This window comes from Ruegeria sp. SAZD011 (assembly GCF_059612545.1).
Genome location: NZ_JBXWQU010000021.1, coordinates 57,672 through 114,401 on the forward strand (window position 1 = coordinate 57,672; position 56,730 = coordinate 114,401).

Annotated in this window: 54 protein-coding genes (1 of these 54 cut by a window edge); 33 read left to right on the forward strand and 21 right to left on the reverse strand. The window is 63.2% G+C overall.

The genetic code is table 11. The features are described 5' to 3' along the window. Positions 1 to 35 precede the first annotated feature (35 nt). Positions 36 to 1,295, forward strand: coding sequence for a flavin-dependent oxidoreductase (locus tag AC2FLM_RS07570; RefSeq protein WP_496856961.1), 1,260 nt, complete (start codon positions 36 to 38; stop codon positions 1,293 to 1,295). Here the strand turns inward: AC2FLM_RS07570 and glpK are convergent. The 3 genes from glpK to panB form a co-directional block, all read right to left on the reverse strand. Further along, positions 1,292 to 2,770, reverse strand: a complete 1,479-nt coding sequence (glpK, locus tag AC2FLM_RS07575; protein WP_496856963.1) for a glycerol kinase GlpK — start codon at positions 2,768 to 2,770, stop codon at positions 1,292 to 1,294. The two genes, AC2FLM_RS07570 and glpK, sit on opposite strands and share 4 nt — an antisense overlap. Before the next feature lie 70 nt (positions 2,771 to 2,840). After that, positions 2,841 to 3,698, reverse strand: a complete 858-nt coding sequence (panC, locus tag AC2FLM_RS07580) for a pantoate--beta-alanine ligase (RefSeq protein WP_496856965.1) — start codon at positions 3,696 to 3,698, stop codon at positions 2,841 to 2,843. Continuing rightward, a complete protein-coding gene (panB, locus tag AC2FLM_RS07585) occupies positions 3,695 to 4,534 on the reverse strand; it encodes a 3-methyl-2-oxobutanoate hydroxymethyltransferase (RefSeq protein WP_496856967.1) in 840 nt (279 codons plus the stop codon). Before panB ends, panC begins: the two co-directional genes overlap by 4 nt. Positions 4,535 to 4,704: 170 nt before the next feature. Between panB and AC2FLM_RS07590 the strand changes: the two genes are divergently transcribed. From AC2FLM_RS07590 to AC2FLM_RS07615, 6 genes are all read left to right on the forward strand, one after another. Then, positions 4,705 to 6,192: an ABC transporter substrate-binding protein gene (locus tag AC2FLM_RS07590; protein ID WP_496856969.1), complete on the forward strand. Its 1,488-nt coding sequence runs from the start codon at positions 4,705 to 4,707 to the stop codon at positions 6,190 to 6,192. A 108-nt stretch (positions 6,193 to 6,300) separates the two neighbouring features. After that, the gene (locus AC2FLM_RS07595) at positions 6,301 to 7,248 is read left to right on the forward strand and encodes an ABC transporter permease (RefSeq protein WP_234216729.1); all 948 of its coding nucleotides are present in this window, start codon (positions 6,301 to 6,303) and stop codon (positions 7,246 to 7,248) included. Then, on the forward strand, positions 7,245 to 8,060 hold the full coding sequence (locus AC2FLM_RS07600; protein WP_496856971.1) for an ABC transporter permease: 816 nt from the start codon (positions 7,245 to 7,247) through the stop codon (positions 8,058 to 8,060). The genes AC2FLM_RS07595 and AC2FLM_RS07600 overlap by 4 nt, the downstream gene beginning before the upstream one ends. Beyond that, the gene (locus AC2FLM_RS07605; protein ID WP_496856973.1) at positions 8,057 to 9,655 is read left to right on the forward strand and encodes an ABC transporter ATP-binding protein; all 1,599 of its coding nucleotides are present in this window, start codon (positions 8,057 to 8,059) and stop codon (positions 9,653 to 9,655) included. The genes AC2FLM_RS07600 and AC2FLM_RS07605 overlap by 4 nt, the downstream gene beginning before the upstream one ends. A gap of 132 nt (positions 9,656 to 9,787) precedes the next feature. Continuing rightward, positions 9,788 to 11,239 carry an aldehyde dehydrogenase family protein gene (locus AC2FLM_RS07610; RefSeq protein ID WP_496856975.1) on the forward strand — a complete coding sequence of 484 codons (1,452 nt, stop codon included), beginning with the start codon at positions 9,788 to 9,790 and terminating at the stop codon, positions 11,237 to 11,239. 26 nt (positions 11,240 to 11,265) lie between these two features. Beyond that, a complete protein-coding gene (locus AC2FLM_RS07615; RefSeq protein ID WP_496856977.1) occupies positions 11,266 to 12,156 on the forward strand; it encodes a DMT family transporter in 891 nt (296 codons plus the stop codon). Positions 12,157 to 12,212: 56 nt separating this feature from the next. On the opposite strand, the gene pncB is transcribed toward AC2FLM_RS07615, so the two are convergent. The 3 genes from pncB to pncA all read right to left on the reverse strand — a co-directional run bounded on the left by pncB (position 12,213) and on the right by pncA (position 16,487). Continuing rightward, positions 12,213 to 13,502: a nicotinate phosphoribosyltransferase gene (gene pncB / locus AC2FLM_RS07620; RefSeq protein ID WP_496856979.1), complete on the reverse strand. Its 1,290-nt coding sequence runs from the start codon at positions 13,500 to 13,502 to the stop codon at positions 12,213 to 12,215. Between the two features lie 84 nt (positions 13,503 to 13,586). After that, on the reverse strand, positions 13,587 to 15,818 hold the full coding sequence (locus AC2FLM_RS07625) for an ATP-binding protein (RefSeq protein WP_496856981.1): 2,232 nt from the start codon (positions 15,816 to 15,818) through the stop codon (positions 13,587 to 13,589). A gap of 78 nt (positions 15,819 to 15,896) precedes the next feature. Further along, positions 15,897 to 16,487, reverse strand: a complete 591-nt coding sequence (pncA, locus tag AC2FLM_RS07630) for a bifunctional nicotinamidase/pyrazinamidase (protein ID WP_496856983.1) — start codon at positions 16,485 to 16,487, stop codon at positions 15,897 to 15,899. 147 nt (positions 16,488 to 16,634) lie between these two features. Between pncA and AC2FLM_RS07635 the strand changes: the two genes are divergently transcribed. From AC2FLM_RS07635 to AC2FLM_RS07645, 3 genes are all read left to right on the forward strand, one after another. Next, complete coding sequence (locus tag AC2FLM_RS07635) at positions 16,635 to 17,858, forward strand: Hsp70 family protein (protein WP_496856985.1); 1,224 nt, start codon at positions 16,635 to 16,637, stop codon at positions 17,856 to 17,858. Positions 17,859 to 17,934: 76 nt separating this feature from the next. Next, positions 17,935 to 18,840, forward strand: a complete 906-nt coding sequence (gene trhO / locus AC2FLM_RS07640) for an oxygen-dependent tRNA uridine(34) hydroxylase TrhO (protein WP_234139240.1) — start codon at positions 17,935 to 17,937, stop codon at positions 18,838 to 18,840. Between the two features lie 67 nt (positions 18,841 to 18,907). Beyond that, complete coding sequence (locus AC2FLM_RS07645) at positions 18,908 to 19,414, forward strand: potassium channel family protein (RefSeq protein ID WP_234139239.1); 507 nt, start codon at positions 18,908 to 18,910, stop codon at positions 19,412 to 19,414. Between the two features lie 7 nt (positions 19,415 to 19,421). Here the strand turns inward: AC2FLM_RS07645 and AC2FLM_RS07650 are convergent, their stop codons facing one another. The 6 genes from AC2FLM_RS07650 to AC2FLM_RS07675 form a co-directional block, all read right to left on the reverse strand. Beyond that, a complete protein-coding gene (locus tag AC2FLM_RS07650; RefSeq protein WP_496856987.1) occupies positions 19,422 to 20,498 on the reverse strand; it encodes a DUF1513 domain-containing protein in 1,077 nt (358 codons plus the stop codon). A gap of 3 nt (positions 20,499 to 20,501) precedes the next feature. Then, positions 20,502 to 21,497, reverse strand: coding sequence for an imelysin family protein (locus tag AC2FLM_RS07655; RefSeq protein WP_496856989.1), 996 nt, complete (start codon positions 21,495 to 21,497; stop codon positions 20,502 to 20,504). Position 21,498: 1 nt separating this feature from the next. After that, positions 21,499 to 22,911, reverse strand: a complete 1,413-nt coding sequence (locus AC2FLM_RS07660) for a di-heme oxidoreductase family protein (RefSeq protein WP_496857247.1) — start codon at positions 22,909 to 22,911, stop codon at positions 21,499 to 21,501. Between the two features lie 80 nt (positions 22,912 to 22,991). After that, a complete protein-coding gene (locus AC2FLM_RS07665) occupies positions 22,992 to 24,011 on the reverse strand; it encodes a hypothetical protein (RefSeq protein WP_496856991.1) in 1,020 nt (339 codons plus the stop codon). 63 nt (positions 24,012 to 24,074) lie between these two features. Next, on the reverse strand, positions 24,075 to 25,337 hold the full coding sequence (locus AC2FLM_RS07670) for an imelysin family protein (protein ID WP_496856993.1): 1,263 nt from the start codon (positions 25,335 to 25,337) through the stop codon (positions 24,075 to 24,077). 113 nt (positions 25,338 to 25,450) lie between these two features. After that, positions 25,451 to 25,780, reverse strand: a complete 330-nt coding sequence (locus AC2FLM_RS07675; RefSeq protein WP_234139233.1) for a hypothetical protein — start codon at positions 25,778 to 25,780, stop codon at positions 25,451 to 25,453. A gap of 183 nt (positions 25,781 to 25,963) precedes the next feature. Here AC2FLM_RS07675 and betB point away from each other — a divergent pair, with 183 nt between their 5' ends. From betB to ptsN, 8 genes are all read left to right on the forward strand, one after another. Beyond that, on the forward strand, positions 25,964 to 27,418 hold the full coding sequence (gene betB, locus AC2FLM_RS07680) for a betaine-aldehyde dehydrogenase (RefSeq protein ID WP_496856995.1): 1,455 nt from the start codon (positions 25,964 to 25,966) through the stop codon (positions 27,416 to 27,418). Positions 27,419 to 27,683: 265 nt separating this feature from the next. Next, complete coding sequence (locus AC2FLM_RS07685; protein WP_234165017.1) at positions 27,684 to 28,298, forward strand: ribonuclease D; 615 nt, start codon at positions 27,684 to 27,686, stop codon at positions 28,296 to 28,298. Next, entirely contained in the window at positions 28,295 to 29,263 is a 969-nt protein-coding gene (locus AC2FLM_RS07690; protein WP_496856997.1) for a KpsF/GutQ family sugar-phosphate isomerase, read from the forward strand. Before AC2FLM_RS07685 ends, AC2FLM_RS07690 begins: the two co-directional genes overlap by 4 nt. Before the next feature lie 3 nt (positions 29,264 to 29,266). Next, the gene (locus AC2FLM_RS07695) at positions 29,267 to 29,875 is read left to right on the forward strand and encodes a hypothetical protein (protein ID WP_496856999.1); all 609 of its coding nucleotides are present in this window, start codon (positions 29,267 to 29,269) and stop codon (positions 29,873 to 29,875) included. Positions 29,876 to 29,878: 3 nt separating this feature from the next. Further along, positions 29,879 to 30,370 carry an LptA/OstA family protein gene (locus AC2FLM_RS07700; protein WP_234182276.1) on the forward strand — a complete coding sequence of 164 codons (492 nt, stop codon included), beginning with the start codon at positions 29,879 to 29,881 and terminating at the stop codon, positions 30,368 to 30,370. Further along, positions 30,370 to 31,128: an LPS export ABC transporter ATP-binding protein gene (gene lptB / locus AC2FLM_RS07705; protein ID WP_234145285.1), complete on the forward strand. Its 759-nt coding sequence runs from the start codon at positions 30,370 to 30,372 to the stop codon at positions 31,126 to 31,128. Before AC2FLM_RS07700 ends, lptB begins: the two co-directional genes overlap by 1 nt. A 248-nt stretch (positions 31,129 to 31,376) precedes the next feature. Beyond that, positions 31,377 to 31,940, forward strand: a complete 564-nt coding sequence (gene hpf, locus AC2FLM_RS07710) for a ribosome hibernation-promoting factor, HPF/YfiA family (RefSeq protein ID WP_496857002.1) — start codon at positions 31,377 to 31,379, stop codon at positions 31,938 to 31,940. Between the two features lie 63 nt (positions 31,941 to 32,003). Beyond that, complete coding sequence (ptsN, locus tag AC2FLM_RS07715) at positions 32,004 to 32,468, forward strand: PTS IIA-like nitrogen regulatory protein PtsN (protein WP_234145286.1); 465 nt, start codon at positions 32,004 to 32,006, stop codon at positions 32,466 to 32,468. Between the two features lie 68 nt (positions 32,469 to 32,536). Here ptsN and dalA read toward each other — a convergent pair whose 3' ends face one another. Next, a complete protein-coding gene (gene dalA / locus AC2FLM_RS07720) occupies positions 32,537 to 33,049 on the reverse strand; it encodes a divisome-associated lipoprotein DalA (RefSeq protein WP_234220782.1) in 513 nt (170 codons plus the stop codon). Between the two features lie 166 nt (positions 33,050 to 33,215). Here dalA and AC2FLM_RS07725 point away from each other — a divergent pair, with 166 nt between their 5' ends. Next, positions 33,216 to 33,815 carry a L,D-transpeptidase gene (locus AC2FLM_RS07725; RefSeq protein WP_234220783.1) on the forward strand — a complete coding sequence of 200 codons (600 nt, stop codon included), beginning with the start codon at positions 33,216 to 33,218 and terminating at the stop codon, positions 33,813 to 33,815. Positions 33,816 to 33,956: 141 nt separating this feature from the next. Beyond that, entirely contained in the window at positions 33,957 to 34,142 is a 186-nt protein-coding gene (locus AC2FLM_RS07730) for a hypothetical protein (RefSeq protein ID WP_234139223.1), read from the forward strand. Positions 34,143 to 34,239: 97 nt separating this feature from the next. Here AC2FLM_RS07730 and hemH read toward each other — a convergent pair whose 3' ends face one another. Next, positions 34,240 to 35,289 (reverse strand): ferrochelatase, encoded by a 1,050-nt coding sequence (gene hemH, locus AC2FLM_RS07735; protein WP_234145289.1) that lies wholly within the window; start codon positions 35,287 to 35,289, stop codon positions 34,240 to 34,242. 57 nt (positions 35,290 to 35,346) lie between these two features. Continuing rightward, positions 35,347 to 36,180, reverse strand: a complete 834-nt coding sequence (locus AC2FLM_RS07740; RefSeq protein WP_234220785.1) for a class I SAM-dependent methyltransferase — start codon at positions 36,178 to 36,180, stop codon at positions 35,347 to 35,349. A 16-nt stretch (positions 36,181 to 36,196) separates the two neighbouring features. On the opposite strand from AC2FLM_RS07740, the gene AC2FLM_RS07745 reads away from it, so the two are divergent. From AC2FLM_RS07745 to AC2FLM_RS07760, 4 genes are all read left to right on the forward strand, one after another. After that, positions 36,197 to 36,925 (forward strand): double zinc ribbon domain-containing protein, encoded by a 729-nt coding sequence (locus tag AC2FLM_RS07745; RefSeq protein WP_496857006.1) that lies wholly within the window; start codon positions 36,197 to 36,199, stop codon positions 36,923 to 36,925. A 90-nt stretch (positions 36,926 to 37,015) separates the two neighbouring features. Continuing rightward, positions 37,016 to 37,276, forward strand: coding sequence for a glutaredoxin 3 (gene grxC / locus AC2FLM_RS07750; protein ID WP_234139219.1), 261 nt, complete (start codon positions 37,016 to 37,018; stop codon positions 37,274 to 37,276). Beyond that, positions 37,273 to 38,103 carry a carbon-nitrogen hydrolase family protein gene (locus AC2FLM_RS07755; protein WP_234145292.1) on the forward strand — a complete coding sequence of 277 codons (831 nt, stop codon included), beginning with the start codon at positions 37,273 to 37,275 and terminating at the stop codon, positions 38,101 to 38,103. Before grxC ends, AC2FLM_RS07755 begins: the two co-directional genes overlap by 4 nt. 12 nt (positions 38,104 to 38,115) lie before the next feature. Then, a complete protein-coding gene (locus AC2FLM_RS07760; protein WP_234145293.1) occupies positions 38,116 to 38,556 on the forward strand; it encodes a MarR family winged helix-turn-helix transcriptional regulator in 441 nt (146 codons plus the stop codon). A gap of 86 nt (positions 38,557 to 38,642) precedes the next feature. On the opposite strand, the gene ubiG is transcribed toward AC2FLM_RS07760, so the two are convergent. Continuing rightward, entirely contained in the window at positions 38,643 to 39,389 is a 747-nt protein-coding gene (gene ubiG, locus AC2FLM_RS07765; protein ID WP_234139216.1) for a bifunctional 2-polyprenyl-6-hydroxyphenol methylase/3-demethylubiquinol 3-O-methyltransferase UbiG, read from the reverse strand. Between the two features lie 49 nt (positions 39,390 to 39,438). Here ubiG and pip point away from each other — a divergent pair, with 49 nt between their 5' ends. From pip to infB, 6 genes are all read left to right on the forward strand, one after another. After that, the gene (gene pip / locus AC2FLM_RS07770) at positions 39,439 to 40,419 is read left to right on the forward strand and encodes a prolyl aminopeptidase (RefSeq protein WP_496857009.1); all 981 of its coding nucleotides are present in this window, start codon (positions 39,439 to 39,441) and stop codon (positions 40,417 to 40,419) included. Beyond that, positions 40,416 to 41,237 carry an ABC transporter substrate-binding protein gene (locus tag AC2FLM_RS07775; protein WP_496857011.1) on the forward strand — a complete coding sequence of 274 codons (822 nt, stop codon included), beginning with the start codon at positions 40,416 to 40,418 and terminating at the stop codon, positions 41,235 to 41,237. The genes pip and AC2FLM_RS07775 overlap by 4 nt, the downstream gene beginning before the upstream one ends. 157 nt (positions 41,238 to 41,394) lie before the next feature. Beyond that, positions 41,395 to 42,021, forward strand: a complete 627-nt coding sequence (gene rimP / locus AC2FLM_RS07780; protein WP_234145296.1) for a ribosome maturation factor RimP — start codon at positions 41,395 to 41,397, stop codon at positions 42,019 to 42,021. Beyond that, positions 42,021 to 43,646: a transcription termination factor NusA gene (gene nusA, locus AC2FLM_RS07785; RefSeq protein WP_496857013.1), complete on the forward strand. Its 1,626-nt coding sequence runs from the start codon at positions 42,021 to 42,023 to the stop codon at positions 43,644 to 43,646. Before rimP ends, nusA begins: the two co-directional genes overlap by 1 nt. A 23-nt stretch (positions 43,647 to 43,669) precedes the next feature. Continuing rightward, positions 43,670 to 44,293 carry an RNA-binding protein gene (locus AC2FLM_RS07790; RefSeq protein WP_234169307.1) on the forward strand — a complete coding sequence of 208 codons (624 nt, stop codon included), beginning with the start codon at positions 43,670 to 43,672 and terminating at the stop codon, positions 44,291 to 44,293. A gap of 8 nt (positions 44,294 to 44,301) precedes the next feature. After that, positions 44,302 to 46,806 (forward strand): translation initiation factor IF-2, encoded by a 2,505-nt coding sequence (gene infB, locus AC2FLM_RS07795; RefSeq protein ID WP_234220791.1) that lies wholly within the window; start codon positions 44,302 to 44,304, stop codon positions 46,804 to 46,806. 485 nt (positions 46,807 to 47,291) lie between these two features. On the opposite strand, the gene mutT is transcribed toward infB, so the two are convergent. The 3 genes from mutT to AC2FLM_RS07810 are packed head-to-tail and all read right to left on the reverse strand — an operon-like array spanning position 47,292 to position 49,772. After that, positions 47,292 to 47,690 (reverse strand): 8-oxo-dGTP diphosphatase MutT, encoded by a 399-nt coding sequence (gene mutT, locus AC2FLM_RS07800; protein ID WP_496857016.1) that lies wholly within the window; start codon positions 47,688 to 47,690, stop codon positions 47,292 to 47,294. After that, complete coding sequence (gene argJ, locus AC2FLM_RS07805; protein WP_496857018.1) at positions 47,687 to 48,913, reverse strand: bifunctional glutamate N-acetyltransferase/amino-acid acetyltransferase ArgJ; 1,227 nt, start codon at positions 48,911 to 48,913, stop codon at positions 47,687 to 47,689. The genes mutT and argJ overlap by 4 nt, the downstream gene beginning before the upstream one ends. A gap of 7 nt (positions 48,914 to 48,920) precedes the next feature. Continuing rightward, positions 48,921 to 49,772: a peptidylprolyl isomerase gene (locus AC2FLM_RS07810; protein WP_496857020.1), complete on the reverse strand. Its 852-nt coding sequence runs from the start codon at positions 49,770 to 49,772 to the stop codon at positions 48,921 to 48,923. A 173-nt stretch (positions 49,773 to 49,945) separates the two neighbouring features. Here AC2FLM_RS07810 and secA point away from each other — a divergent pair, with 173 nt between their 5' ends. The 3 genes from secA to AC2FLM_RS07825 all read left to right on the forward strand — a co-directional run bounded on the left by secA (position 49,946) and on the right by AC2FLM_RS07825 (position 55,318). Beyond that, positions 49,946 to 52,651, forward strand: a complete 2,706-nt coding sequence (gene secA / locus AC2FLM_RS07815; RefSeq protein ID WP_496857022.1) for a preprotein translocase subunit SecA — start codon at positions 49,946 to 49,948, stop codon at positions 52,649 to 52,651. A 92-nt stretch (positions 52,652 to 52,743) separates the two neighbouring features. Continuing rightward, positions 52,744 to 53,736 carry a hypothetical protein gene (locus tag AC2FLM_RS07820; protein ID WP_496857024.1) on the forward strand — a complete coding sequence of 331 codons (993 nt, stop codon included), beginning with the start codon at positions 52,744 to 52,746 and terminating at the stop codon, positions 53,734 to 53,736. 25 nt (positions 53,737 to 53,761) lie between these two features. Then, positions 53,762 to 55,318, forward strand: a complete 1,557-nt coding sequence (locus tag AC2FLM_RS07825; RefSeq protein WP_496857026.1) for a phosphate ABC transporter substrate-binding/OmpA family protein — start codon at positions 53,762 to 53,764, stop codon at positions 55,316 to 55,318. Between the two features lie 65 nt (positions 55,319 to 55,383). Here AC2FLM_RS07825 and radC read toward each other — a convergent pair whose 3' ends face one another. Both radC and AC2FLM_RS07835 read right to left on the reverse strand, forming a co-directional pair. Beyond that, the gene (gene radC, locus AC2FLM_RS07830; RefSeq protein ID WP_496857028.1) at positions 55,384 to 56,139 is read right to left on the reverse strand and encodes a RadC family protein; all 756 of its coding nucleotides are present in this window, start codon (positions 56,137 to 56,139) and stop codon (positions 55,384 to 55,386) included. A gap of 36 nt (positions 56,140 to 56,175) precedes the next feature. Then, a protein-coding gene (locus tag AC2FLM_RS07835; protein ID WP_496857030.1) for an ABC transporter permease crosses the window boundary here: on the reverse strand, positions 56,176 to 56,730 show its 3' portion. The gene runs 180 nt beyond the window's last position; only the last 555 of its 735 coding nucleotides appear in the window; its start codon lies beyond the right edge, outside the window; the stop codon is at positions 56,176 to 56,178.

The window sequence follows — 56,730 nt, forward strand, 5'->3', positions numbered from 1 at the left end:
CGGGCAGTCTGTCGCCACGAGAGAGGGAGAAGGCCATGACCGTATTGATCGCCGGTGCCGGTATCGCGGGGCTCAGCCTGGGGCTGACGCTGCACCAGATCGGGGTGCCGTTCCGCATATACGAGGCGACGGCGGTGCTGCGCCCGATGGGGGTGGGGATCAACCTGCAACCCAACGCGGTGCGCGAATTGCTGGATCTGGGGCTGGAGGCGGAGCTGGACCGGATCGGGGTGCGAACGCGCCAACTGGGGTTCTACTCGAAACTGGGCAAGACCATCTGGGAAGAACCGCGTGGCACCTGGGCCGGTTATGCCTGGCCGCAATATTCGGTGCATCGCGGCGCCTTGCAGATGATTCTCTATGAAGCGTTGATCACGCGGGCCGGGGCAGATTGCGTGGTGACGGGCGCTCGCGCCACCGGGTTCGAAACCGGGCCAGAGGGCGCCATTCTGATCCTGAGCGATGGGCGCCGGGTCGAGGGGCGGTTGCTGATCGCCGCCGACGGTATCCATTCGGCGCTTCGGGCGCAGATGTACCCGGACGAGGGCGAGCCGATCTGGAACGGACGCGTCTTGTGGCGTGCCACCACCCGGGCGCCCGCCTATTTCGGTGGCGGCACGATGGCGATGATCGGGCATGACGATCTGCGGCTGGTGTCTTATCCGATCTCTGACCCGGATAGCGACGGCATGGTCGAAATGAACTGGATCGCCGAGAAACGCTTCCCCTTGGATGCCGCGTGGAAGAAAGAGGATTGGAACCGTGCCGCCGATATCGGTGACTTCCTGCCCGATTTCGAAGAATGGCGGTTCGACTGGATTGACGTTCCCGCGCTGATCCGGGGGGCCGAGGTGGTCTATGAATACCCGATGGTCGACCGCGACCCGCTGCCCCGCTGGACGGATGGTTCGATGACCCTGATGGGCGATGCGGCGCATCCCACTTATCCGGTGGGATCGAACGGGGCCAGCCAGGCGATCCTGGATGCCCGCATCATCGGCGCCCGTCTGCTGGAGGATGGGATTACGCCCAAGGCGCTGGCGGCATACGAGGCCGAAGTCCGCCCTGTGACCACCGCCGTTGGCAAGGCCAATCGCGCGGGCGGGGGGCCGGACGGGGTGCTGCAACGGGTCGAGGATCTGTGCGGCGGGGATTTCGACGATATCGACACCGTGATCCCCCACGCGGATCTGGCCGCACATGCGGCCAGGTACAAATCCATCGCCGGGTTCTCGATAGAAGAGCTGAATGCGCGCCCCCGGACCATCGCCGAAGGCGCACGCGTTTCAGCCTAGACCGTTATCGCCGCCGCAACCGCCGCTTTCCAGCGGCGATAAGCGGCCTCGCGGTTGCCCTCGGGCATCTTGGGGGTGAACCGGGCATCCAGCGCCCAGGTCGCGGCAAAGCCCGCCTGATCGGGATAAAGCCCCGCTCGCATCCCGGCCAGCCAGGCCGCGCCCAGCGCCGTGGTCTCTTGCATCACCGGGCGGTCCACCGGCGCGCCCAGACGGTCGGCCAGTCCCTGCATTGCCCAGTCAGACGCGCTCATGCCGCCATCGACGCGCAGGATCACATCCGCATCCGCGCCCCAATCGCCCTGCATCGCCTCCCACAGGTCGCGGGTCTGATAGGCGACGCTTTCCAGCGCCGCCTTGCAGAACTCGGCAGGGCCGGAATTGCGCGTCAGCCCGAACATGGCGCCCCGGCAATCAGGTTTCCAATAGGGGGCACCAAGACCGGTGAAGGCGGGCACAAGAATGACGTTCTGGGCCGGATCGGCGCGGGCGGCCAGTTCACCGCTTTGCGCCGCGGTCTCGATGATACCCAGCCCGTCGCGCAGCCACTGCACCGCCGCCCCGGCGATGAATATCGACCCTTCCAACGCATAGGTCCGCTGGCCGTCCAACTGATAGGCGATGGTCGTAAGCAACCGGTTCTGCGAGGCGACCGGCTGTGTCCCGGTATTGAGCAGCGCGAAACAACCGGTGCCATAGGTGGATTTCATCATGCCGGGCTGGAAACAGGCCTGCCCTATCGTGGCCGCCTGCTGGTCGCCGGCAACGCCCAGGATCGGCACCTGCCCGCCAAACAGATCCGTGGTACCGAAATCGGCAGCACAGTCGCGCACCTCGGGCAGCATCGCCATCGGCACGTCCAGCAATTCGCAGATCTCCTTGCTCCATTCCCCCTGATGGATGTCGAACATCAGCGTCCGCGCGGCGTTGGTGGCATCGGTCGCGTGAACCCGCCCGCCGGTCAGCCGCCAGATAAGGAACGAGTCGATGGTGCCAAACAGCAGCTCTCCCGCCGCGGCCCGATCGCGCGCGCCCGGCACGGTGTCGAGGATCCATTTCACCTTGGTGCCCGAGAAATACGGATCGAGCAGCAGGCCAGTCTGGGCGGTAAAGTCATCCTCGCAGCCCGCATTGCGCAGCCGCTCGCAGATGGCCGCGGTGCGCCGGTCCTGCCAGACGATGGCGCGATGCACGGGCGCACCGCTGGCCTTGTCCCAGACAACGGTGGTTTCGCGCTGGTTGGTAATGCCGATACCGGCGATCTGTTCAGGTCCGATCCCCTGAGCAGAGATCACTTCGCGGCAGACCTCCAGCGTGGTTTGCCAGATCTCTTCGGCGTCGTGTTCCACCCAGCCCGCTTCGGGAAAATGCTGGGTGAATTCACGCTGAGCGGTCGCCACCCGCCGCATCTCGCCATCGAACAGGATCGCCCGGCTCGAAGTGGTGCCCTGGTCGATCGCCAGAATAAAGGTCATTCTCTGCCCCCTGTCATCGTCTCTTGACCCGGGACTGTAGCCGCATTTCCGGCGTGTCAGGAAGCCCCTACTAATCGTTTAGTTGAGGAACCGCGATATTGTCGATCAGCCGCACCCCGTCGAGCCAGGCCGCCACCAGCAGGCGCGCGGGTTCGGTGGGCCGGTCAAGCGCGCGCAGACTGTCCGCTGTGCGCAGGTCGAAATACTCGATATCGACAAAACCGGCGGCGCCCAGAGCCTCGCGCGCCGCGGGCGCCAGATCACCAAATGAGGCGCCAGCCGCCAGCCGCTCAGCCACCTGCCGCATCACCGGATAAAGCCGACCCGCTCGCTCCAGCCCGTCAGCCGAGAGCCTCATGTTGCGCGACGACATCGCCAGTCCCGAAGGCTCGCGCACCGTGGGACAGCCAATCACCGTGATGGGGATATCCAGATCCTGCGCCATGCGGGTCACCAGCATCATCTGCTGGTAATCCTTTTCGCCGAAATAGGCCCGGTCGGCCGCGGTTTGCAGGAACAGTTTCGCCACCACGGTCGCCACGCCGTCGAAATGGCCGGGGCGGCACGCCCCCTCCATTACATCGGTCAGACCCGAGACCGAAACGGTAGTGGCAAACCCCTCTGGATAGATTTGATCGGGATCGGGCACATAGATCGCATCGACCCCATAGGGCGCCAGCTTGGCGGCGTCGGCCTCTTCGGTACGGGGGTATTTGGCCAGATCCTCGGGGCTGTTGAATTGTTTCGGGTTGACGAAAATGGTCACCACCACCCGGTCGCAAGCCGCCTTGGCCGCCGCGACCAGCGACAGGTGGCCATCGTGCAACGCGCCCATCGTGGGCACCACACCGATGCTTTCGCCCGCACGCTTCCAACCGGCGGTGGCGGCGCGCAGATCGGTTAGCTTGCGCAGGATCGGCGCGCTCATGCCTTGGGACCTTTGACAGGGGCCTGATCACCAAACACATGTTCCGCCGCCGGAAAGCTGCGCGCGCGGACCTCGGCCGCATATTCGGCAATCGCCGCCTCGGCCAGCTTGCCCAGATCGGCATAGCGTTTGACGAATTTCGGTTTGAACGCGGTGAAAAAGCCCAGCATGTCATCGACCACCAATATCTGTCCGTCACACCCGGCCGAGGCCCCGATGCCGATGGTGGGAATCGCCACCTCGTCGGTGATCCGGTCGGCCAGCGTCGCGGGCACCTTCTCCAGCACCACCGAGAACGCGCCCGCATCGGCTACCGCATGCGCATCGGCCAGCACCGCCTGGGCCTGATCGTCGCGGCCCTGCACCTTGTAGCCGCCCAGCGTATTGATCGACTGCGGCGTCAGCCCGATATGGGCCATCACCGGAATGCCACGCTTCACCAGAAACCGGATGGTTTCGGCCATCTCGACCCCGCCTTCCAGCTTGACCGCGCCGGCACCGGTCTCGGCCATCAGCCGGGCGGCATTGCGGAACGCCTGCGCCGGGCCCTCCTCGTAACTGCCGAATGGCATGTCGATGACCAGCATCGACCGCTCAAGCCCGCGCGCCACCGCCTGGCCGTGCAGGATCATCATTTCCATTGTGACACCCAGAGTGGAACTGAGCCCATGCAGCACCATGCCGACGCTGTCGCCCACCAGCACGAAATCGCAATGCCCGTCCATCAGCCGCGCCATCGGAGTCGTATAGGCGGTCAGGCTGACCAGCGGCACGCCCCCCTTTCGCGCCCGGATATCCTGGGCATTGGGGGCGGTCTTGCGGGCAGTCGCACTCATTTTCAGTCCTCCGCAGAAAATGTTGCATTGCAGCATAGGTATTTCGCAATCGCAGCGAAAGCCCGATTGCGCCAACAATTCCTTGATTGCCCCGGGATTTGCGGAAACAGTGAGGCAAGCCGTGGCGGGTTCACGATCCCGTCAGACGAAACCAAACGGGGAGAGTTGGAATGAAACGGTTTGTAAAACAGGGCTTTGTCTCTGGCCTTGCGCTAAGCGCCGCGTTGATCGCAGGGGCCGCATGGGCCAAGGATGACATCACCATCGCGATGCAGTTGGAGCCGCCGCATCTGGACCCGACCAGTGCCGCGGCGCAGGCCATCGACTCGGTGGTCTATGTGAATATTTTCGAGGGATTGACCCGCTTTATGGGCGATGGATCGATCGTCCCCGCCCTGGCCGAAAGCTGGGAGATCTCGGAGGATGGCACCGTCTACACCTTCAAGCTGCACGAGGGCGTAACCTTCCATGACGGCTCGTCGATGGATGCCGAGGACGTCAAGTTCAGCCTGGACCGCGCCCGCGCCGAAGACAGCGCCAACGCGCAAAAGGCACTGTTCGCCGGCATCGACAGTGTCGATGTTGTCGATCCACTGACCGTAAAGGTGACGCTGACCGAACCCAACGGCAATTTCCTGTTCAACATGGCCTGGGGCGATGCGGTGATCGTGGCGCCCGAGAGCATCGAGAACATCAAGACCGCGCCGGTGGGCACCGGCCCCTATACATTTGGCGAATGGGTGCAGGGCGACAAGATCGTGCTGAACCGCAACACCGGTTACTGGGGTGACCAGCCGGCGCTCGCACAAGCGACGTTCAAGTTCATCTCGGACCCCACAGCCGCCTTCGCCGCAATGATGGCCGAGGATGTGGACGTGTTCACCGGCTTCCCCGCGCCCGAGAACCTGCCGCAATTCGAAGCCGATCCTCGGTTCCAGGTGCTGGTCGGGTCGACCGAGGGGGAAACCATCCTGTCGACCAACAACAAGCAGGCGCCCTTTGACAACGTCAAGGTGCGCCAGGCGATGGCCCATGCGATCGACCGCCAGGCGATCATCGACGGCGCGATGTTCGGATATGGCACCCCGATCGGCACGCATTTCGCACCGCACAACCCGGCCTATGTCGATCTGACCGGCAACTCTGCCTATGACCCGGACAAGGCCAAGGCGCTGTTGGCCGAGGCCGGTCTGCCGGATGGGTTCGAAACCACGCTGCACCTGCCGCCCCCCTCATATGCACGGCGCGGCGGCGAGATCATTGCGGCCCAGCTGGCCGAGGTCGGCATCAAGGCCGAGATCATCAATGTCGAATGGGCGCAATGGCTGGAAACCGTGTTCAAGGGCAAGAACTTTGGCCTGACCATCGTCAGCCATACCGAACCGATGGATATCGGCATCTATGCCCGGCCTGAATACTACTTCCAGTACGACAATCCAGCGTTTCAGGAACTGATGACGACGTTGAATTCGACCACCGACCCGGACAAGCGGACCGAGCTGATGCAACAGGCGCAGCGCATCATCTCCGAGGATTACGTGAACGGCTACCTGTTCCAGCTTGCCGCGCTGAGCGTGGCCAAGGCCGGTGTTCAGGGCCTGTGGGCCAATGCGCCCACCGCCGCGACCGATCTGTCGGCGATCAGCTGGTCCGAGTAAGGCGCGGGACCATTTTCTGACCCAGAAAATGGCTCAGAAAATCTGCGATTTTCTGGCTCGCCGCTCCGGCGGCGGGTCTTTTTTCCGAATGGGTGGCATCGACCCGACATGCTCCGCTACAGCCTGAAACGCGCGCTCTCGCTGACGATCAGCCTGGCCATTGCAAGCCTTGTCATCTTTGCGGTGATCGAGATCGCCCCGGGGGATCCCGCCTCGTTCATGCTGGGCGTCAACGCGCAACCCGATACGCTGGCTGCGCTGCGCACAGAGCTGGGTCTGGATCAGTCAAAGGCCGAACGCTATGTCAGCTGGGTGACCGGCATGCTGCGCGGCGATTTCGGTACCTCTTATACCTATCGCACCCCTGTCTCGCAGATGATCGCGGACCGGCTCTGGGTGTCGCTGCCGCTCGCGCTCTACGCGCTGGCGCTGTCCACCGCCATCGCCCTGCCCGCCGGCATCTATGCCGCAGCCCGCCGGGGCAAACCCGGCGATCTGGCGGTGATGGGCGCGACCCAGCTGGGCGTCGCGGTGCCTAATTTCTGGTTCGCCATGATGCTGGTGCTGATTTTTGCGATCAACCTGCGCTGGTTCAACGCGGGCGGCTTTGCCGGCTGGGACAAGGGGCTCGTCGCGGGCCTGCACTCGCTGACCCTGCCCGCCATTGCGCTGGCCCTGCCTCAGGCGGCGATCCTGGCTCGGGTGATGCGCTCGGCCCTGCTCGACATTCTGGGCGAGGATTTCATGCGCACCGCGCGGGCCAAGGGCCTGACCCGCCGCCAGGCGCTGTGGCGGCACGGGCTGCGCAATGCGCTGATCCCGGTGCTGACCATCATCGGCCTGCAATTCTCGTTCCTGCTGGCGGGATCGATCATCATCGAGCAGGTGTTCTATCTGCCCGGCCTCGGACGGCTGGTATTTCAGGCCATCTCGGCGCGCGACCTGATCGTGGTGGAATCGGTTGTCATGCTGTTGGTCTTTGCCGTGATCGTGGTCAATTTCCTGGTCGACCTGGCCTATGCTCTCGTCGACCCGCGCCTGAGGTCCCGGACATGAGCCGCAACCTGATCCTGGGCACGGGCCTTTCCTCGCTGGTGGTACTGGCAGCGCTCATCTCTTTCATCTGGACTCCCTACGACCACACCGCGCTGAACATCCCGACCAAACTGCAAACACCGAATGCGCAACACTGGTTCGGTACCGATCATTTCGGACGTGACATGTTTTCGATGATCATGGTTGGCGCGCGCACCTCGATTGCGGTGGCCCTTTTGGCCGTGGGCATCGGCATGAGCCTGGGCGTACCGCTGGGCCTGACCGCCGCGGCGCGCAAGGGGTCGTGGCTGGACGAGTTGATCATGCGCGGCAACGATCTGGTCTTTGCCTTCCCCTCGCTGGTGATCGCCATCCTGATCACCGCGGTCTTTGGCGCTGGCGCCGTCAACGCCATCATCGCCATCGGCATCTTCAACATCCCCGTCTTTGCCCGCATCACCCGTGGCGCGGCGCTCAGCCTGTGGGAGCGCGAGTTCATCCTGGCTGCGCGCGTCGCGGGTAAGGGTGCGGCGCGCATTTCGGCCGAACATATCCTGCCCAACGTGGCCAACCTGCTGATCGTGCAGGGCACCATCCAGTTCTCGCTGGGCATCCTGGCCGAAGCGGGGCTGAGCTATGTCGGACTTGGCGCGCAACCGCCGACGCCCAGCTGGGGCCGGATGCTGGCCGATGCACAGACCATGGTCAGTTTCGCGCCGCATCTCGCACTGATCCCGGGGCTGGCCATCATCCTGACCGTGCTGGGGCTGAACCTGATGGGTGACGGGCTGCGCGACTGGCTTGACCCCCGGCTCAGGGTGGCGCGCACATGAGCCTGTTGCAGATCACCGACCTGTCGCTCTCGATCCATGCCTATGAGATCCTCAAGCGCGTGAACCTGACCATCGAGCCGGGTGAGATCGTGGCTGTCACCGGCGAGAGCGGCTCGGGCAAGTCGATGACGGCGCTGGCAGTGATGCAGCTGTTGCCCGGAGGCGCGCGCGCCAGTGGCTCGATCCGGCTGGACGGTCAAGAAATTCTGACCCTGCCCGAGGCGCAGATGTGCGCCTTGCGCGGCGCGGCGGTCGGCATGGTGTTTCAGGAACCGATGACGGCGCTGAACCCGGTCAAGACCATCGGCGATCAGGTGATGGAGACGATCCTGATCCACGAGGCGATGACGCCCGACAGGGCCGAAGAGCGCGCGCGCGAGGTTCTGACCCGCGTCGGCCTGCCGCCCGACCGGTTCCCGCTGTCGCGCTATCCGCATGAGCTCAGCGGTGGACAGCGCCAGCGCGTGGTCATCGCCATGGCCATCGCGTTACGCCCGAAACTGCTGATCGCGGACGAGCCGACCACCGCGCTCGACGTCACCACGCAGGCGCAGATCCTCGACCTGCTCAAGGGGCTGGTGCAGGAATACGGCATGGGCATGCTGATGATCACCCATGATCTGGCCGTTGTTGCCGACATGGCCGACCATATCACCGTCATGCGCCATGGCGAGGTGGTCGAGGCCGCCCCGACCCAGCGCCTGCTGACCGGTATGAGCCATCCCTATACCAGGATGCTGTTCGCTGCCTCGGACCACCGCGTGACCCTGCCGGCGCCACCACCACCCGCGCCGCTGCTCAAGGTATCGGATGTGGTGCGCGACTATGCCCTGCCGCGCACCCGGCTGTTTGCGCGCCCGGGCCATCACCGCGCCGTCGATCATGTCAGCTTTACCCTGAACCGGGGCGAGCGGCTGGGCCTGGTCGGGGAATCCGGCTGTGGCAAGTCCACCCTGACCCGCGCCATCCTGGGGCTGGAACCGGTTCAGAGCGGCGAAATCCGTCTGACGGGGCAACCGGTCTTTGACGGCAAACGTGCCAATCCCGAAATCCGCCGCCGCATGCAGGTGGTGTTTCAGGATCCTTACGGCAGCTTCAACCCGCGTCACCGGGTCGACCGGCTGGTGACCGAACCGTTTCACCTGCTCGATGCGCCACCAACCGGGTCGGACCGCAGCGACCGCATTGCCGAGATGCTGACCGCCGTCGGCCTGTCGCCCGACGATGCGGGTAAGTACATCCACGAGTTTTCCGGCGGCCAGCGCCAGCGCATCGCCATCGCCCGCGCGCTGATCATCCGGCCGCAGTTGATCCTGTTCGACGAGGCGGTTTCGGCGCTTGATGTCTCGGTCCGGGCGCAGATCCTCGACCTGCTGGCGCAGCTTTGCTCCGAATATGACCTGACCTATCTGTTCATCAGCCATGACCTGAGCGTGGTGCGCACGATCACAGATCGGGTGCTGGTGATGCAATCGGGCCGCATCGTGGAGCAAGGAGATACAGAACAGGTCTTTTCCGACCCCGCGCACCCCTATACCCGCGCCTTGATCGCAGCCGCGCCACAGCTTCCCGAAACCGGGGCACGACAGGCATGACCCTTATTCTGGCAATTATTCCCCAAGCTAGGGAACATAGCCGCGCAACCGCTCTTCCCGGTCAGCCCGATCTGCACCCGAAGGCCCGCCGATTTCGAAAACCTATGCTTTGCCATCGACAAGGAGACCGCAATGACCCTTCCCCTCTGGTTCGATCCCACGTTCTGCCTCATCGGTGGCCAATGGCAATCGGCTGCCAGCGGCGACACACTGCCGCTGATCAACCCCTCTGACGGCTCCGAGATCTGTCGCATCGCCCGCGGCACCGCGCCTGATATCGACGCTGCCGTAATCGCGGCAGAGACTGCACTGGCTGGTGACTGGGGCCGGATGACCGCGACCGAACGGGGGCGTATCCTGTCTCGGCTGGGTCAACTGGTGCTGGAGCGGGTCGAGGATCTGGCAGTGATCGAGGCAGCGGACGTGGGCAAGCCGCTGACCCAGGCCCGCGCCGATGCGGTGGCGCTGGCGCGGTATTGCGAATTCTACGGCGGTGCCGCCGACAAGGTGATGGGCGAGACCATTCCCTATCTCGATGGCTATACCGTCTATACCCTGCGCGAGCCGCACGGGGTCACCGGCCATATCGTACCCTGGAACTATCCGATGCAGATCATCGGCCGCTCGGTCGGGGCGGCGCTGGCCATGGGCAATGCCTGCGTTCTGAAACCGGCCGAAGAGGCCTGTCTGACCGCGCTGGCCTTTGCCGATCTGGCGATGCAGGCGGGGCTGCCCGCAGGTGCGCTGAATGTGGTGCCGGGTCTGGGGGGCGAGGCGGGCGCGGCGCTGTCGGCGCATCCGGGCGTGCACCATATCTCGTTCACCGGATCGGTCGCCACCGGTGCGCTGGTGCAACAGGCGGCGGGGCGTAACGTGGTGCCGGTGACGCTGGAACTGGGGGGCAAGTCGCCGCAACTGGTGTTCGACGATGCCGATCTGGAAGCCGCGCTGCCGTTTCTGGTGAATGCGGGGTGTCAGAATGCCGGTCAGACCTGCTCTGCCTCTTCCCGCATCCTGGCCCAGCGTGGCGTCTATGAAGAGGTCAAAGCGCGCATGGCTGCGGCCTATGCCGACCTGACCGTCGGCCCGGCGATGGAGGATCTGCGGGTGGGGCCGTTGATTTCGGCCCGGCAAAAGGAGATCGTGACCGGGTTTCTGGGCAAGGGCGCCGACCTGACCATCGCGGCGCAGGGCCGGATCGTGGATCACGCGCCGGCGTCGGGGGCTTATGTCCGCCCGACGCTTTTTGCCGATGTGCCCCCCGATCATGCGCTGGCCCGGGACGAGATCTTTGGCCCGGTGCAGGTCCTGATCCCGTTTGACACCGAAGAACAGGCCGTCGCGATCGCCAATGGCACCGATTACGGGCTGGTCGCGAGCATCTGGACCCGCGACGGCGCGCGCCAGATGCGGCTGGCCAAGCGGTTGCGGGCCGGACAGGTCTTTATCAACAATTACGGTGCTGGCGGCGGGGTCGAGTTGCCCTTTGGCGGGGTTGGGAAATCCGGTCACGGGCGCGAGAAAGGGTTCGAGGCGCTTTACGGCTTTTCGCAGCTCAAGACAGTCGCCGCGCGGCACGGCTGAGGATGAGCGCGCGCAGCGGAGATAACGTGGTTCTTGCCATCCTGCTGTCGCTGCTGGCGCTGGTCCTGTTCGACATGATGGGGCTGATCATCAAGTACCTGTCGCCGCGCTATGGGGCGGCGGAACTTTCGGCCTATCGCAACTTCTTCGGGGTCTTTCCCAGCGTGATTGCGCTGTGGTCATCGCGTGCCTGGCACAGTGCGGGGCGGCCTCTGCGGATCCGGCAGTGGCGGCTGGGGCTGATGCGCGGCGTTTATGTGACCTTTGCCCAATTCCTGTTCTACTATTCGCTGGGCAAGTTGGCCTTTGCGACCGCCTCGACCATCACCTATGCCAATGCGGTGTTCATGACCGCGCTTGCGGTGCCTCTGCTGGGTGAGCGTGTCGGCCTGATGCGCTGGGCCGCGGTGCTGCTGGGCTTTGCCGGGGTGCTGATGGTGATGAAGCCTGGCAGCGACAGTTTCTCGCCGGATGCACTGGCGCCGCTGGGGGCTGCGTTTCTCTATGCCCTGACCGGTGTCTCGGCGCGGCAGATGGACAGCGCGGTACCGAGCGCGCTGATCAACCTCTATTCCGTGGTGGCCGCGCTTTTTGGAGCATTGGCGATGGCCCTGTTGACCGGGGGATTTTCACCCATGGATCAATGGTCCGACCTGGGTTGGATCGCGGCAATGGGCGGTTTCGGGGGCTCGGCGGTTTTATGTCTCGTGGCCTCCTACAGGATGACAGAGCAGAGCAACCTGGCGCCTTTCAGCTATTTCGGTATTCCCATCGCCTTTGTGGCGGGTTGGCTCGTATTTGACGAAGCGCCTTGGGCCGACCTGTTTCCCGGTGCGCTGTTCATTGCTGGTGGAGGGCTTATGATCGTCTGGCGAGAACGGCTCAGATCACGGGCCGGGCGCCGAATTTCGAACTGAAATTCGGGTCGTTTTCCGGGACGGAAAACGACCCGAAATCCGTGCCGGATTTCGGTTTACACCTCAACGGCATAACTGGTTTGCCGCCCCACCCCGAACACCCGCTTGTAACGTGCGATTTCTTCAGCCGGACCCATCGCCTTTTCAGGATTGTCACTCAGCTTCACCGTTGGGCGCCCATCCGCCGAGATAGCCTTGCAAACCAGCGAGAAGGGGGCCAAGCCATCATCGGCAACCAACCCCCTGAAATCATTGGTCAATAGGGTTCCCCAACCAAATGATATCTTGGCCAGTCCTGCAAAACGGGCATGCAACTCGGCGATCTTGTCCACATCCAGCCCGTCCGAGAAAATGATACGCTTCTCTGTCGCGTTCTCGCCGCGCTCCTTCCACCAGGCGATGGCGGTTTCCGCCCCTTCCACCGGGTCGCCGCTGTCGATCCGGATGCCGGTCCAGCCAGCCAGCCAATCCGGCGCGCGCTCGAGAAAACCTTTGGTGCCGTAGGTGTCGGGCAGGATGATGCGCAGGTTGCCTTCGTGTTCCTCGTGCCAGTCACTCAGCACATCATAGGGTGCGCGGGCCAGTTCGGCGTCGTTTTCAGCAAGGGCGCTGTAGACCATCGGCAGTTCATGCGCGTTGGTTCCGATCGCCTCGACCTCGCGCCGCATTGCGATCAGGCAATTTGATGTGCCGGTGAATTTCGCCCCCAACCCTTCGATCATGGCTTGCACACACCAATCCTGCCACAGAAACGAGTGCCGCCGACGGGTGCCGAAATCAGCGATTGTCAGCCCATCGATCCCGCGCAGGCGCTCGATCTTCTCCCAGACCCGGGTCATCGCGCGGGCATAGAGGATCTGCAATTCGAACCGGCGCATATCATGCAGTACCGCGCGCGAGCGCAGTTCCATCAGCACTGCCAGCGCCGGTATCTCCCATAGCATCACCTCGGGCCAATTGCCCTCGAAGGTCAGCTCATATTGATCGTCACGGCGTTCCAGATGGTAGGGCGGCAATTGCAGCCCCTCGAACCATTCCATGAAATCCGGACGGAACATTTGGCGTTTGCCATAGAACGTGTTTCCGCGCAGCCATGTGCTTTCACCCCGGCTCAGGCGCAGAGACCGGATGTGGTCCAGTTGTTCGCGCAACTCTCCCTCGTCGATCAGCCGGGCCAGCGGGATCCGCGTCGTGCGGTTGATCAGGGAAAAGGTGACCTGTGTGTCGGGCTTGTTCCGGAACACCGACTGGCACATCAGCAGCTTGTAGAAATCGGTGTCGATCAGAGAGCGGACAATCGGATCGATCTTCCACTTGTGATTATAGACGCGGGTTGCGATGTCCACGGATGGCCCTCGTTCAGAATGGATCACCCATGGATACGCCAGCCTTACGGTCATGGCAATTCGCCCGGTCGCGGCTGCGCTTGATCAAACTGAAGCCTTCATTCTTGTCGCGTCCCGCGGTGGCAGATGGTTCAGCAGACAGCGAAACAGATCGGCCCTTCCCACAGGTTTGCTGAGGAAGTCGTCCATCCCCGCTGCAAGACAAGCAGCGCGATCACTGTCAAAGGTATTTGCGGTCAACGCGACGATCAGCGGCTGCGCCCCCTTTGTTGCCCGGATCTGGCTGGTCGCCTCGATCCCGCTCATCACCGGCATCGACATATCCATAAAGACGATATCCGGTTCTTGCCGCGTTGCCATCGCAACCGCCTGCTGACCGTCATGGGCGAAATCCAGACGGATCGGAAGATCGGCCAGGAACTTGCCCATCAAAAGGCGATTGACCCGGTTGTCATCGGCAACCAACACCGATAATCCGCGCAACCGATCTAGCTCGTCAGGCGACAGGGTCTGGGCGTCCGCATCTGCACCTGGATCGCCGGGTGGTCCGAGTGGCAGGCGAAGTGTGAAACACGATCCCTGACCCAGCGTGGACTCGACCGTGATCCGGCCTCCCATCAGGACAACCAGCTCGCGTGAAATCGTCAATCCCAGGCCGGTTCCACCATAGAGCCGCGTGGTATCGGTATCAGCCTGCGAGAACCGTTCGAACACTCGCTCGATCTTATCTGCGGCGATGCCGATTCCACTATCCTCGACCTCGATGACAAATAGGTGTCCAGGTTCCTGCGCCTCGGCCCGCACGCGCAGGGTCACACCGCCGCGCTCGGTAAATTTGATCGCATTGCCAAGCAGGTTGATCAGAACCTGACGCAAGCGGCCATCGTCGCCATGCACCAACGGCGGCACGTCCGTCTCTGTTTCAAGAGCCAGCTTCAGCCCTTTTGCCCGAGCCTGCGGTTGCAAAAGCCGCAGCGTCTCTTCAAGGCAGGCCTTGGGATCGAAATTCACGGGATGCAGCTCCATCTTGCGGGCATCCAGGCGCGAAAGCTCAAGCACGTCGTTAATGATCGCCAGCAGCGCCGTCGAGGAACTTCGGATCGTGCTTACATATTGTCGCTGCTCCTCCGACAACTCGGTATCGGACAACAGCTCTGCCATACCAACGACACCATTCATCGGAGTCCTGATCTCGTGACTCATGGTGGCGAGGAATTCCGCTTTGGCACGGGCGCCTTCTTCTGCCGCAATACGCGCCGCAGCCAGTTCCTCGGCCTGTGCTTTTGCCGCTGTCACATCTCGCTCGATGGCAACGGTGACCTCGACCCGACCGTTCTTGTCCAGAACCGGGACCAGGTTGGTTTCCATCCAGATCTCACGCCCATCCTTGGACACGTTCAGGATCTCGGTTCGAAAAGGGCGGCCCGCTTCGACGGCTTCGGCAATTGCATTCGACACTTCAAGGTCGGTCTTCTCGCCGTTGAGCAGATCACCGGGGTAGAAGCCCTTGGCTTCGTCCACGGAATAGCCGGTGATGCGCGTGAACGTCTCGTTCGTCCAGACGATCCGACCATCGGCATCGGCCAGAATGACGCTGTCATTGGCGTTTTTGGCGACAAGCGACAACAGTTGCGCCTCTTTCTGATGCCGGACGAGGTCACGACCCTGTTCGATCAGGTCCAGCGTGGTGCGCCGGTGCTGACGAAAGCCCCAGTTCACGAAGTTCAGGAACAACCCGACCATAAAGGCCAGCATCACCGCGCCGGCCGCGTTCAGGAACAGGGCATCCCCGGCCCTGCCCGGCTTTATCGCTTCGATCAGGAAGAGGTATTGCGTGATCCCGGCGTAGACCGCCAGCCGCGCCACGGCGGCGGGGCGATGAAACGGCAGCACAAGCCCGGCATTGATGGCCGCCCCCGCCAGGAACGAGCCGATGAACAGCGGTGACACCCCGCTGCGCGCACCCGTCCATGCCAGCCAGACGCAATAGCTGATCGTCAGAGCCTGAACGAAGGCGGTGAGGGTGCTGCCGATCAGAAGACGGCGATATCCGTACCCGTTGCGCAATCGTTCCGGCAAACGATTGAGGTACAGACAATCTATCACCTCGCCCAAAAGGGCAACGATCACCGCGAGGCTGGCGGTCCGCGGCCCCTCGGTCATGGCAAGGACGAAACCACCTGCAAAAGTCATGATCTGGCGACTGGCGAAATTCTTGACCCGCCCGCGCGCGTAGCGGATCAGCAGGCCGCGCCTGCTGTATCTTCGTTCATAGTCAGATAGGTGGTCGACATCGGGCGACCCGGCAACATGCATCGGCGACCCCAAGGATAGATCATGACCTTTCGCTCCGAATCTATACCTTTCAGTCCGTTAACAAATCGCAACCGTGCCTCAGGTCAGCGTGACTCCGGCCGCCTTCATCGCGGAAACAGCCGCGGCCAGAGAGCCGTCCAGATCAATCGCGCGGCAGGCCTGCATCCGCACCTCGACGGCAAAGCCCAACCGCGCTGCATCCAATGCGGAATACTGAACGCAAAAATCGGTGGCGAGCCCGACAAGCGTCAGCCGGGTGATGCCCCGGCTGCGCAGATAGCCCTCCAGGCCCGTGGGCGTGCTGCGATCGTTTTCGAAAAATCCCGAATAGCTGTCGATCGCGGTACGGAACCCCTTGCGCAGGATCAGGTCGGCATCGGTCCGCAGCGCCGGGTGAAACGCGGCGCCCGGGCTGCCCTGCACGCAATGGTCGGGCCACAGCACCTGCGGCCCATAGGCCATGTCGATCATCTCGAACGGAGCCTTGCCCGGATGGGACGAAGCGAAAGAGGAATGCCCAGCCGGGTGCCAATCCTGCGTCAGGATCACCGCATCGAAATCCGCCATCATGGCGTTGATCGGCGCCACCACCGCATCACCCTCGGGCACCGCCAGCGCGCCGCCGGGGCAGAAATCGTTCTGAACGTCGATCACGATCAAGCCATGCATTTGCGCCTCCCTTTTGGGGCCGAGCCTAGCGCGTGGCGTGATCGCCGAAAAGCTCCCTTTGCGCCGGGCGGTGTGTGAAAACCACCGTTGCCTTGTCTGCCGCCCTGCGATATCCGGGCGCCTTTCGCAAAAACCGGGAGGGAAGTAATGGCACGTCTTGGCGTGGATTTCGGAACGTCGAACACGGCTGCGGGGTTGGTGCAGGCAGGACATCCCCGGGTTCTGCCGCTGGAACCGGGCGCGCAGACCCTGCCGACCGCCGTGTTCATCGACTTTGCCGCGCGCCGCTATGTCTATGGCAGCGACGCCGCCCGCGCCATGATGGACGGGCAAGAGGGCCGTTTTCTGCGCGGGCTGAAAAGCATTCTGGGCACCCCGTTGGCCCGCGAACCGCGCATGTTCCTGAACGAGCGACTGACCCTGATCGAGGTCATCGCCCGCTTTCTGGCCGAGATCCGAACGCGTGCCGAACGGCTGAGCGGAGAGCACTTTGACCGCGCCCTGTCCGGCCGTCCGGTGCATTTCCACTCTGCCTCTGCCGAGCGCGATGCACAGGCCTGTACAGACCTGCGCGACGCCTATCTGCTGGCCGGGTTTCGCGAGGTAAGCTTTCTGCCCGAACCCGAGGCGGCGGCGCTGGCGGTGGCGGGTCAGGGCCGCATGCTGATCGTCGATATCGGTGGTGGCACCTCGGATTTCACCCTGTGCGACCGTCAGGGAACGGCCACACAAGTGTTGGCCAGCCGGGGTCTGCGCATCGGCGGGACGGATTTCGACCGGGTGCTGAGCCTGGATCACGCCATGCCCCTGCTGGGATACGAGGCGCAGATCGGGGCCGAGTTGGGCGAGGCTAGCCACAGCGCCCCCCGGGCCCTGTTCCACGATCTGGCCAGCTGGGAAAAGATCGCCTTTGTCTATGACCCCGCCACCCTGCGCGAGGTGCGGCGCTGGGTCCGTCTGGCCGAACAGCCCCGCCTGTTCGAACGGCTGGCCGATGTGCTGGAATCGCATCTGGGCCATGACGTGGCCTACGCGGTCGAGGCGGGCAAGATCGCCGCAAATGGGTCCGAGCTTGGCCGCATCGTGCTGGATATCGTCGAACGTGGGCTGGGCGCCGATCTGAGCAATGCGGCGATGCAGGCGGCATTGGCCGGTTACGCCGATGATATCGCCACCTGCGCCATGCAGACGGTACAAGATGCGGGTGTTGCCCAGGACAGCGTCGATCAGGTCGTGTTTGTCGGCGGCTCCAGCCTGATGGGGGTGATCCGCGCCGCGCTGGGGCGCGTCCTGCCGGGCGCCGAACAACAGGATTCCGAAGTATTCACCGCCGTGGTTCACGGCCTCGCACTGGCCAGCGAAGACCAATAAAACAACATCGAAAACGCATGTTTCACCCCTTGCCGCGCCTCTTGAAATCGGGCGCGGCGCGGCGTATGGCGCGGGCATGTACACGATCGCCGCACTCTACCACTTCACCCGGTTCGCCGACCCGGCCACCCTGAAACCCGCCCTGCTTGACCTGTGTCTGGCGCAGGGGGTCAAGGGCACGCTGCTGCTGGCCAAAGAGGGGATCAACGGCACCATCGCCGGACCGCGCGCCGGGATCGACGCGGTGCTGGCCCACATCCGCGCCTTGCCGGGTTGCTCTGATCTTGAGTGGAAAGAGGCGACCAGCGACCACCCGCCCTTTGGCAAGATGAAAGTGCGGCTGAAGCAAGAGATCGTCACCATGGGCCAGCCGGATGTCGACCCGCGCGCGCGCGTCGGCCACTATGTCGAGCCTGAGGATTGGAACGACCTGATCCGCTCGGAAGATGTGGTGCTGATCGACACCCGCAACGATTACGAGGTCGCCATCGGCACCTTCGAAGGCGCCATCGACCCGATGACCGAAAGCTTTCGCGACTTTCCCGCCTGGTGGGAAGCCAACAAGGAGCGGTTCCACAACAAGCGGGTGGCGATGTTCTGCACCGGCGGCATCCGCTGCGAGAAATCGACCAACTACCTGCTGGGTCAGGGGGTCGAGGATGTCTATCACCTCAAGGGCGGCATCCTGCGCTATCTCGAAGAGATACCCGCCGACAACAGCACCTGGCAGGGCGAATGTTTCGTCTTCGACAACCGGGTCTCGGTCGGGCATGGGCTGGTCGAGGGGCCGCACGAGCTGTGCCATGGCTGCCGCCGTCCGATCCTGCCCGAGGATCGCAATCGCCCGGAATACGAGCATGGGGTCAGCTGCCACCTGTGCATTGACGAGACCTCGGAGGCTGACAAGATGCGGTTCCGAGAGCGGCAGAAACAGATCGCCCTGGCCCGTGCGCGGGGCGAGGAGCATCTGGCCTCGCATTAAGCTTCTGAATGCTTGCTTGAACTCGGCCGGCAAGAGATGATCGAAGCCGGAAATCGAGGAACAGCACATGACCAAACCGCACTCCCTGACGCGCGAATGGCGCGGCACCATGATCGCCGCGGCCGGAATGGTCATCGTCAGCAGCTTGGCCTTCCGTATCCTGTCACAGGTAGACGAAGGGGTCGCGGGCGGGACCTTGGGTTCCATTTCCACGATCGTTCTGGCGGCATGGCTGCTGATGCAGCTTTGGACCTATGTCGTGCGGATCGGTCAGCCCAAGCATCAGGTCGTGCTGATGGGCATATCCTTCATCCAGTCCGTGCCTTTTCTCTATGCTGCCGTCTATGCGTCCTTCGGGTATTCGGACAATTGCATTATCGGAGCGCAGCGTCCCTCGGAACTGCTGTACTTCTCGTATGTCACGTTTACCACGGTCGGCTACGGCGATCTGCAACCAGTCGGGACGTGCCGCGGCCTGGCTGTAGCCGAGGCTGTGACCGGTTACATTCTGCTCGGCCTGTTTGTGTCGGCGGCGGTGGCTGTCGCCTCGCACGAAAGGAATTCCAAAGAATAGCGCGGCCTCATCCTCCGTTGACCGCCACCAGGTGATTGTCCCAGGCAATCGCGGAACGGCTGGCGACCTTTCCGCCGACGCGGGTGAAGACACCGCTGCCCGACGAGGCGACCAGCGCGCCGCCGGTCACGCCCAGCCCGCAGACATCGGTGATCGCGACCCCTCCGGTGATCCGGCCCGTCGCCACATCGCTCAGTTGCACCAGCCCGCCCCGGGGGGAGGAGACCGCGACGCGCCTGCCCCCGTCGTAGAAGATGACGCTGCCGCCATAGCCGTTCATGGCGCGCATCTCTGCCTCGGACCCTGTCACCGCAATCGGCGGAGCGCCGCGCCGGTGCAGACCCAGAACCGGGCGCAAATCGCTCGCCTCGCCCTGCCACTGCATTGCAATAGCCACCAGCCCATCGGCGCGCAGATCAAGGTGACGGATCGAGTTCATCCGGTGCTCGGGAGGCATATGGGCCACCTCCAGCACCTCGCCGGACAGCGAAAGATAACTCAGGTTGGGCTGCATCACCGGCAGGTTCAGCTTGACCCGGCCGGTGTCGGGATGGGTTTCCACCCCGCCATTGGCCACCACCAGAGACTTGCCGTCCGGCATCAGGCGGATGTCATGCGGGCCGACCCCGCCTGAACCAAACTCGCCGATCCGCCGATACCCTGCGCTGGCGTCCCACAGCCCGATCCGGCCCTGTCCGGCCTCGTAATCGTTTTCGGTAGTGAACAGAATCCGGCCCTCGGCATCAAAGGCGCCATGCCCATAGAAATGCCGCCCCTCGGGCGCGCTCAGCCGGGCGATTTCTGCCCCGGTCACACAGTTCAGCACCAGCGCGAACCGGCCCGGGCGGCGCGCAAAGGCCACCGCCTCGGCCCGCTCGGGATGGGCGGCGGCGGCATGGCCCCGGTCCGGGATCGGCAGGTGGAACAGCGGCCTGCCGCGCCTCTCCAGACCATAGAGGTTGTAAGCACCATCCTGAGCGCGCCCGGCGCTCAGGAAAGCGGGGGCGCCCGCATCGGCCCAACTGGCGCACGGGGTCAGACCCGCCGCCGCCAACCCGACCAGAAATCCACGTCGTGTGGTCATCGCTCAATCCCCGTCCAATGCGTTGAACCCGGCCGAAACCCCCAGTTCCGGCCCCAGCTCCTGCGCCACCAATTCACGGATCTCGTTGATCCGTTGTTGCAGCGCCTCGACCCGGACACGTCCGTCAGGTGTGGCGACACCAGCCAAGGCGGGATCGTCCAAGGCCGCCGCGCTGGCCAATGCACGGTCAAAGGTTACGCCAAGCCGCTCTTGCAGCCCGGCATCCCCCTCGGCCAGCATCAGGGCAAGCTGCTTCTGAGAGTTCAAAGCGGCGATCACCAGAGACAGGGAAAGACCTGCGCGCCAGGCCTCGGCCCGCTTTGGGCGCGGCTTGTCGAATGTCCCCATTGGCCGCCCCAGACGCAGATCGGCGGTGATCTGCAACCCGGTGCCCAGCGCCTTGAACAGCTCCTGCATCGCCTCGTCTTGGCTGCGATAGGGGCTTTCCGACCCCCCTGCGCGCATCAGCGCCGCATAGCGGTCACGCCAATCCGCCACCATGGCCTGTGCCAGCCCGGCACTGTCGCGCGCGATGGCGCGGATCAGGGCACAACGATAGGCGTCGCTGCCCGCCGGATCCTCGTCATCGAGCAGGAACTCCAGCGCATAGAGCCCGCGCGCAGCGACCGAGACCTGGGTAAACGTCTGTGCATCCTGCACCACCGGATCCTCTGCCGCGATCAGCCCGGCCAGCGCCTTGGGGGTCATACCCCGGCTGTCGGGCCAGAAGGCCAGCGCAAAGGCGCGGTTCTCTGCCTCGGTCGGGCCAAAGCGCAGATGACTGACCCCGGCCCAGGCGCGCAGCGCGCCGTTGAGCGCCGCGCGCAAATCAGGGTCGCGCTCGTCGCACCCGACCTCGGCAGCAGCGGCCAGCGACGCTGTCTCTTTCGCCAGCCGCGCGAACCCCGGTAACACATGAGAGTCAAGCACCCGACCGACCGGGTCGGCGGATGCCGTTGCGGCGACAAGGCATAGGATCAGGGCAACAAGCTGTTTCATCTCAAAGACTCTCCAGAAACCGGATCAGGGCGACGCGGTCCTCGGGCGTCAGGTCAATCACACGATCGCGCTGCGCCGCTGCTTCGCCCCCGTGCCAGAGCACCGCTTCAAGCAATGTGCGCGCCCGCCCGTCATGCAGGAAACGCGCCTCTCCGCTGACCTGTTCGGTCAGGCCGATCCCCCAGAGCGGTGCCGTGCGCCATTCGCGCCCGGTGGCCACGCCGTGCGGCAACCCGTCAGCCAACCCATCGCCCATGTCATGCAGCAACAGATCGGTATAGGGCCAGATCAGCTGAAAGCTTTGCTCGGGCCGATCGCTCAGCCGGGCAGTCACATGTTTGGGCACATGGCAGGCCGGGCAGCCGATGCTGTAGAACACCCGCTTGCCCCGCAACACGTCGGGGTCATCCACATCCCGCCGCGCCGGAACCGCAAGGTTGCGGCTGTAAAACGCAGTCAGCGCCAGCGCCGGGCCGTCGATCTCGGTCCCGCGCGGATCGCCATTGCCATGAGGAGCATTCCGGCATTCCACCTGCAACGCGGTGCAGTCGCCCCACGGCGCGGGCAGCAGTGGCGAGGAGATGCCGATATCCGTGGCAAAGGCCGCTGCCGTCTGGTCAAGGACCGTGACCGCGCCCGCCTTCCACCCGAACCGGCCCAGCGCCTCCTGCCCGGTCTCCAGATCAGCTACCCGGTTGGGTCGCCCCGATATGCCGTCGCCATCCCGGTCGTCCGCATCGGCATATGCCAATATCTCCGTCTCGGGGATCGCCTCGAGCAGGCCCAGCCCGATCATCTGAGGCGCCAGCCGGGCGCTAAGTGCGCTATCAGGGTGCAGCGCCCCCTGCATGGCGTCCAATCGATAATCGGGTCTGTGCAAGACCGCCACTTCGCCGCCATTCAGAGCCACCTCTGTCTCGGTATATGTCATCCTGACGCTTGCCTCGGGCCGCAGACCGGGAATGGCGCTGTTCTGTATCTGCAACCCGAAACGGGGGTCGGGCAGAACCCCGGCGGATGTCTCTCGTCCAACCCGCAGCACCAGCCCCGGTCCGCCCGTGGGCCGGCCGCGCCCGTCGCGGATATGGCAGGCCTGACAGCTGCGCGCGTTGTAAAGCGGCCCCAGCCCGTCCGACGCTTTGGTCGAGGCGGGAGAGGCCACCCAGAGCTTGTCGAACAGGGCCTGACCCAGGTGGAAATCAAGCTCCCGCTCGAAACTCATATTGGCCGAAGGGCGCGAGAACGCCTCGCGCCCGAGATCCCCAGAGACGGTAGCCGCCCCACCGGGCAACTGCTCGAACGGTTCCGCCGCTGTAAACCCGGTTGTCGGGGCGGTGACCGCCTCGATCCGCCTGCGTACGGATTCTGAACGGGTCTGGCCCTCGGCCACCGGAGCGAGCAAGGCAAGCGCCATCGCGAGCGGCAAGACAAGAGGACCCCGGCATCGGGAGGGGATCACCCGGCACATCTTGACGATATGAGGTCCTCTTCCACTCATACACCCAACGCGATCTCGAAGTTCACACCAAAGACATGATCCACTGCTCCTGCCTCTTCGATCCGTGCCAATGCAGCACCGACAAGGTAGCGTTCACCAAACTCGTATTCGGCGCCGACCGAGAAAAGTTCGGTCAGGCCGGTGCTGTCGATATCACGCCGGGCATAGGTGCCCGACAGGGTGACGTCGCCCAGCGTATAGGCAGCGTTGAGCGTGGCATAGGTGGCATCGTCGGCGGTGCCGCCATAGCCGCTGAAACTGGCCACTTCGGCAAACAGGTCGAGCGGCATGTTATGAAACGAATGAAATACACTGGCCACCACGCCGTTTTCGGATTTCACGTCACCAGCGCCCCGGCTGAGATGGCGCACACCCAGTCGCAGCTCGGTCTCGCCAAAGGATTTGATCCAGGTGAGCGCACCGTTATCGAGCCGCCCGGTATTGCCCGCGCCACCCGCTGCACTGGTGTTGCGACCCCGGCGGAACCCGGCAGACCGGCTGAGCGCGGTGTCATCGGCATAGAACAGACCCGCATGCAGCATTCCCGCGGATCCAAGATCAACGGCGACCAGAGCACCCAGCTGCTCGGTCAACTCATAGTCCTCGGCCAGATTGGCGGCAAAGAACCCCGCCGTCTGATCCCAGCCGATGCCGAAAACAGGCGAGACCTTGCCCAGTTGGAAGCTGGCCGCGCCGGTGTCAAACTGCACGCCCAGTTCTTTGATATAGAGACCCCAGTCGGTGAAATACCGGTCACCCGGAACCGGGTCATTCAGACTCTCCCCCGTCAGCGCGGCAAAGACGCTGATGGTGTCGTTGAACCGATAGGCGCCCGACAGGTCCAGCGTGCCGGTGGCGGCACCGAATTCATTGCCCGGCGTGTCCGATTTGAAAATGCGGGCATATTCCAGCTCCAGTGAGCCTTCCCAGGTGAAGCCAGGCGCCTCTTGCGCCTGCGTTGCTCCCGCAAAAAGCATGGCGACGCCGGTCAGCGCCGCAAGATGTTTGTAAGTCATGATGCTACTTTCTTGGATGAGCAGCTTGGCGGGCATGTGTCGCTTGCTGTGCTGAGGATGGGGTTAGTGAAACACAGCGCCGGGGTTATCGAGTGACTCCGAGCCTTCGAAGGCGATATCGTCGAGGCCCAGCACCGGGAACAGGCGCTGGAACGAACGGGCCTGTTCGATCAGCCCGTCGACGCCCGCCATGATCAGCGCCTCGCCCTCGGCATTGCCGCGCGCCAGCATCTGGTCATAGGCGAACCCGCCCTCGGCGGCGTTGCGGATGGCGCCCAGCGCCGCCATCGTGATGTCGAGCCTGTCCTTGACCTCGGCATCCAGCGCCGGGTCGGCATCGGCCACCAGATCGGACAGCGAGGCGCCCGAGATCACCGTGCCGTCAACACGGGTATAGCTGCCGAGATAGACGTTCCGGATACCCAGGCCATCGAAATAGTGACTGTTATGCGTGTTGTCCGAGAAACAGTCGTGCTCTTCTTCGGGATCGTTCAGCAACAGGCCCAGCCGCATGCGTTCACCCGCTTGCTCGCCATAGCTGAGACTGCCCATGCCGGTCAGCATCGCCACCAGGCCAGCAGTCTCGTCCGCCGTGACCGAGGTACGGGCGTCGCCGCCCGGCGCCCATTGCGCGGCCATCCATTCAAGGTCCGAGATCAGCAGATCGGTCGCCGCCTGAAGATAAGCTCCGCGCCGGTCACAATTGCTACCGGTGCAATCGGCACCGGGCGCGTAGTCGGTCCAGGGCCGGTTGCCAGCACCCGGGCCGGTGCCGTTCAGGTCCTGACCCCAGAGCAGGAATTCGATGGCGTGATACCCGGTGGCCACATTGGCCTCGACACCATCCGCCTCGTGCAGGGTGCCCGAGAGCAGTTCGGGCGTGATCTGGTGGGCGTCGATGGAGGTGCCGGACAGGTCGAACGCAGGCGTCGCGATCACGTTCAGCGCAGCATAGCCGTTTTCATCGGTCACGCCGGGGTAGGAGGCGTCGACATAGTCGATCAGACCCTCGTCCAGCGGCCAGGCATTCACCTTGCCCTCCCAATCGTCGACGATGGCATTTCCAAAGCGATAGACCTCGGTCTGCTGATAGGGGTCGCGGGCAGCAAGCCAGGCCTGTTTGGCGGCCTCCAGCGTCTGGGCCGACGCGTCGGCGATCAAAGCATCGACAGCGGCCTGCAGCGCGCGGGCGGTGGTCAGGCTGTCTTGATACTTAGCCTCGGCGATATCGGCATAAGTGGTCAGAACAGCAGAGCGGTCGGCCGCCCAAACAGGCGCGGAACACGAGAGAGCCAGCGCCATAGCGGCGAGCACGCGGGTTTTCATGGCGAATATCCTTGGGATGTTGTCAGGCGCGGCTGGATCCGGCCATACGGCCAATCTGGCTTTGCTTTTATCTGACTAAATCTGTCAGATAAGTCAACACCCCTGTCCGCCGGTCACTTGTTGCGGTCGATCCAGGCCGACATTGCCGCCTTGTCATGAAAGCATTCCGGCGGCACCGCACGGCGTTTGGCCCGCGCGATCCGCTCGGCATAGGCGACCTGCTTGCCCGACGGATACCTGTCAAACCGGGAGGTCTCGGGCGCGCGATGGGCCGAGATCCAGGCCGACAACATGCGCCGGTCGCGCTGCGCCTCAACCGGGATGTCGAGCGAGGTGCGAGCAGCGATTGAGCGCGCAAAGCGCAACTGCTTCTCGGTCACCGGCAGCAGGTGATAGTCGTTGCTGGGCCCCATCTGGGGCATGGCGTCGTAATGCTGAGTCATGGCATCCACCCTCCACGTTCCATGGAACCAACATAGAACATTTAGAGAACATTTTCAACTCTACCCATCTTTTCCACAGCTCCGTTCGTCTGAATCTTTTTTTATTGACTGGCCAATCAAACAACTCGTAGAAGATCCGCGACGACTCCCCAACATCTCCGGCACCGGCACAAAGGACGCATCATGAAGTTCCAGCCTCAAGCGAGCCATTTCATCAATGGCGCCTATGTCGAGGACACGGCGGGCGCCGTGATCGACGTGATCTATCCGGCCACCGGCGAAGTGATTGCCCGGCTGCATTCGGCCACGCCTGCGATCATCGATCAGGCGCTTGAGGCCGCGCGACAGGCGCAGGGGCAATGGGCTGCAATGACCGGAACCGAGCGTGGGCGCATCCTGCGCCGTGCCGCCGATATCATGCGGGACCGCAACCATGATCTGTCGGTGATCGAGACCCATGACACCGGCAAACCCATTCAGGAAACCACCGTGGCCGATGCCACCTCGGGCGCCGATGCGCTGGAGTATTTCGGTGGGCTGGCCGGCTCGCTGACCGGCGAGCATATCCCGCTGGGTGGCGGTGATTTCGCCTATACCATCCGAGAGCCGCTGGGCGTCTGCGTCGGTATCGGAGCCTGGAACTATCCCACCCAGATCGCCTGCTGGAAGGGTGCGCCCGCGCTGGCCTGCGGCAATACGATGGTTTTCAAGCCATCGGAAACCACCCCTCTTTCCGCCCTGAAGGTCGCCGAAATCCTGGTCGAAGCCGGGGCCCCCAAGGGTATTTATAACGTCGTGCAGGGCTATGGTGATGTCGGCGCGTCCCTGGTCACCGATCCGCGCGTGGCCAAGGTGTCGCTGACCGGTTCGGTCCCGACCGGGCGCCGGGTCTATGCCGCCGCCGCCGAAAGCATCAAACACGTGACGATGGAGCTGGGCGGCAAGTCGCCGCTGGTCGTGTTCGATGACGCCGATCTTGAAAACGCGGTCTCGGGCGCGATTCTGGGCAACTTCTATTCCTCGGGCCAGGTCTGCTCGAACGGGACCCGCGTCTTTGTGCAGAAAGGCATCAAGGAGGCGTTCCTGTCCCGCCTGTCCGAGCGTCTGGCAACCGCGGTGATCGGCGACCCGATGGACCCGGCCACCAATTTCGGCCCCATGGTCAGCGAGGCCCAGATGAACATCGTCCTGGGATATGTCGAAAAGGGCAAAGCCGAGGGCGCGCGACTGGTTCATGGCGGCACCCGGCTGGCGCGCGATGGGTTCTACATTGAACCCGCGGTGTTTGCCGATGTGACCGATGACATGACCATCGCGCGCGAAGAGGTCTTTGGCCCGGTCATGTCGGTGCTCGACTTCGACACCGAAGAAGAGGTGCTGGCGCGCGCCAATGCCACCGAATTCGGCCTCGCCGCCGGTGTCTTTACCCGTGACATCACCCGTGCGCACCGGATGGTGGCCGGGTTCGAGGCCGGCACCTGCTATATCAACACCTATAATCTGGCCCCGGTCGAGGCGCCCTTTGGCGGTTCGAAACAGTCGGGCGTGGGGCGCGAAAACTCGAAACTGGCGATCAACCATTTCTCGGAAATGAAGACGGTGTTTGTCTCGATGAACGATCTCCAGGCGCCATATTGAACGCGGCCAGCGCACACCCTTTCCCTGCCCTCAGCGCAAGCCGCGAGGGCAGGAGCCTCCGGCGGGAGTATTTATGACCAGAAAGAAGCCCAAGCGCTGGTGCTTCTTTCTGGTAATAAATACTCATTCCCCACGCGCGGCATGTGGTCCGCCGCAAGAAATGTCCGACCAACAAGACCTTGGAAGCGACCTGACCCGCACCCACAGTTGAGTTCGGCGCCCAAAGCGCCTATTTCGGGGCCGGTACGGTGCAAAGGACATTTCCGTGGTAAATCACCTCTACAAGAACGACCTGCCCGACGGGCTGGATCTGGGCCCCGTGGTGGCCATCGACTGCGAGACCATGGGGCTGAACCCCCATCGCGACCGTCTCTGTGTGATCCAGATGTCGGGCGGCGACGGAAACGCCCATATCGTGCAGGTGGAGAAGGGCCAGACCGCCGCGCCCAACCTGTGCGCGATGCTCGAAAACCCCGATGTGCTGAAGCTCTTTCATTTCGGCCGTTTCGACATTGCCGCGCTCTATCACGCGTTTGGTGCCCTGACCGCGCCTGTCTATTGCACCAAGATCGCCAGCCGCCTTGTGCGTACATATACCGACCGGCATGGCCTCAAGAACCTGTGCCAGGAACTGCTCGGGGTCGATATCTCGAAACAGCAGCAGATGAGCGACTGGGGCGCCGAGACGCTGACCGAGGCGCAGCTGGATTATGCCGCCTCCGATGTCCTCTATCTGCACCGCCTGCGCGAGGCGCTGGATGGCCGGCTGGCACGCGAAGGCCGCGCCGATCTGGCGCAATCCTGCTTTGATTTCCTGCCCACGCGGGCGCGGCTTGATCTTGTGGGCTGGCCCGAAACCGATATCTTTGCCCACTCATGACCGACCGCAGTTCTTTCATCGATACCGCGCGCCAGGTGGTGCTGGACGAGGCCCGGGCGCTTGACGCGCTGTCCGAGAGCCTGGGCGACGGTTTCGCCGAGGCGGTGGAGCTGATCCTGCGCACCAAGGGGCGCGTGATCGTCTCGGGCATCGGCAAGTCGGGCCATATCGGCCACAAGATCGCGGCGACGCTGGCCAGCACCGGCACGCCCGCCTATTTCGTGCACCCGGCCGAGGCCAGCCATGGCGATCTGGGAATGCTCTCCGGGGATGACGTGGTGCTGGCCATCTCGAACTCGGGCGAGGCGCCCGAACTGGCCAACCTGCTGGCCTTTACCCGCCGCTTCGGCATCCCGCTGATCGGGCTGTCGAGCAAGTCTGAGAGCTCGCTGATGCAGCAGGCCGATGTACATCTGCTGATCCCGGCGCTGGGCGAGGCCTGCGGGTTCGGCATGGTGCCGTCGATCTCGACCACACTGACGCTGGCCATGGGCGACGCGCTGGCCATTGCGCTGATGAAATATCGCGATTTCCGGCCCGAGAATTTCCGTGTCTTCCACCCCGGCGGCAAGCTGGGCGCGCGGTTGAGTCGGGTTTCGGACCTGATGCACGGCGGCGAGGCGGTGCCGCTGATCGCCGCCGACACCCCGATGAGCGAGGCGCTGCTGGAGATCAGCCGCAAGGGATTTGGCGTGGTCGGGGTCACCGATGATGCCGGTCATCTGACCGGTATCGTCACCGATGGCGACCTTCGCCGCCACATGTCCGGCCTGCTGGACAAGACCGCCGCACAGGTGATGACCGCTAACCCGACCACCATTGCCCCCGACTCGCTGGCCGAGGAAGCGGTGGCGATCATGAACGCGCGCAAGATCACCTCGCTTTTCGTGGTCGATCCGGCCGAGCCGGGCGTCGCGCGCGGCCTTCTGCATATCCACGACTGTCTGCGCGTCGGACTGGGCTAGGCGATGGCTGTCGACAGCTATTCCCGGGTTGTCCAATACCTAAAGGTGCTGTTGCCGCTTACGGCACTCGGCCTGCTGTCCGCCGTGTTCCTGCTTTCCTCGCGCGGCACAGATAACGTTAGCCCGATCCCCTTTGCCGAGGATGAGATTGCCGACCGAACCCGCGGCCAGCAGGTCACAGGCCCGTTCTTTTCAGCGGTCACCCCGAAGGGCGAACAGATCCAGGTTCAGGCAACGCTGGCCCGACCCGGTGGCGATAACGCGCCCGCCGAAGCCACCGACCTTGTCGCTGAACTGCTCTTGCTGGGGGGAAGGCGGATCCGGCTGACCTCTGATTTGGGCACCGTGCAAATGGACAAGGATCTGGCGATCTTTACCGGAAACGTGGTGATCACCACCTCGGATGGGCTGACGGTGACCACTGAACAGCTCAATGCAGGGTTGAGCGGAATATCCGGTGAAACCCCCGGCAGCGTGCGCGGAACGGGACCTATCGGAGAGTTTACAGCAGGTTCTATGCAAATGGGGGCTGAAAACGAGGGTGGCCCTGTCCATATTCGTTTCAAGAATGGCGTGAAACTGCTATATGACCCGAAAGCTGCGGAAAGATAACGTGTGATCGAAATTCGTGCATTGATCCTGGGCCTCGTCCTGGCCCTGGGTGCCGTTGCGGCGCAGGCCGAGGGCACAAAGGTTGCTTTTGGGGCCGTCAAGGCCGACCCGACGCTGCCGGTCGAAGTGACCGCCGACACCCTTGATGTAAGCCAGGAGGACGGCTCGGCCGAGTTTCAGGGCAATGTGATGGTCTCGCAGGGCGAGATGCGGCTGTCGGCCAAACGGGTGCTGGTGATCTACAATCAGCAGGCCTCGGGGATCGAGCGGCTGGAGGCCACGGGCGACGTTGTGCTGGTCAGCGGCCCCGACGCCGCCCAGGCCCAGCGCGCCGATTACACCATCGGTACCGGTGTCATCGTGATGACGGGTGATGTCCTGCTGACCCAGGGCAAGAATGCGCTGAGTTCAGGAAAGATGACGGTCAACCTCATCTCGGGAACCGCCCAGATGGTCGGCCGCGTGAAAACCATCCTCAACTCGGACGGTGACTGATGAACAAACCACAGTTGACCGTGACAGAGGGTTCCTCGGGTCTCAGAATCGAGAAGCTGCGCAAATCCTATCGCAAGAAGACCGTGATCCGCGACGTCACGATGACCCTTGGCCGATCCGAGGTGGTGGCGCTGCTTGGACCGAACGGGTCGGGCAAGACGACCACGTTCTATTCTGTCGCCGGGCTGGTTTTTCCCGAGGCCGGAAAGGTCATCATTGATGGCCAGAATGTCACCACCCTGCCGATGTATCGCCGCGCGCGGATGGGGATCGGCTATCTGCCGCAGGAAATGTCGATCTTTCGCGGGCTCAGCGTCGAGGACAACATCCTGTCGGTGCTCGACATTACCCAGAAACACGCACACAAGCGGCGGGAACGGCTGGAAGAACTGTTGTCGGACTTCTCGATCGAGCACCTGCGCCGCGCCCCTGCGCTGGCGCTGTCGGGCGGCGAACGTCGCCGGGTCGAGATTGCCCGCTGTCTGGCCGCCGATCCGAAATACCTGCTGCTGGACGAGCCCTTTGCCGGGGTCGATCCGATTAGCGTGGGTGATATCCGGCATCTGGTCTCTGACCTCAAGAATCGAGGCATCGGCGTGTTGATCACTGACCACAATGTCCGCGAAACGCTCGAAATCGTCGACCGCGCCTATATCCTGCATGATGGGCAGGTGCTGATGTCGGGCAGCCCCGAGGAAGTGGTCGAGAACGAAAATGTCCGCCGCGTCTATCTGGGCGAGAATTTCCGCATCTCCTGATCCCGTGCAAAGCCCCGCCGACCGGTGGAAATCATGTCGCGCCCGTGCGGTTGCCATTGACAGCGGGCGCGTCTCTTGCCTCAATTGACCCATGGCAAAGCACCGGATCGAAGCTGTTTCTGGTCACCCCTTCGGAGAAGGGAACAAACAGCCACAACCCGGCGCCGCGTCAATTCCCGTCACCCGAAAATAACAGGCAAGCCGCATTTCGCGGCGTCAATAAGGGTGAAATTTGTGAAGGAGATCACATGCGTTATCAAATCAGCGGAAAACAGATCGACATTGGTGCGGCCTTGCAAAGCCACGTTCAGACCGAACTGGGTGAGGTGGTGTCGAAATATGCGCAGCGTCCCACCGACGCTCATGTCGTGTTTTCCCGTTCGGCGCATGAATATGTATGCGAAGCCACCGTTCATCTGTCGACCGGCCTGACCGCCCAGGCCAAGGCCCACGCAACCGAGATCTATGCAGCGTTCGACAGCTGTTGCGAGAAGATGGACAAGCAGCTGCGCCGCTACAAGCGACGACTGAAGGACCACCACAAGGATCGGGCCGAGCCGGTTGAACTCTTCGGAGCCTCGTCCTATATCCTCGCCTCGGAAGAAGCGGACGCGCAAAGCGAGCCCGACTCGCTGCAGCCGATGATCGTCGCCGAAATGGAGACCAAGATTCCATCGCTGTCAGTTGGCGAGGCCGTGATGCAGATGGAACTGGCTGGTGCCCCGGTGCTGGTGTTTCGGAATGAAAGCAAGGACGGGTTGAACGTCGTGTACCGCCGCGAAGACGGCAACATCGGCTGGATCGATCCGTAATAGGCAAGACACGAACTGCGCGCGCCCGGCACCGCCGGTGGCGCGCGCGAGGAGCAAGACCTTATGGAGCTTTCGAGCATCCTCAAGCCCAACGCGGTCCGCGTCATCGGCGCCGCGTCGAGCAAGAAGAGATTATTTCAGGAAATCACGGACTTGGCCGAAGTGAGCCTAAAGCTGGACGCTCAGGAAATGCTTGAGGCTCTGCTCGAGCGCGAGAGTCTGGGGCCAACCGGTGTAGGTCACGGCGTCGCGCTGCCTCATGCCCGGCTCAAAGGCCTGGAACAGGTGGCGGGCGTCTTCGTCCTGCTGGAGAAACCGCTCGATTTCGGTGCCGTCGACCGCCAGCCGGTCGACCTGGCCTTTGCGCTTTTTGCACCCGAGGACGCCGGTGTCGAGCACCTCAAGGCTTTGGCGTTGGTCTCACGCACCCTGCGCGAGCAGTCGGTCTGCACCAAGCTTCGGGCCAACCCGGATCCGACCAAACTCTATGCCATCCTGACCGAATCACATCCGCTTCAGGCGGCGTGACTGACGTGTTCGGCACGAAAGAAGGGCCCCCTCGGGGGCCCTTTTTGCTTGCGACGTCACGTCAGGGATCAGGAGCCCATTTCCAGGGCCCACCAGATCTTGCCGTTGTTTTCCTGGAACCATGCAAATCCCATCATGGTTGCTTTGGGGTCCAGGATGACGGAGCGCGGGCCGGGTTCTTCCATCCAGGCCGCCAGCGTCTCGACCTCGGTTTCATACGTCTCCGAAATCGCCTCGCCCAAGAAGACGCCGGGATAGCCCGCACGGCGGGCGCGGTCGATCGGTGACGACCCGTCGGACCCGAAATGCCACGGTCGATTCTGCACCGACATGTCGCGCGCATGGGTCGCTGCGGCCGCGTTCAGTTCGGGATTGAGCTGCACCGGCAGCAGACCCGATGCTTGCCGAAGCGCATTGACCGAATCGAGCATCCTGAACTGCAATTTCGAGGCATCGCCGCGAATCCGGTAGACCTTGGGCAGCGGTTTGCCGTCCGAGCCAAGCTGCGTCGGCCCCCCGGTATCGGTACAGGCGGCCAGCGCCAGAAAAAAAGCAAGAAGAATGGAAATCAGTCGCGTCATGGTCACACCGCATCCTATTGTCGGCCTCTCAGATAACCTTTGACCGGTTGCGATGCAAATCCTGCCTCTATCGCGGGCGACTATGGGTACGGTTTGATTTGCGACTGCGTCCCTAAGGCCATATTATGCACACTATCCTGTGAATTTCTGCGTAAAGGTCCTTTTGATGGTCAAGAAACCCACCTCACTTTCGACCCGGCGTAGCTTCATTGTCGGTGCCGCCTCGGTGCTCGGCACGCCCGCGCTGGCACAGTTCACTACCGAAGACCCGCTGCGCCCCGCGCCCGAGCCCGAGCCACCGGTCCGCCGGAATATCTCCAGCTTCCGCGCGCTTGACTGGCAACCCTATTTCTCGAACACCCGTAACGGTGCCATTCTGGTCGATACCGTGTCGCGCGCGCTTCATTACTGGTCCGAGGATCAGAGTGTCTATCGGCTGTTCCCATCGTCGGTTCCGCTGACCGATGAACTGACCCGCCGTGGCCGCACCAGCGTGATTCGCAAGGTTGTCGGTCCAAGCTGGGCCCCGACCCCGTCGATGAAGAAGCGCAACCCGGAATGGCCCGATTACATCCCGCCGGGACCTGACAACCCGCTGGGCACCCATGCGCTCTACCTCAGCTGGAAATACTATCGCATTCATGGAACCCATGACACGCGCAAGATCGGCCGCAGATCATCCAATGGCTGCATCGGTCTTTACAACGAGCATATCGCCCAGCTGTTCGATCTGACCAAAGTTGGCACGCAGGTGTTGCTAATTTGACGACATTTCGGCAGGCAAAGCAGCTTGTTGCTCAACAACCGTTTGCATTCCAACCGCATAGCTGATTAGAAAAAACTCACGAGGTAAGTCTTGGGTGCGTGGTTCAAAAATTGATGAATCGCGCAAATTCTGGAGGTTAACATGAAGAAACTCGTTCTCGCCGCTGCTCTGTCCGCTGCCGCATCGACCGCTTTCGCTGGCAACCTGGCCGAGCCGGTTGTCGAAGCACCGGTCATCGTCGAAGAGACCCAGAGCTCGTCGAGCGGCATCCTGCTGCCCCTGATCCTGCTGGTTCTGGTCGGCGCCGCTGTTGCAGCCAACAACTAATAGATTGGCCTAGCGCCAGTTGTAAGAAAGGCGGTGGTCCCCACCGCCTTTTTTATTGCCTGCTCAACATGTTGCCCCGCAGGGCACGGCTTGGCTGTCAGTCCAGCCACCCGCCCAGATTGCTTTCCACCACCTTGGCCAGCGCCGCGATATGGGCATCCTCGTCGTTGAGACAAGGGATATAGGTAAAGCTCTCGCCGCCCGCGTGCTCAAAGCTCTCGCGAATCTCTTCGTTGATCTCTTCCAGTGTCTCGATGCAATCGGAAGAAAAGGCCGGTGCGACCACGGCGATGTTGCGCTTACCCTGCCGCGCCAGTTCTGCCACGTGGTCGACCGTATAGGGTTTCAACCATTCCTCGGGGCCGAATCGCGACTGAAAGGTCGAGATAACCTCGCTCTTGTCCCAGCCCAGGCGCTCGCGCAGCAGCCGCGTGGTTTTTACACACTGGCAATGATACGGGTCGCCCTGCATCAGATAGCGCTCGGGCATGCCGTGATACGAGCAGACCAGAACGTCGGGCCGACTGTCCATCGCCGCATAGGCGCGCTCGATCGATTGTGCCAGCGCGTCGATATAGATCGGTTCGTCGAAATAGGCCGGCACGGTGCGCGCGGCGGGTTGCCAGGCCTCGTCCATCAGCGCGCGAAAGAACTGGTCGTTGGCCGTCGCGGTCGTGGCCCCGGCATATTGCGGATAGAGCGGAAAGAACAGGATACGGTCGCAGCCCTCGGCCACCATCTGGCGCACCTTGGACTTGGTCGAGGGATTGCCGTAGCGCATGCAGAAATCCACCAGAACCCGGTCGCCATAGCGCTCGGCCAGTGCCGCGCGCAGCTTGGCGGTCTGGTCCTTGGTGATCGTCATCAGCGGGCTTTCGCCCTTGTCGTGATTCCAGATGGATTTATAGGCCGCGCCCGAACTGAACGGCCGCTTGGTCAGGATGATCCCCTGCAGGATCGGCTGCCATTTCCAGGCCGGATAATCGATCACCCGCTTGTCCGACAGAAACTCGTTCAGATAGCGGCGCATCGGCCAATAGGAATAGTCGTCGGGCGTGCCGAGATTGGCCAGCAACACGCCAACGCGGCCCATTTTCACCTTGGGGTGGTCAGCGGGCGCATGGGCGGGGCGGGTGGCGTCGAACATATCTGGCTTCCTGAATTTCTACGGGTTTGCACTGAGATAACGGGAAATCCCCTGCCGTCAATCGGGCAAGGTCGTTTCCGATGTACCCAGAGCTGCCGCCAGCCGGGCGCTGGCCGATCCCGGACGCAGCGGTTTGGGCTGGCTTTCATCCGGCGCCCAACCTGTCAGACAGATCAGCTCGAACGTGGCGGGCAGGCGGTTTTCAGACGTGGCGAAATGGGCGGAATATATGTCCTCTGCCCGCGTGAACACCGCACGCCGGGTCGGGTGACGCAGACGCGCGGACAGGGCATTGGCCTCTCCCATCTCGCGCAGATCGCGCATCAGATGGGGCAGGTCGCGGTATTCGGCGGTGAGCGTCAAGCTGTCGGCTACCGGCAGCGCCAGCCCGGCCCGCTGGAGCAACGCGCCCAGATCGCGAATCTCGGCCATCGGAGCCACCCGCGGACTGATGCCGCCGGTGATCAGGGTTTCAGCCTCGGCAAGCGATGCGCGCAGTTGATGCAGGGTCTGGCCGCCAAAGCAGACCGCCAGCAACAGCCCGTCGGGCCGCAACGCGCGGCGGCACTGGATCAATTGCCCCACCGGATCGTTGGCCCAATGCAACGCCATCGCATGCACCACCAGATCGCAGCTTTGCGGAGCCAGATCGAGCACCTCGCCCTCTGCCACGATCCGGGCCGTCGGAAAGTGCTCGGCCCAAAGCGCCGGCGCCGAGGTGACAACCGCCATATCCGTAAAGGACCTGTTAACCAAAGACAGGCGATCCTGAACCTCGTCCAGCGCGGCGTGGTGCAGGAAAAGCGCCGTGTCCCGCATCCGGGCACGGCGCGCGGCCAATGCGGCGCGATCGACCAGCGCGGGGGGCAGTGAGGAACCGGGTGTCGTCATGAGGCGCAGTTAACCCATGTGGCAAAAGATTCAAACCGCGATCGAAACGGTCTATCCGCCGCGCTGCCTGGGTTGCGGCGATCTGGTAACATCCGATTTCGGCCTGTGCGGCAAATGCTGGCGCGACACGCCCTTTATCGACGGCACCGTCTGCGACAGTTGCGGCGTCCCCCTGCCCGGCGCCCGCGACGGACACCGGATCGAATGTGACGACTGCATGACACACCCCCGCCCCTGGTCGGATGGGCGCGCGGCGCTTCTCTATACCGGGCGGGCCCGGCGTATGGTGCTGGCCCTGAAACATGGCGACCGGCCCGAACTGGCCCGACCCGGCGGCCTGTGGATGGCCCGCTCGGCAGCGCCCCTGCTACGCCCCAACATGCTGATCGCACCGGTCCCACTGCACTGGTCGCGCTTGCTGCGCCGCCGCTATAACCAGTCCGCCCTGCTGGCGCAGAGCGTCGGACGCCAGACCGGCCTGCCGGTCTGTCCCGACCTGCTGGTTCGCGAGCGCGCCACACCGATGCTTGAAGGGATGAGCACCACCCAGAGGGCCGAAACTCTTGCAAACGCTATCTCGGTCCATCCGCGACGGCGCCACCGGCTGACGGCGCGCAAGCTGTTGTTGATCGACGATGTGATGACCTCGGGAGCCACTTTGTCGGCAGCGACACGGGCCTGCCTCAACGCGGGCGCCGATCAAGTTTTCGTTTTGGTACTGGCGCGGGTCACCCGCGAGGCATAGCTGCGCAATCACCAGACCCGCGTCTGTCAAAAACCGGTCTCCACTTTCGCCGGAAATGATCTAGATTGGCGCGAAATGAAGGATACCCGGATGAAACCCGTCGAAATCTATACCTCGCCGCTTTGCGGTTACTGCCACGCGGCCAAAAGGCTGCTGGATCAGAAAGGCATTGCCTTTACCGAAATCAACGTGCTGACCAACCCCAAGCGCAAACCCGAGATGATCCAGCGCGCGGGCGGGCGCCGTACGGTGCCGCAAATCTTTATCGGCGGTCAGCACGTGGGTGGCTGCGACGATCTCTATGCACTGGAACAGGACGGCAAACTCGATCCGCTGCTGGCCTCCGGATGAAAACCGCGCTGCTGCAACTCACCTCGTCGGATGACCCGGCGGCCAATCTGGACATGGTTCGGGGCATGGTCGCCGAGGCCGCCGCGCGGGGCGCCCGCTGGGTGCTGACACCAGAGGTGACCAATTGCGTCTCGAACAGCACCACACGCCAGCGCGAGGTGTTGCAGCACGAAGAGGACGACATCACCCTGGCCGGGCTCCGGGAACAGGCGGCCGAGTTGGGCATCTGGCTGCTGATCGGCTCGCTCGGGCTCAAGACGCATGACGCCGACGGGCGATTCGCCAACCGGTCATTCATGATCGGGCCGGATGGGGGGATCGTGGCCCGCTATGACAAGATCCACATGTTCGACGTGCAGGTGACCGAGACCGAGACCTTTCGCGAATCGGCCAATTACCGACCCGGTGACCGGGCCGTGCTGGCCCCGACCGAATTCGGCACCGTGGGGATGACGATCTGTTATGACCTGCGGTTTCCGCATCTGCACGCGGCGCTCGCACAGGCAGGGGCGACCATCCTGACCGTTCCGGCAGCCTTTTCGCCGGTTACAGGCGCCGCGCATTGGGAATCGCTGCTCAGGGCACGGGCGATCGAAACCGGATGCTGGGTCCTTGCCCCGGCCCAGACCGGCACCCATCCGCACAACCGCGGCAAACCACGCCGCACCCATGGTCACAGCCTTGTCGTTGCTCCCTGGGGCGAGGTGCGGATCGACGCAGGCACCGAACCGGGCATTCACATCTTCGATCTGGATGATACATCTGTTACAGACGCGCGACGCAGAGTCCCAAGTTTGACTCACAGACGCGCTTTCGAAGGACCCTGACCCAGCGGCGAGATGGCTGACGATATCCACACCCTGGCGGTCTCGCTGTTCAGCGAGATCCTGACTGCAGACCAACTGTTGCGCAACCGGCTCAGCCGGGTGCTTCCCAAAGGTATGGAAATCTCGCATTTTTCGGTCCTGAACCATCTGGTCTTTGTCGGAGATGAGCGCACCCCGGCACAGCTGGCCAGCACGTTTCACGTGACCAGGGGGGCGATGACCAATACGCTCGCCAAGCTGGAATGGGCCGGGTATATCCATATCCGCCCGGACTGGGACGATGCCCGGCGCAAGATGGTGGCGATCAGCCCGGCGGGACGGCAGGCGCGCGATCAGGCAATCTCGATGATTGCGCCGCTGATCGATCATGTGGTGGGCGAACTGGGCACCGAGCGGGTACGACTCGCCCTTCCGGTGCTGCGTGATCTGCGGATCAAACTGGAAAACAACTGAACCGGAACCAAACCGGAAATCAAAGATTTCCGGCCAGGAAAATTCTCAATTTTCCTGGCCGTTTTCCGTATCGGAAAACGGCGCGCCTAGCGCGGTCGCAGGCTGGCGGTCACGTAGTTCACGCTCAGATCGCGATCCGAGATAGACCACTGCCACGAGATCGGATTGAACACGAATCCCTTGCGATCCACCGGATCCAGCCCCGCCTGCCGCAGCAGGTCGAACAATTCATCCGGGGTGATGAATTTAGACCATTCATGCGTTCCCCGCGGCAACCAACGCATCACCACCTCGGCCCCCAGGATCGCCATCGCATAGGATTTGGGATTGCGATTGATTGTCGAGCAGATCTGCAGGCCGCCCGGTTTCAACAGATCATGGGTCGCCCGTAAATAGGAGAGCGGATCGGCCACATGCTCGACCACCTCCATGTTCAGCACCACGTCGAACAGCTCGCCCGCCTCGGCCAACGCCTCGGCTGTGGTGTGGCGATAGTCAACCTCCAGGCCCGACTGTTCCGCATGGATGCGCGCTACCGGCAGATTGCCTTCGGCGGCATCTGCTCCAACCACCTCGGCCCCCAGCCTTGCCATCGGTTCGCTCAGTAGCCCGCCACCACAACCGATATCGAGCAGCCGCAATCCGGCAAAGGGTTGGTGCCCGGTCAGGTCCCGGTCGAATTCGCCGGCAATCTGCCGGGTGATATAGTCCAGGCGGCAGGGGTTGAGCATATGCAGCGGTTTGAACTTGCCATGCGGATCCCACCATTCGGCGGCCATCGCCTCGAATTTCGCGATCTCTGACGGGTCGACCGTGTTCGGATGCGCTTGCATTCCTGTCTCCGTGTGCTCTTTTACCCATTGCGGACTATATAGGCCTGTAATGGACAAATACCCGGACCAAAAGCGCGCAATGCAATATCTCTATCCGCCGCTCGACCCGTTCGACCAGCGGATGCTGGATGTTGGTCAGGGTCACCACATATACGTCGAGCAAAGTGGCAATCCCCGCGGGATCCCTGTCGTGGTTCTACATGGCGGTCCGGGCGGTGGATGCAGCCCGGCGATGCGGCGCTATTTCGATCCTGCGGTCTACCGGGTGATTCTTTTCGACCAGCGCGGTTGTGGCCGGTCGCGGCCGCATGCCTCGGTCACCGACAACACCACCTGGCATCTGGTCGCCGATATCGAACGCATCCGAAAGGCGCTGGAGATCGACAGCTGGATCGCCTTTGGAGGCAGTTGGGGCGCGACCCTGGCACTGGTCTATGCCCAGACCCACCCCGACCGCGTTACCCGGCTGGTGCTGCGCGGCGTGTTCCTGATGACCCGGGCCGAGCTTGACTGGTTCTATGGCGGCGGCGCCGGGCGGTTCTGGCCGGAACCCTGGTCGCGCTTTGCCGCGCTGATCCCGGAAAATGAACGCGGCGACATGATTTTCGCCTATCACAAGCGCCTGTTCTCGGGGGATATGGCGCAAGAGATCCGCTATGCCCGCGCGTGGTCGGCTTGGGAGAATGCGCTTGCCTCGATCCACTCCAACGGCACCACGGGCGAAAGTCCCGGCGATTATGCCCGTGCCTTTGCCCGGCTCGAGAATCACTATTTCATCAACGACGGCTTCCTGGAATTCGACGGCCAGATCCTCGCCAATATGGGGCGCATCTCGCATATCCCCGGCCATATCGTGCAGGGGCGCTATGACATGATCTGCCCACCCAGTTCGGCCTGGAAGCTCAGCGAGCTATGGCCCAGTTGCGAACTTCGGATGATCCGCAATGCCGGCCACGCCCTGTCCGAACCGGGCATCAGCGCCGAGCTGGTGCGGATCATGGACGGCATCGCACAGGAGGCCGACGCATGACCCGGATCGACCGCCGCGCGCTGTTCGCCTCGGGTGCCGCTGCCGCACTCCTCGCCTCGGCGGGCATGTCGCTGGCCGACCGGCCCCGGGAGGGGGGCACCCTGCGTCTGGCGGTACCGCGAGACGACAGCCTGGAACGGATCGCGCGCGGTGCCGTGTTCGATACCCTGACCGAGATCGCGCCCGACGGCACCCTCAGGGGAGAGCTGGCGACCGGCTGGCAACCCGACGACAGCGCCCGGGTCTGGAGCTTTGATCTGCGCGACGACGTCACCTTTCACGATGGCACGCGGTTCTCGGCCAGCGATGCCGCGGCGTCGCTGGCCGAAATCGGCCTGGCCGAGGCGCTTGGCCCCACGCGGCTGCGGCTGGAACTGGCCGAAGCCGATCCCGGCCTGCCCCTCCGGCTGGCCGATATCCGCTTTGCCATCACCCGCTCGGGTGGGGCGGTGACGCCGCTGGAACAGGCCAACGGCACCGGTTGTTACCGGGTCGAACGGGCGCAGGACGGGCGGCATTTCCTGGGCCGCAAGGTTTCCGATCACTACAAGCAGGGTCAGGCCGGATGGGCCGACATGGTCGAGGTGATCGTGATCCCCGACCCCGCCGTCCGGGCCGAGGCGCTGCGCGACGGCTATGTCGATGTCGCCGCCCTGCCCCTGCCCGACGGGCTGCGCGACCGCACCCGGTTCCGCTATCACCCCTCCGAGGACGACATGGCGCTCGCCGCCGCCGTCTCGGTCGGCCTGCCGCGCCAGATCGGCAGCCGTAGTCCGCTGGACGATGGCCGCATCGCGGAACGCTGGTGGGTGGGGTAATCCAGCTTTCGAATCCCACCCCCTTGCAGACTCACCCCATCCCGCGTATACGCCTTGACAACAGCGGCGCGTCGGGCACTGGCCTGGGGTTCCACCGGAATAGATCGACGGGCCGCGCGCCCGTTTTTTTGTGCCCGGAGCTTGGGTAAGACACGAGATGACCAACAACCTGATAGCAAAGGCCGCCATCGACCGGCGCCTGGCCGAGATCGTCAGCCCCGTTATCGCGGATCTGGGATACGAGCTGGTGCGCATTCGACTGATGAGCGGCAAGAGCACCACGCTTCAGATCATGGCCGACAAGCCCGATGGCGGTATCGAGGTGGACGATTGCGCCGCTATCTCGAACGCGGTCAGCGCCACGCTGGATGTCGAGGATCCGATTCTGGATGCCTATACGCTCGAAGTGTCGAGCCCGGGCATCGACCGGCCGCTGACCCGGCTCAAGGATTTCGAGATGTTCGAAGGCTACGAGGCCAAGATCGAAACGACCGAGTTGATCGACGGCCGCCGCCGGTTCAAGGGTGAACTGGCCGGTGTCGAGGGCAACGAGGTGCTGATCAACATCGACCAGAATGGCGAAACGGTGACCATCGGCCTGGAATTCGACTGGCTGAGCGATGCCAAGCTGGTTCTGACCGACGACCTGATCAAGGAAATGCTGCGCCAGCGTAAGGCCGCCGGCGTTCTGAACGAAGACCAATTCGACGAAATCGTAGAGGAAGCGCCCGAAACGGGCGCCACGACCATGGCCCGCGACGGGTCCGAAGAGGAGACGAAGTAATGGCAATCACCTCTGCAAACCAGCTTGAGCTGCTGCAAACCGCCGAGGCCGTGGCCCGTGAAAAGATGATCGACCCCGGTCTGGTGGTCGAGGCTATGGAAGAATCCCTCGCCCGCGCGGCCAAGAGCCGCTATGGCGCCGAGATGGACATCCGCGTCCATATCGACCGCAAGACCGGCAAGGCGACCTTTACCCGTGTTCGCACCGTCGTCGCCGATGACGAACTGGAAAACTACCAGGCCGAGTTCACCGTCGAACAGGCCAAGCAGTACATGGAAAACCCGCAGATCGGCGATACTTTCGTCGAAGAGGTGCCCCCGGTCGAGATGGGCCGCATCGCCGCGCAATCCGCCAAGCAGGTGATCCTGCAAAAGGTGCGCGAAGCCGAGCGGGATCGTCAGTACGAAGAATTCAAGGACCGCGCCGGCACCATCATCAACGGCCTCGTCAAGCGCGAGGAATACGGCAACGTCATCGTCGATGTGGGCGCGGGCGAGGCGATCCTGCGCCGCAACGAGAAGATCGGCCGCGAAAGCTATCGCCCCAACGACCGTATCCGCTGCTACATCAAGGACGTACGCCGCGAGCCGCGCGGCCCGCAGATCTTCCTGTCACGCACCGCGCCCGAGTTCATGGCCGAGCTGTTCAAGATGGAAGTGCCGGAAATCTATGACGGCATCATCGAGATCAAGGCCGTGGCCCGCGACCCCGGTTCGCGCGCCAAGATCGCCGTGATCTCTTACGACGGCTCGATCGACCCGGTCGGCGCCTGCGTCGGTATGCGCGGCAGCCGCGTGCAGGCGGTGGTCAATGAATTGCAGGGCGAAAAGATCGACATCATTCCGTGGAACGAGGATCAGCCGACTTTCCTGGTGAACGCGCTGCAACCGGCCGAGGTGTCGAAGGTGGTGCTGGACGAGGAAGCTGGCAAGATCGAGGTCGTGGTGCCCGAAGAACAGCTGAGCCTGGCCATTGGCCGTCGCGGCCAGAACGTGCGCCTTGCATCGCAGCTGACCGGTCTGGACATTGACATCATGACCGAGGCCGAGGAATCGGCACGCCGTCAGAAGGAATTCGAGAGCCGCACCGCGCTGTTCATGGAAACCCTCGATCTGGACGAGTTCTTTGCCCAGCTGCTAGTCTCCGAAGGCTTCACCAATCTCGAAGAGGTCGCCTATGTCGATCTTGACGAGCTTCTGGTGATCGACGGGGTCGACGAAGGCACCGCCGAAGAGCTTCAGGCCCGTGCCCGCGACTATCTCGAGGCACAGGCCAAGGCGGCGCTGGACAATGCCCGCGCCCTGGGAGCCGAGGACAGCCTTATTGAATTCGAGGGCCTGACACCCCAAATGGTCGAGGCATTGGCCAAGGACGACGTCAAGACGCTGGAAGATTTCGCGACCTGCGCCGACTGGGAACTGGCCGGAGGCTGGACCACGGTCGACGGTCAGCGCGTCAAGGATGACGGTATTCTGGAACCCTTCGACGTTTCGCTGGAAGATGCGCAGGATATGGTGATGACCGCCCGCGTCATGCTGGGCTGGGTCGATCCGACAGAACTCCTCGAAGAGGCGGAAGAGACCGACGAGGGCGAAACCGCAACCGACGAGGAGGCCGAGGCCTGATTACGGGTCGACGGAGATAAAACATGACACGTGGCGGTGCACATAAAGACCGGACCGAAGGTCCCGAACGCAAGTGCATTGCCACGGGCGAGGCACGGCCTAGATACGGGCTTATCCGTTTCGTGGCCGGCCCCGACGGGCAACTGGTGCCCGATATCGCGGGCAAACTGCCCGGACGCGGCACCTATGTGGCCGCAGACCGGGACACGCTGCAAAAGGCCGTGGACAAGAAACTCTTTGCCCGCGGCCTGAAACAGCAGGTGCAGGTGCCCGACGGGCTGGTGGACGAGGTTGAGCGACAACTGGTCCGCCGCGTTGTCGACCTGCTCAGCCTCGCACGAAAATCCGGCGACGCGGTCGCGGGATACGAAAAGGTCAAGACCTGGCTCGACAAGGAAGAGGCGCAGGTCCTGATCCAGGCCTCGGACGGATCGGGCCGAGGCAAGACCAAACTGAGCACGCCGCATTTCGGCAAATACATTGGTTGGCTCACGGCGGATGAATTGGGCATGGCTTTTGGCCGCCAAACAGTGATACATGCGGCGCTGGCCTCTGGTGGACTCGCCAAACGTGTTGTAGAGGAAGCGCAACGCCTTCGTGGAATGCGCAAAACGGATGACGGCGGCAAGGGCCGCGCGGAAGGGTAAGAAGCTTTATGAGCGATACTGACGGCAAAAAGACATTGGGTCTGCGTGGTTCCCGCCCCGGGAACGTGAAACAGAGTTTCAGCCACGGACGGACCAAGAATGTCGTGGTGGAAACCAAGCGCAAGCGCGTGGTGGTCCCCAAGCCCGGCGCCGGAAAGCCGAGCGCCGGTGGTTCTTCGCCGGCCGGAGACCCTTCGCGCCGTCCCGCCGGGATTTCCGACGCCGAGATGGAGCGCCGGCTGAACGCGCTCAAGGCCGCCAAGGCCCGCGAATCCGAAGAAGCCGCGCAGCGCGAGGCCGAGGAGAAGGCGCGCGCCGAAGAGCGTGAGCGCCGCCGGGCCGAGCAAGAGGCCAAGGAGCGCGAACAGCGCGAAGCCGAGCAGCGTGCCCGCGAAAAGGCCGAGGAAGAGGAGCGTCAGCGCCTCGAAGCGGAAGAAGAGGCCAAGCGCGCCGCCGCGCGTGCCGCGGCCGAGCAGGAAGCCCCCAAGCCCGAACGCAGCGCCGAGCGTGCGCCGGCCTCAGCCCGCCCCGACAGCGGCGACAATGCCCGCCGGGTCGACCGCGACCGCGAACGCGAACAGCGCCAGACCCGTGGCAAGGGCCGTCAGGACGGACGCCGCTCGGGCAAGTTGACGCTCAGCCAGGTTACCGACGGTGAGGGCGGACGCCAGAAATCGCTGGCCGCGATGAAGCGCAAGCAGGAACGCGCACGCCAAAAAGCGATGGGCAGCGCCGCCGAGCGTGAAAAGGTGATCCGCGAGGTTCAGTTGCCCGAGGCGATCGTGGTTTCGGAACTGGCGAACCGCATGGCCGAACGCGTGGCCGATGTGGTCAAGGAACTGATGAAGATGGGCATGATGGTCACCCAGAACCAGACCATCGACGCCGACACCGCCGAACTGATCATCGAGGAATTCGGCCACAAGGTGGTCCGGGTTTCGGATTCCGATGTGGAAGACGTCATCTCGGATATCGAGGACAAGGAAGAGGACCTCAAGCCGCGTCCGCCCGTCATCACCATCATGGGCCATGTCGACCACGGGAAAACCTCTCTGCTGGATGCGATCCGCGACGCCAAGGTTGTTGCGGGCGAGGCCGGTGGCATCACCCAGCATATCGGTGCCTATCAGGTCAAAACCGATGGCGGCACAACACTGAGCTTCCTCGATACACCGGGCCACGCGGCCTTTACCTCGATGCGCTCGCGCGGTGCTCAGGTGACCGATATCGTGGTTCTGGTTGTCGCTGCTGATGACGCGGTGATGCCGCAAACCGTCGAGGCGATCAACCACGCCAAGGCCGCCGGTGTGCCGATGATCGTGGCGATCAACAAGATCGACAAACCCGAGGCGAACCCGACCAAGGTGCGCACCGACCTTCTGCAACACGAAGTTGTGGTTGAGGCGATGTCGGGCGAAGTGCAGGATGTCGAGGTTTCGGCCAAGACTGGCGAAGGTCTGGACGAGCTGCTCGAAGCGATCGCGCTGCAGGCCGAGATCCTGGAGCTGAAGGCCAATCCCGACCGCCCGGCACAGGGTGCGGTGATCGAAGCACAGCTGGATGTGGGCCGTGGCCCGGTAGCGACCGTTCTGATCCAGAAGGGCACGCTGCGCCAGGGCGACATCTTTGTCGTGGGTGAGCAGTACGGCAAGGTCCGCGCCCTGATCAACGACAAGGGTGAGCGCGTCACCGAAGCCGGTCCTTCGGTACCTGTCGAGGTTCTGGGCCTCAACGGCACCCCCGAGGCAGGCGACGTTCTGAACGTGACCTCGACCGAGGCGCAGGCCCGCGAGATCGCGGAATACCGCGCCCAGGTCGCCAAGGACAAGCGCGCCGCCGCCGGTGCCGCCACCACGCTGGAACAGCTGATGGCCAAGGCCAAGGCGGACGAGAACGTGGCCGAGCTGCCGATCCTGGTGAAAGCCGACGTGCAGGGCTCTGCCGAGGCGATCGTTCAGGCGATGGAAAAGATCGGCAACGACGAGGTGCGTGTGCGCGTGCTGCATTCGGGCGTTGGTGCGATCACCGAAACCGATGTGGGCCTCGCCGAGGCTTCCGGCGCGCCGATCATGGGCTTCAACGTCCGGGCGAACGCAAGCGCGCGTAACACCGCCAACCAGAAGGGCGTCGAGATCCGGTATTATTCGGTGATCTACGACCTGGTCGATGACGTCAAAGCGGCCGCAAGCGGCCTGCTGAGCGCCGAAATCCGCGAAAACTTCATCGGCTACGCGAATATCAAAGAGGTCTTCAAGGTCTCCAACGTCGGCAAGGTCGCCGGTTGTCTGGTTACCGAAGGCGTCGCTCGTCGCTCTGCCGGTGTGCGTCTGCTCCGCGACAACGTGGTGATCCACGAAGGCACGCTGAAAACCCTGAAGCGCTTCAAGGACGAAGTCTCCGAAGTGCAGTCGGGCCAGGAATGCGGCATGGCCTTTGAAAACTACGACGATATCCGCCCCGGCGACGTGATCGAAATCTTCGAGCGCGAAGAAGTTACCCGGTCGCTGACCTGATCGGGGACGGATACAGGAACAGAGGGCGGTTCGCGAGGGCCGCCCTTTTTCATTGCCCGAGAGACAGTCGTGACGCGATCAAAAAAAGAGGCAAGAAAAGGCCCCATGCCTCTTCTTGCCCTCAAGACCCGTGTGAGTGGTGGTCTTTAAACTCTCGAACGTCCCGCGTGGCGCTGTGAATTGGTTGCCATGCTGCACACCTGCGCCGGATACCTATCAAGAACGATCCGCCTCCATCCGAAGGCAACCGTCGCATCTGGCGCCGATGTCTGCCACCGGAAACGGGCCATAGACTGCTGTCTGGCTCCGTTGAAACCGGCACGACAGACATACACTATCAGGGGTCGAAAATCACATAAGAATTGATCGAAAAACCGTATTAATAGCGGCACAGCTTACACCATATAGGCTAAATATTTGTTACGAACACCAAATTTGCAAAAAATTACCAAGCGTCAAGATGTGATGACTATGCCAAAAACCTGTCAAAGCCAGTCGCGCAGAATCGGAATCAGCGGGATATCCGCAGGCGGCATCGGATAGTTGCGCAGTTCGCTTGCCCGTACCCATGTCAGCGCCTGCCCTTCGCGAGATTGCGGAATCCCCTCCCACTTGCGGCAGGCAAACAGCGGCATCAGCAGATGAAAATCATCATAGCTGTGGCTGGCAAAGGTCAGTGGCGCCAGGCACGAGGCCCAGGTATTGATCCCCAGTTCCTCGTGCAGCTCGCGGATCAGCGCCAGTTCGGGCGTCTCGCCGGGTTCAACCTTGCCGCCGGGAAACTCCCACAAACCGGCCATCGACTTGCCTTCCGGGCGCTGCGCAAGCAGCACCCGGCCATCCACGTCGATCAGCGCGACGGCGGAAACGAGAACGGTTTTCACGAGCGGTAATCCGCGTTGATCTCGATATATCCGTGGGTCAGATCGCAGGTCCAGACGGTGGACTTGCCTTCGCCAAGGCCCAGATCGACACCAATGACCAACTCCTGCCCCTTCATATAGGCGGCGGCGTCCTCTTCACGGTAACCCGGGCTGACCCAGCCCTTTTCGGCCACCAGGATATCGCCGAACGAGATGCTCAGCAGGTCGCGGTCAGCGGCGGCGCCGGATTTGCCGATCGCCATCACCACCCGGCCCCAGTTCGGGTCTTCGCCCGCTATCGCGGTCTTGACCAGCGGCGAGTTGGCAATCGCCAGACCGTGCACCTTGGCATCGGTATCGCTGACCGCGCCGGTCACCCGGATCTCGACGAACTTGGTGGCACCTTCTCCGTCGCGCACGACCTGCTGGGCCAGGTCCAGCATCACCTCTTCCAGCGCGGCGGCGAATTCGGCGTTTCCACCGGCATCCACACCCGAGGCGCCCGTCGCACACAAAAGAAGCGTGTCCGAGGTCGAGGTGTCGCTGTCCACGGTGATGCAGTTGAAGGTGCGGTCGGTCATTGCCGACAGCATCGCCTGCAACGCGCCCTGTTCGACGCGAGCATCGGTAAAGATGTAAACCAGCATCGTCGCCATGTCGGGGGCGATCATGCCCGAACCCTTGGCGATCCCGGCGATCTTGACCATCTTGCCGTCGATCCCGACGGTCCGGCTGGCGCCCTTGGCAAAGGTGTCGGTGGTCATGATGGCGCGGGCGGCATCCTCCAGCGCGTCGGGGCTGAGCGCCGCATTCAGATCGCCCAGCTTGGCCACAATGCGCTCGTGCTTCATCGGCTCGCCGATCACCCCGGTGGACGAGGTAAAGACCCGCCTGACCGGCACACCTGTCACATTTGCCACCGCCTGCGTCACCTCGGCCACCGAGGTCTGGCCGTAATGGCCTGTAAAGGCGTTGGAGTTGCCTGAATTGACCAGAATCGCGGCCGGTCCGTCGCTGGCCCCGCCGATCTTGGCCTGACAGTCCAGCACCGGTGCCGAGCGGGTGGCCGACCGGGTGAACACCCCCGCAACCGAGGTACCCGGAGCCAACACCGCCAGCATCACATCGGTGCGACCCTGATAGCGCACCCCCGCCGCAATACTGGCCAGCTGCACACCGTCGATGACGGGCAGCGTCGGAAACGCGGCCGGGGCCAGAGGGGAAACCTTGGTGATCTTCGCCATTTCGGCCTTACTCCTGCACCAGTTCCAGCTGCCGCAGCACGCCGGGTTCGATCCCGTTCAGATCGGGCTTTTCAATCTCGCTGTCCTTGGTCAGCTCGGCCAGTCGCGCGTCGATGGCATCCTGCTGAATGCGTCCGGCCAGTTCGTCGCGCACCTCGTCCAGCGCCGGGGCCTCGGACTTGCGCTTGTCATTGAGGATGATCACATGCCAGCCGAACTGGGTCTGCACCGGGTCCGAGATCTGGCCCGCGTTCAGCGCCACGACCGCCTGTTCGAACTCCGGCACCATCGCGCCCGCTCCGAACCAGCCCAGCGCGCCGCCATTGGGCCCGGACGGACCGGTGGATTTCTCCTTGGCGGTGGCGGCGAAATCGGCGCCGTTGTCGAGCAGCTCCTTGACGGCCTTGGCCTCGTCCTTGGACGGGACCAGGATATGCGAGGCATTGTATTCCTCGCCACCGAACCCGTCGGCATATTGCGCGTCATAGGCCGACTGGATCGCCTCGTCGGTGGTGGCGGCGGCCATGATCTCTTCGATGGTCTCACCCGCCAGCAACGAGCGCTCCTCGTTCTCCAGCGACAACACGACCTGTTTTGGGGTCTCACCTGTCTGTTGCTGTTTCAACAGGGTCTGCTGCACCAGCTGGTCCAGAATGCCGTCGAACAACACATTGTCGGGCAGTTGCTGATACTGCTGCGGCAGCAAGGCACGCGCGATGATCATGTGACCCAACGTGATCTCTTCGCCATTGACGCGGGCCACAACCGTGTCCGCCTCGGCCTTTGTCTCGGCCGCCACCGGCAGGGCCAGCACCAGCGCAAGCGCCAGCGATGGCAAGATTGTGAGACCTTTGGGCATTGATTCATCCTATTTCCAGGCCGCAACAGGGCGCGGCGTTGACACTCTGGACCCTGCCGCTTACATCGCTTGAAGCCTTTGACAGGACCGCCTTCACCCCCCGTATCTATGGGTTGCGCGCAAGGCGGACAAGCCTGTCGTAACCATGACAGAACAAATCCGCTGGAGTGCACATGCTGGGACTTGGAACGCTTGCCAAAAAGGTGTTCGGAACGCCGAATGACCGCAAGATCAAGGCAACCCGCCCGGTGGTCGCCCAGATCAACGCGCTGGAAGAGGAATTTGCCAAGCTTACCGACGAGGGGCTGAAGCAAAAGACCGACGAACTGCGCAAACGCGCGCTGGACGGCGAAAGCCTGGATGCGCTCTTGCCCGAGGCGTTTGCCAACTGCCGTGAAGCCGCCAAGCGGGCCCTGGGCCTGCGCGCCTTCGACACCCAGCTGATGGGCGGCATGTTCCTGCATCAGGGCAATATCAGCGAGATGAAGACGGGCGAGGGCAAGACGCTGGTCGCCACCTTTCCCGCCTATCTGAACGCGCTGACCGGCAAGGGCGTGCATGTGGTCACGGTGAACGAATACCTGGCCAAACGCGACTCGGAATGGATGGGCAAGGTGTTCGCCGCGCTGGGCATGACCACCGGCGTGATCTGGTCGGGCCAGCCCGATGACCAGAAGATGGCCGCCTATCAAAGCGACATCACCTATGCCACCAACAACGAGCTTGGCTTTGACTATCTGCGCGACAACATGAAGGGCGAGTTGAGCGAGGTCTATCAGAAGCAGCACAATTTCGCCATCGTGGACGAGGTCGACTCGATCCTGATCGACGAGGCGCGCACGCCGCTGATCATCTCGGGCCCCGCACAGGACCGCTCGGACCTGTATGTCGCCATCGACGCGCTGCTGCCCGCGCTGTCGGACGATCATTTCGAACTGGACGAAAAGACCCGCAACGTCACCTTTACCGACGAGGGCAACGAGTTCCTCGAGGCGCAACTGGTCGCGCGTGGCCTGCTGCCCGAGGGTCAGTCGCTCTATGATCCCGAAAGCACGACCATCGTGCATCACGTCAACCAGGGCCTGCGCGCACACAAGCTGTTCCAGCGCGACAAGGACTACATCGTTCGCGATGGCGAGGTGGTGCTGATCGACGAATTCACCGGCCGCATGATGCCGGGTCGCCGCCTGTCGGACGGTCTGCACCAGGCGATCGAGGCCAAGGAAAACGTACAGATCCAGCCCGAGAACGTGACGCTGGCCAGCGTGACCTTCCAGAACTATTTCCGCCTCTACGACAAGCTTTCGGGCATGACCGGCACCGCCCTGACCGAGGCCGAGGAATTTGCCGAGATCTATGGCCTGGGCGTTGTCGAAGTGCCCACCAACAGGCCGATTGCGCGTAAGGACGAGGACGACCAGGTCTATCGCACCGCGGCCGAGAAATACGCCGCCATGATCGCCGAGACCAAGAAGGCCCATGAGAAGGGCCAGCCTGTTTTGCTCGGCACCACCTCGATCGAAAAATCCGAGATGCTGAGCCAGATGCTGACCAAGGAAGGCATCGAACACAACGTCCTGAACGCCCGCCAGCACGAGCGCGAGGCGCAGATCGTGGCCGAGGCCGGCCGCTATGGCGCGGTGACCATTGCCACCAACATGGCCGGTCGCGGTACCGACATCCAGTTGGGCGGCAATGTCGAGATGAAGGTTCTGGCCGCCTTGGCCGAAAACCCCGATGCCGACCCGGCAGAGCTTCGCGCCGCCGAGGAAGCACGCCACGCTGAGGAAAAGCAAAAGGTACTGGATGCCGGCGGCCTCTATGTGATGGCATCCGAACGGCATGAAAGCCGTCGCATCGACAACCAGCTGCGCGGTCGCTCGGGCCGTCAGGGCGACCCGGGCCGCACTGTGTTCTACCTCAGCCTCGAAGACGACCTGATGCGTATCTTCGGCTCGGAACGGCTGGACAAGGTGTTGACCACGCTGGGCATGAAGGAAGGGGAGGCGATCGTCCACCCCTGGGTGAACAAGTCGCTCGAACGCGCCCAGGCCAAGGTCGAGGGCCGCAACTTCGACATGCGGAAAAACGTGCTGAAATTCGACGACGTGATGAACGATCAGCGCAAGGTGATCTTTAACCAGCGGCGCGAAATCATGGCGACCGAGGAGCTGTCGGATGTGGTCGCAGACATGCGCGAGCAGGTGATCGATGACCTGATCGATCAATACATGCCGCCCAAGACCTATGCCGACCAGTGGGATACCCAAGGCCTTTATGCCGCCGTTATCGAAAAGCTGGGCATCGACGTACCTGTCATCGAATGGGCCGCCGAAGAAGGCGTGGATGACGATGAAATCCGCGAACGCCTGATCAAGGCCTCGGGCGAATACATGGCGCAAAAGGCCGCCGATTTCGGACCCGAGAACATGCGCAACATCGAAAAACAGGTGCTGTTGCAGACCATCGACAGCAAATGGCGCGAGCACCTGCTCAAGCTGGAACACCTGCGCTCGGTCGTGGGATTCCGGGGCTATGCGCAGCGCGATCCGCTGAACGAATACAAGACCGAGAGCTTTCAGCTGTTCGAAGGGTTGCTGGACAGCCTTCGCGAGACCGTCACACAGCAATTGTCCCGCATTCGCATGCTGAGCGAAGAGGAACAACGCCAGATGATGGCGCAGATGATGGCCCAGCAGAATCAGGCCGAACAAGCGGCAGAGCAGGCCGAAGCAGTGGCCGAGGCCAAGGCTTCGGGCGATGCACGCCCCGGCTTTGTCGAGGACGACCCCAGCACATGGGGCAACCCCTCGCGCAACGACCTGTGCCCCTGCGGGTCTGGCAAGAAATTCAAGCATTGCCACGGGCGGCTGGCCTGAGGCCCCGCCACAATGACTCCCCCCGGCGGCCATAAACTGGCCGCCTTCTTTAACGACACTTCTCGTGGACCAATGGGCGATGGAGTGTGGTTATGGCACAACGACGCAAGATTCTGACAGCTGGCGGGACCGTTCTCTGCGCGGCGCTGATCGGGTTCCTGATGCAGCAGAACGCCGCGCGCGAGACGCAGCAGATGGCGGCACGCAAATCGCTTATTCAGCAATCGGTTCTGAAACCGTCGGGTGCGTCAGATGTGGATGACTACGCCTTGTTCGAGCTGAACGCGATCAAGCTTACCTCTGCGCAACCCGCCCTGGAACAGCCCCGCCGCCTGCCGGAACCATCTTTGGAAGGCGCAATGCCCCTTCCAGCGCGGGACATCCTGCTGCCCGACGCGCCAAGCGACCCGGACGAGCCGCAACTGGGCTGTGCGATCACGGCGACTGCCGATCCCGCCCCCATGGCCAGCGTAACTCTCAACGTCAACGCTGCCTGTTACGGTAACCAACGCGTTACGGTACATCACAGCGGCTTGATCTTCACAGATACAACCGACGATGCCGGCAATCTGTCGGTCACTGTCCCGGCGCTGTCCGAAACCGCTGTGTTTGTCGTGGCCTTCCAGAACGGCCGTGGCGCTGTCGCCATGAGCCCCGTAGAGGGGCTCGACCGGATCGACCGGGTCGTGGTGCAATGGTCTGGCGCTGCGGGCTTTCAGCTGCATGCCCGCGAGTTCGGCGCCGGTTATGGCGAGACCGGCCATGTTTGGTCCGAAGCAGCAGCCGGCGGGGTCGGTCAGGTGATCCGGCTGGGTGAACCCGACACGCTGGAGCCGCAACTGGCCGAAATCTACAGCTATCCCACCGGCGAGAGCGACACCGCAGGCACCATCGCCCTATCGATCGAGGCCGAGGTGACAGCCAGCAATTGTGGGCGCGAGATCTCGGCCCAATCGCTGGAACTGCGCGGGACCGGGTCGCTCACAACCCATGATCTGAACATGTCCATGCCAGATTGTTCAGCTGCCGGTGATTTTCTGGTGTTGAATAATCTGGTCGAAGACCTGAAGATCGCCGCCAGGTAATCCGCAGGCAATTTTCAGGTTTCACATGAATTGGCTTCGTGCGGCGGCTTTCGCCGCACTTTCCGTTTTCCCGGCCCTTCCGGCCACCGCTCAGGACATCACCCTCACCTCGCATGATGGCAAGGTCGAGATCAGCGGCAATCTGCTTGGCTTCGACGGAGAATTCTACCGCGTCGAAACCCGGTTCGGCGAACTGACGGTGGACGGATCGGGGGTGACCTGTGATGGCCCGGCTTGCCCCAACCTCACCGATTTCGTGGCGGAACTGGCGCTCAGCGGCTCGTCGACAATGGCCGAGGTGCTGCTGCCCGCACTGATCGAAGGCTTTGCCTTGCGCAACCGCATGCAGACCCGACGCGAGACCGAATCCGAGAGCCGGTTTAGCTATCTTCTGTTCAAGGCAGGCAGCGAACGGCCTCAGGCCCGGTTCACCTTTCGCGTCAGCACCACCGACGAAGGTTTTGCCGACCTGCTGGCCGACGAGGCCGATCTGGTCATGGCCCTGCGCGAGATCCGGCCAGACGAGCGCAGGCGGGCGTTGGAACTGGGCCTGGGCGACATGACCGACAGCAACCGCTCGCGGGTTTTGGCTCTGGATGCGATGGTGCCCGTGGTGGCGCCGGTCAATCCGGTGCGACAGATCTCGGCCCCGCAACTGGCACAGGTCTTTGCCGGCGAGATCGAGAACTGGGCCGAGCTCGGCGGCCCCGATGCCCCCATCGCGCTACACTTGCCGGTCGCAGGCTCGGGACTGGCGCAGGCCGTCGAGGACCGCTTGCTGTTACCAGTCGGCAAAACGCTGCCCGAGACGGTCGCACGCCATGACCGTTCCAGCCTGCTGGCCCGTGCGGTCGCCGTCGATCCGTTTGCCATCGGCATCGCCAGCTATTCCGAAACCGGAACCGCCAGGGCTTTGACCCTGACGGGGGATTGCGGTTTTTCCGTCGCCGCAACCCGGCGCAACATCAAGACCGAGGATTATCCGCTCAATTCGCCCATGTTCCTCTACATGCCCGCGCGCCGCCTGCCCAAACTGGCACGGGAGTTCATGGCCTACATGCGCAGCCCGGCTGCCCAGATCGTGATTCGCCGTGCCGGTTTCGTCGATCAGGCGCCAGAGTTGATCCCCATCGCGGTCCAGGGAAACCGGCTGGCCAATGCCATCGCAGCCGCTGGTGCCGAGGTCCCTCTCACCGAGTTGCAACGACTCGTATCCACGCTGTCTGGGATGCAACGGCTCAGCCTCTCTTTCCGATTCGAGACCGGATCCTCGCGCCCTGATGCGCAGTCGCGGACCAATATCGCACAACTGGCCCAGGAACTTGAAAGCGGTGCCTATGACGCGCGCCAAATGCTCTTTGTCGGGTTCAGCGACGGTGATGGTGCCGCCGAGGGCAACGCCCGCATTGCCCTGAAACGAGCCGAGGCGGTGCGTGACGCGGTGTTGCAGACGGCCGAAACGCTTGACCCGGCGCGGGTTGAGATCTCGGTCGATGCCTTTGGCGAGGCGCTGCCGATGGCCTGCGATGACAGCGACTGGGGCCGTCAGGTCAATCGCCGGGTCGAGGTCTGGGTCAAGTAACCCCTTCATTTCGCCTGAAATACTCCGGGGAAGTCGCGGCCCTGCCGCGACGGGGGCAGCGCCCCCTATAGAAACCCTTCGGAGCGGAAGCTCAACTCGACCGATTTTCCGATGATCAGGTGATCGTGCAGCGTTATCCCCAGCGCCTCACACGCGGCCCGGATCCGCACCGTCATGTCGATATCCGATTGCGACGGTGTCGGGTCTCCTGATGGGTGGTTGTGCACCAGGATCAGCGCCGAGGCGTTCAGTTCCAGCGCCCGCTTGGCCACCTCCCGCGGATAGACCGGCACGTGATCGACCGTCCCGCGCGCCTGTTCCTCGTCCGCGATCAGCACGTTCTTGCGGTCGAGGTAGAAGACCCGGAACTGCTCGGTCTCGCGATGCGCCATGGTGGTGTGGCAGTAATCCAGCAGCGCATCCCAACTGGAAATCACCTGCCGCTGCATCACCCGTGCGCGGGCCATCCGGTGGGCACTGGCTTCCAGTATCTTGAGATCCGTGATCACTGCCTCGCCCACGCCCTTGACCTCGGCCAACCGTTCAACCGATGCGGTCAGCACCCGGTTGAAATCGCCAAACGTATCAAGCAGCAGCCGCGCCAGCGGCTTGACGTCCTGCCTGGGGATCGATCGGAACAGCACCAGCTCCAGCAATTCGTAGTCCGGCAGCGCCGCCGCACCACCGGCCATGAACCGTTCCCGCAAACGCTTGCGATGATCCCGGATATAGGACGGCAACCGCCCCGAGGGCAGCGGCATCTCCGGCGCTTCGTCCATGTCGAACAGCATCGGGGCCTCGGAAAGACCAATCTGGCGCATGGCGATCAGCCTCGCCCCGAATCGGTTTCCGAGAGGTTAACGTTCGCCCGCCATTTGCCGTGTTGCCCGTCGCATCGCCAGATGCAGCAGCACCGACAGCACGCCCAGCGTCAGCATGGCGGCAAACATCAGGTCTGTCTTGGCGCGGCCATTGGCCAGGAGCATCAGGTAGCCCAGCCCCTTTGACGCGCCCACCCATTCCCCGATCACCGCGCCGATCGGCGCATAGACCGCCGCTAGCCGCAGGCCCGAGGCGAGTTGCGGCAGCGCCGCCGGCACCCGGATATGCCAGAGCACCGCGCGCGGGCTGGCCTGCATGGTGCGGGCGAGGTCGAGATATCCCGCAGGCGTCCGCATCAGCCCGTCGAAGAACGCCGCCGTGATCGGGAAATAGATGATCAGCACCGCCATCGCGACCTTGGACCACAGCCCATAGCCCAGCCACAGCGTCAGGATCGGCGCCAGCGCAAAGACCGGCAGCGCCTGGGTAAAGACCAGCATCGGCTGCACCAGTACCCGTGCGATCCGCGAACTGGCCAGCTGCAACGCCGTCGCCACGCCCAGCACCGCGCCACAGGCGAGACCGATCAG

Coding starts and splice junctions, on each gene's coding strand:
- AC2FLM_RS07570 (WP_496856961.1), top strand. CDS start 36: ATGACCGTATTGATCGCCGGTGCCGGTATCGCGGGGCTCAGCCTGGGG.
- glpK (WP_496856963.1), bottom strand. CDS start 2,770: ATGACCTTTATTCTGGCGATCGACCAGGGCACCACTTCGAGCCGGGCG.
- panC (WP_496856965.1), bottom strand. CDS start 3,698: ATGAGCGCGCCGATCCTGCGCAAGCTAACCGATCTGCGCGCCGCCACC.
- panB (WP_496856967.1), bottom strand. CDS start 4,534: ATGAGTGCGACTGCCCGCAAGACCGCCCCCAATGCCCAGGATATCCGG.
- AC2FLM_RS07590 (WP_496856969.1), top strand. CDS start 4,705: ATGAAACGGTTTGTAAAACAGGGCTTTGTCTCTGGCCTTGCGCTAAGC.
- AC2FLM_RS07595 (WP_234216729.1), top strand. CDS start 6,301: ATGCTCCGCTACAGCCTGAAACGCGCGCTCTCGCTGACGATCAGCCTG.
- AC2FLM_RS07600 (WP_496856971.1), top strand. CDS start 7,245: ATGAGCCGCAACCTGATCCTGGGCACGGGCCTTTCCTCGCTGGTGGTA.
- AC2FLM_RS07605 (WP_496856973.1), top strand. CDS start 8,057: ATGAGCCTGTTGCAGATCACCGACCTGTCGCTCTCGATCCATGCCTAT.
- AC2FLM_RS07610 (WP_496856975.1), top strand. CDS start 9,788: ATGACCCTTCCCCTCTGGTTCGATCCCACGTTCTGCCTCATCGGTGGC.
- AC2FLM_RS07625 (WP_496856981.1), bottom strand. CDS start 15,818: ATGCATGTTGCCGGGTCGCCCGATGTCGACCACCTATCTGACTATGAA.
- pncA (WP_496856983.1), bottom strand. CDS start 16,487: ATGCATGGCTTGATCGTGATCGACGTTCAGAACGATTTCTGCCCCGGC.
- AC2FLM_RS07635 (WP_496856985.1), top strand. CDS start 16,635: ATGGCACGTCTTGGCGTGGATTTCGGAACGTCGAACACGGCTGCGGGG.
- trhO (WP_234139240.1), top strand. CDS start 17,935: ATGTACACGATCGCCGCACTCTACCACTTCACCCGGTTCGCCGACCCG.
- AC2FLM_RS07645 (WP_234139239.1), top strand. CDS start 18,908: ATGACCAAACCGCACTCCCTGACGCGCGAATGGCGCGGCACCATGATC.
- AC2FLM_RS07650 (WP_496856987.1), bottom strand. CDS start 20,498: ATGACCACACGACGTGGATTTCTGGTCGGGTTGGCGGCGGCGGGTCTG.
- AC2FLM_RS07655 (WP_496856989.1), bottom strand. CDS start 21,497: ATGAAACAGCTTGTTGCCCTGATCCTATGCCTTGTCGCCGCAACGGCA.
- AC2FLM_RS07660 (WP_496857247.1), bottom strand. CDS start 22,911: ATGGCGCTTGCCTTGCTCGCTCCGGTGGCCGAGGGCCAGACCCGTTCA.
- AC2FLM_RS07665 (WP_496856991.1), bottom strand. CDS start 24,011: ATGACTTACAAACATCTTGCGGCGCTGACCGGCGTCGCCATGCTTTTT.
- AC2FLM_RS07670 (WP_496856993.1), bottom strand. CDS start 25,337: ATGAAAACCCGCGTGCTCGCCGCTATGGCGCTGGCTCTCTCGTGTTCC.
- AC2FLM_RS07675 (WP_234139233.1), bottom strand. CDS start 25,780: ATGACTCAGCATTACGACGCCATGCCCCAGATGGGGCCCAGCAACGAC.
- betB (WP_496856995.1), top strand. CDS start 25,964: ATGAAGTTCCAGCCTCAAGCGAGCCATTTCATCAATGGCGCCTATGTC.
- AC2FLM_RS07690 (WP_496856997.1), top strand. CDS start 28,295: ATGACCGACCGCAGTTCTTTCATCGATACCGCGCGCCAGGTGGTGCTG.
- AC2FLM_RS07695 (WP_496856999.1), top strand. CDS start 29,267: ATGGCTGTCGACAGCTATTCCCGGGTTGTCCAATACCTAAAGGTGCTG.
- lptB (WP_234145285.1), top strand. CDS start 30,370: ATGAACAAACCACAGTTGACCGTGACAGAGGGTTCCTCGGGTCTCAGA.
- hpf (WP_496857002.1), top strand. CDS start 31,377: ATGCGTTATCAAATCAGCGGAAAACAGATCGACATTGGTGCGGCCTTG.
- ptsN (WP_234145286.1), top strand. CDS start 32,004: ATGGAGCTTTCGAGCATCCTCAAGCCCAACGCGGTCCGCGTCATCGGC.
- dalA (WP_234220782.1), bottom strand. CDS start 33,049: ATGACGCGACTGATTTCCATTCTTCTTGCTTTTTTTCTGGCGCTGGCC.
- AC2FLM_RS07725 (WP_234220783.1), top strand. CDS start 33,216: ATGGTCAAGAAACCCACCTCACTTTCGACCCGGCGTAGCTTCATTGTC.
- AC2FLM_RS07730 (WP_234139223.1), top strand. CDS start 33,957: ATGAAGAAACTCGTTCTCGCCGCTGCTCTGTCCGCTGCCGCATCGACC.
- hemH (WP_234145289.1), bottom strand. CDS start 35,289: ATGTTCGACGCCACCCGCCCCGCCCATGCGCCCGCTGACCACCCCAAG.
- AC2FLM_RS07740 (WP_234220785.1), bottom strand. CDS start 36,180: ATGACGACACCCGGTTCCTCACTGCCCCCCGCGCTGGTCGATCGCGCC.
- AC2FLM_RS07745 (WP_496857006.1), top strand. CDS start 36,197: ATGTGGCAAAAGATTCAAACCGCGATCGAAACGGTCTATCCGCCGCGC.
- grxC (WP_234139219.1), top strand. CDS start 37,016: ATGAAACCCGTCGAAATCTATACCTCGCCGCTTTGCGGTTACTGCCAC.
- AC2FLM_RS07755 (WP_234145292.1), top strand. CDS start 37,273: ATGAAAACCGCGCTGCTGCAACTCACCTCGTCGGATGACCCGGCGGCC.
- AC2FLM_RS07760 (WP_234145293.1), top strand. CDS start 38,116: ATGGCTGACGATATCCACACCCTGGCGGTCTCGCTGTTCAGCGAGATC.
- ubiG (WP_234139216.1), bottom strand. CDS start 39,389: ATGCAAGCGCATCCGAACACGGTCGACCCGTCAGAGATCGCGAAATTC.
- pip (WP_496857009.1), top strand. CDS start 39,439: ATGGACAAATACCCGGACCAAAAGCGCGCAATGCAATATCTCTATCCG.
- AC2FLM_RS07775 (WP_496857011.1), top strand. CDS start 40,416: ATGACCCGGATCGACCGCCGCGCGCTGTTCGCCTCGGGTGCCGCTGCC.
- rimP (WP_234145296.1), top strand. CDS start 41,395: ATGACCAACAACCTGATAGCAAAGGCCGCCATCGACCGGCGCCTGGCC.
- nusA (WP_496857013.1), top strand. CDS start 42,021: ATGGCAATCACCTCTGCAAACCAGCTTGAGCTGCTGCAAACCGCCGAG.
- AC2FLM_RS07790 (WP_234169307.1), top strand. CDS start 43,670: ATGACACGTGGCGGTGCACATAAAGACCGGACCGAAGGTCCCGAACGC.
- infB (WP_234220791.1), top strand. CDS start 44,302: ATGAGCGATACTGACGGCAAAAAGACATTGGGTCTGCGTGGTTCCCGC.
- argJ (WP_496857018.1), bottom strand. CDS start 48,913: ATGGCGAAGATCACCAAGGTTTCCCCTCTGGCCCCGGCCGCGTTTCCG.
- AC2FLM_RS07810 (WP_496857020.1), bottom strand. CDS start 49,772: ATGCCCAAAGGTCTCACAATCTTGCCATCGCTGGCGCTTGCGCTGGTG.
- secA (WP_496857022.1), top strand. CDS start 49,946: ATGCTGGGACTTGGAACGCTTGCCAAAAAGGTGTTCGGAACGCCGAAT.
- AC2FLM_RS07820 (WP_496857024.1), top strand. CDS start 52,744: ATGGCACAACGACGCAAGATTCTGACAGCTGGCGGGACCGTTCTCTGC.
- AC2FLM_RS07825 (WP_496857026.1), top strand. CDS start 53,762: ATGAATTGGCTTCGTGCGGCGGCTTTCGCCGCACTTTCCGTTTTCCCG.
- radC (WP_496857028.1), bottom strand. CDS start 56,139: ATGCGCCAGATTGGTCTTTCCGAGGCCCCGATGCTGTTCGACATGGAC.